General features: G+C 35.7%; 43 protein-coding genes, 8 tRNA genes, 1 other RNA gene and 1 pseudogene. 45 read left to right on the forward strand and 8 right to left on the reverse strand.

All coding sequences use genetic code 11. From position 1 onward, the window contains the following. Together SOP96_RS18345 and SOP96_RS18350 are read right to left on the reverse strand one after the other, a co-directional pair. The coding region (locus SOP96_RS18345) for a hypothetical protein (protein WP_326322343.1) at positions 1-733 on the reverse strand (733 nt) is incomplete at its 3' end. Between the two features lie 11 nt (positions 734-744). Next, entirely contained in the window at positions 745-1,206 is a 462-nt protein-coding gene (locus tag SOP96_RS18350; RefSeq protein ID WP_326322344.1) for a hypothetical protein, read from the reverse strand. A gap of 707 nt (positions 1,207-1,913) precedes the next feature. Here SOP96_RS18350 and SOP96_RS18355 point away from each other — a divergent pair. The 5 genes from SOP96_RS18355 to SOP96_RS18375 all read left to right on the forward strand — a co-directional run bounded on the left by SOP96_RS18355 (position 1,914) and on the right by SOP96_RS18375 (position 8,096). Then, on the forward strand, positions 1,914-2,522 hold the full coding sequence (locus SOP96_RS18355) for a recombinase family protein (RefSeq protein WP_326322345.1): 609 nt from the start codon (positions 1,914-1,916) through the stop codon (positions 2,520-2,522). 394 nt (positions 2,523-2,916) lie between these two features. Then, positions 2,917-4,038 (forward strand): hypothetical protein, encoded by a 1,122-nt coding sequence (locus tag SOP96_RS18360; protein WP_326322346.1) that lies wholly within the window; start codon positions 2,917-2,919, stop codon positions 4,036-4,038. Between the two features lie 134 nt (positions 4,039-4,172). Further along, positions 4,173-5,894: a DNA methyltransferase gene (locus tag SOP96_RS18365; RefSeq protein ID WP_326322347.1), complete on the forward strand. Its 1,722-nt coding sequence runs from the start codon at positions 4,173-4,175 to the stop codon at positions 5,892-5,894. 182 nt (positions 5,895-6,076) lie between these two features. Continuing rightward, positions 6,077-7,792: a hypothetical protein gene (locus SOP96_RS18370; RefSeq protein ID WP_326322348.1), complete on the forward strand. Its 1,716-nt coding sequence runs from the start codon at positions 6,077-6,079 to the stop codon at positions 7,790-7,792. 46 nt (positions 7,793-7,838) lie between these two features. Next, positions 7,839-8,096: a helix-turn-helix domain-containing protein gene (locus SOP96_RS18375; RefSeq protein WP_326322349.1), complete on the forward strand. Its 258-nt coding sequence runs from the start codon at positions 7,839-7,841 to the stop codon at positions 8,094-8,096. A 35-nt stretch (positions 8,097-8,131) separates the two neighbouring features. Here SOP96_RS18375 and SOP96_RS18380 read toward each other — a convergent pair whose 3' ends face one another. Continuing rightward, entirely contained in the window at positions 8,132-9,421 is a 1,290-nt protein-coding gene (locus SOP96_RS18380; RefSeq protein WP_326322350.1) for a phage integrase SAM-like domain-containing protein, read from the reverse strand. Positions 9,422-9,471: 50 nt separating this feature from the next. Then, a complete protein-coding gene (locus SOP96_RS18385) occupies positions 9,472-9,942 on the reverse strand; it encodes a very short patch repair endonuclease (RefSeq protein ID WP_326322351.1) in 471 nt (156 codons plus the stop codon). A 144-nt stretch (positions 9,943-10,086) separates the two neighbouring features. Here SOP96_RS18385 and SOP96_RS18390 point away from each other — a divergent pair, with 144 nt between their 5' ends. Genes SOP96_RS18390 through SOP96_RS18415 form a run of 6 tightly spaced genes read left to right on the forward strand, consistent with a single transcriptional unit; the run spans position 10,087 to position 19,503 of the window. Next, complete coding sequence (locus tag SOP96_RS18390) at positions 10,087-11,316, forward strand: DNA cytosine methyltransferase (protein ID WP_326322352.1); 1,230 nt, start codon at positions 10,087-10,089, stop codon at positions 11,314-11,316. Further along, positions 11,313-11,819 (forward strand): hypothetical protein, encoded by a 507-nt coding sequence (locus SOP96_RS18395; protein WP_326322353.1) that lies wholly within the window; start codon positions 11,313-11,315, stop codon positions 11,817-11,819. Before SOP96_RS18390 ends, SOP96_RS18395 begins: the two co-directional genes overlap by 4 nt. A 41-nt stretch (positions 11,820-11,860) precedes the next feature. After that, on the forward strand, positions 11,861-13,318 hold the full coding sequence (locus SOP96_RS18400; RefSeq protein WP_326322354.1) for an ATP-binding protein: 1,458 nt from the start codon (positions 11,861-11,863) through the stop codon (positions 13,316-13,318). After that, entirely contained in the window at positions 13,315-16,152 is a 2,838-nt protein-coding gene (locus tag SOP96_RS18405) for a Z1 domain-containing protein (RefSeq protein ID WP_326322355.1), read from the forward strand. Before SOP96_RS18400 ends, SOP96_RS18405 begins: the two co-directional genes overlap by 4 nt. Positions 16,153-16,155: 3 nt before the next feature. Then, positions 16,156-17,124, forward strand: coding sequence for a PD-(D/E)XK motif protein (locus SOP96_RS18410; protein WP_326322356.1), 969 nt, complete (start codon positions 16,156-16,158; stop codon positions 17,122-17,124). A gap of 3 nt (positions 17,125-17,127) precedes the next feature. After that, the gene (locus tag SOP96_RS18415; RefSeq protein ID WP_326322357.1) at positions 17,128-19,503 is read left to right on the forward strand and encodes an AIPR family protein; all 2,376 of its coding nucleotides are present in this window, start codon (positions 17,128-17,130) and stop codon (positions 19,501-19,503) included. A gap of 190 nt (positions 19,504-19,693) precedes the next feature. Here the strand turns inward: SOP96_RS18415 and ssrA are convergent. The 3 genes from ssrA to SOP96_RS18430 all read right to left on the reverse strand — a co-directional run bounded on the left by ssrA (position 19,694) and on the right by SOP96_RS18430 (position 23,307). Further along, positions 19,694-20,095: a transfer-messenger RNA gene (ssrA, locus tag SOP96_RS18420) on the reverse strand. A gap of 76 nt (positions 20,096-20,171) precedes the next feature. Beyond that, complete coding sequence (locus SOP96_RS18425; RefSeq protein ID WP_326322358.1) at positions 20,172-21,896, reverse strand: T9SS type B sorting domain-containing protein; 1,725 nt, start codon at positions 21,894-21,896, stop codon at positions 20,172-20,174. A 25-nt stretch (positions 21,897-21,921) separates the two neighbouring features. After that, a complete protein-coding gene (locus tag SOP96_RS18430; RefSeq protein ID WP_326322359.1) occupies positions 21,922-23,307 on the reverse strand; it encodes a hypothetical protein in 1,386 nt (461 codons plus the stop codon). A 316-nt stretch (positions 23,308-23,623) separates the two neighbouring features. On the opposite strand from SOP96_RS18430, the gene rpsU reads away from it, so the two are divergent. From rpsU to SOP96_RS18505, 15 genes are all read left to right on the forward strand, one after another. Beyond that, positions 23,624-23,821 carry a 30S ribosomal protein S21 gene (gene rpsU, locus SOP96_RS18435; protein ID WP_007846872.1) on the forward strand — a complete coding sequence of 66 codons (198 nt, stop codon included), beginning with the start codon at positions 23,624-23,626 and terminating at the stop codon, positions 23,819-23,821. A gap of 82 nt (positions 23,822-23,903) precedes the next feature. Next, the gene (locus tag SOP96_RS18440) at positions 23,904-24,791 is read left to right on the forward strand and encodes a tyrosine-type recombinase/integrase (RefSeq protein WP_326322378.1); all 888 of its coding nucleotides are present in this window, start codon (positions 23,904-23,906) and stop codon (positions 24,789-24,791) included. Then, positions 24,788-25,078, forward strand: a complete 291-nt coding sequence (locus tag SOP96_RS18445) for an HPF/RaiA family ribosome-associated protein (protein ID WP_326322360.1) — start codon at positions 24,788-24,790, stop codon at positions 25,076-25,078. The genes SOP96_RS18440 and SOP96_RS18445 overlap by 4 nt, the downstream gene beginning before the upstream one ends. A gap of 108 nt (positions 25,079-25,186) precedes the next feature. After that, positions 25,187-25,260: transfer RNA gene (locus tag SOP96_RS18450), tRNA-Thr, on the forward strand. 19 nt (positions 25,261-25,279) lie between these two features. Continuing rightward, positions 25,280-25,360: transfer RNA gene (locus SOP96_RS18455), tRNA-Tyr, on the forward strand. 85 nt (positions 25,361-25,445) lie between these two features. Then, positions 25,446-25,518 (forward strand) — tRNA-Gly (locus SOP96_RS18460). A 95-nt stretch (positions 25,519-25,613) separates the two neighbouring features. Then, positions 25,614-25,687: transfer RNA gene (locus tag SOP96_RS18465), tRNA-Thr, on the forward strand. A 19-nt stretch (positions 25,688-25,706) separates the two neighbouring features. Beyond that, a tRNA-Tyr gene (locus SOP96_RS18470) sits at positions 25,707-25,787 on the forward strand. 85 nt (positions 25,788-25,872) lie between these two features. Further along, positions 25,873-25,948, forward strand: a tRNA-Gly gene (locus SOP96_RS18475). Positions 25,949-25,985: 37 nt separating this feature from the next. After that, positions 25,986-26,057: transfer RNA gene (locus SOP96_RS18480), tRNA-Thr, on the forward strand. Positions 26,058-26,358: 301 nt separating this feature from the next. After that, a complete protein-coding gene (locus tag SOP96_RS18485; RefSeq protein ID WP_326322361.1) occupies positions 26,359-27,039 on the forward strand; it encodes a response regulator transcription factor in 681 nt (226 codons plus the stop codon). Position 27,040: 1 nt separating this feature from the next. Beyond that, positions 27,041-28,405 (forward strand): ATP-binding protein, encoded by a 1,365-nt coding sequence (locus SOP96_RS18490; protein WP_326322362.1) that lies wholly within the window; start codon positions 27,041-27,043, stop codon positions 28,403-28,405. Positions 28,406-28,723: 318 nt separating this feature from the next. After that, positions 28,724-29,251, forward strand: a complete 528-nt coding sequence (locus tag SOP96_RS18495; protein ID WP_326322363.1) for a TolC family protein — start codon at positions 28,724-28,726, stop codon at positions 29,249-29,251. A gap of 4 nt (positions 29,252-29,255) precedes the next feature. Continuing rightward, the gene (locus tag SOP96_RS18500; protein WP_326322364.1) at positions 29,256-29,447 is read left to right on the forward strand and encodes a hypothetical protein; all 192 of its coding nucleotides are present in this window, start codon (positions 29,256-29,258) and stop codon (positions 29,445-29,447) included. Further along, a complete protein-coding gene (locus SOP96_RS18505) occupies positions 29,448-30,533 on the forward strand; it encodes an efflux RND transporter periplasmic adaptor subunit (RefSeq protein WP_411911994.1) in 1,086 nt (361 codons plus the stop codon). It abuts the gene before it with no gap. A 317-nt stretch (positions 30,534-30,850) separates the two neighbouring features. Here SOP96_RS18505 and SOP96_RS18510 read toward each other — a convergent pair whose 3' ends face one another. Next, the gene (locus tag SOP96_RS18510) at positions 30,851-32,410 is read right to left on the reverse strand and encodes a DUF4394 domain-containing protein (RefSeq protein ID WP_326322366.1); all 1,560 of its coding nucleotides are present in this window, start codon (positions 32,408-32,410) and stop codon (positions 30,851-30,853) included. Positions 32,411-32,668: 258 nt separating this feature from the next. On the opposite strand from SOP96_RS18510, the gene tuf reads away from it, so the two are divergent. The 19 genes and pseudogenes from tuf to SOP96_RS18605 all read left to right on the forward strand — a co-directional run. Next, positions 32,669-33,874: an elongation factor Tu gene (gene tuf, locus SOP96_RS18515; RefSeq protein ID WP_042721320.1), complete on the forward strand. Its 1,206-nt coding sequence runs from the start codon at positions 32,669-32,671 to the stop codon at positions 33,872-33,874. Positions 33,875-33,934: 60 nt separating this feature from the next. Beyond that, positions 33,935-34,005: transfer RNA gene (locus SOP96_RS18520), tRNA-Trp, on the forward strand. Between the two features lie 12 nt (positions 34,006-34,017). Then, the gene (gene secE / locus SOP96_RS18525; protein ID WP_066437416.1) at positions 34,018-34,224 is read left to right on the forward strand and encodes a preprotein translocase subunit SecE; all 207 of its coding nucleotides are present in this window, start codon (positions 34,018-34,020) and stop codon (positions 34,222-34,224) included. A gap of 21 nt (positions 34,225-34,245) precedes the next feature. Beyond that, a complete protein-coding gene (gene nusG, locus SOP96_RS18530; RefSeq protein ID WP_002976412.1) occupies positions 34,246-34,788 on the forward strand; it encodes a transcription termination/antitermination protein NusG in 543 nt (180 codons plus the stop codon). Positions 34,789-34,910: 122 nt separating this feature from the next. Then, positions 34,911-35,816, forward strand: coding sequence for a hypothetical protein (locus SOP96_RS18535; RefSeq protein ID WP_326322367.1), 906 nt, complete (start codon positions 34,911-34,913; stop codon positions 35,814-35,816). A 143-nt stretch (positions 35,817-35,959) separates the two neighbouring features. Further along, positions 35,960-36,406: a 50S ribosomal protein L11 gene (rplK, locus tag SOP96_RS18540; protein ID WP_034702033.1), complete on the forward strand. Its 447-nt coding sequence runs from the start codon at positions 35,960-35,962 to the stop codon at positions 36,404-36,406. A gap of 11 nt (positions 36,407-36,417) precedes the next feature. After that, on the forward strand, positions 36,418-37,110 hold the full coding sequence (gene rplA, locus SOP96_RS18545; RefSeq protein ID WP_326322368.1) for a 50S ribosomal protein L1: 693 nt from the start codon (positions 36,418-36,420) through the stop codon (positions 37,108-37,110). Between the two features lie 17 nt (positions 37,111-37,127). Then, positions 37,128-37,721 (forward strand): 50S ribosomal protein L10, encoded by a 594-nt coding sequence (gene rplJ / locus SOP96_RS18550; protein WP_326322369.1) that lies wholly within the window; start codon positions 37,128-37,130, stop codon positions 37,719-37,721. 46 nt (positions 37,722-37,767) lie between these two features. Next, on the forward strand, positions 37,768-38,136 hold the full coding sequence (gene rplL, locus SOP96_RS18555; protein WP_248388426.1) for a 50S ribosomal protein L7/L12: 369 nt from the start codon (positions 37,768-37,770) through the stop codon (positions 38,134-38,136). 652 nt (positions 38,137-38,788) lie between these two features. Continuing rightward, entirely contained in the window at positions 38,789-42,610 is a 3,822-nt protein-coding gene (gene rpoB / locus SOP96_RS18560; RefSeq protein WP_326322370.1) for a DNA-directed RNA polymerase subunit beta, read from the forward strand. 165 nt (positions 42,611-42,775) lie between these two features. Then, positions 42,776-47,041, forward strand: a complete 4,266-nt coding sequence (gene rpoC, locus SOP96_RS18565; protein WP_326322371.1) for a DNA-directed RNA polymerase subunit beta' — start codon at positions 42,776-42,778, stop codon at positions 47,039-47,041. Between the two features lie 89 nt (positions 47,042-47,130). Beyond that, positions 47,131-47,436 carry a DUF3467 domain-containing protein gene (locus SOP96_RS18570; protein WP_029295596.1) on the forward strand — a complete coding sequence of 102 codons (306 nt, stop codon included), beginning with the start codon at positions 47,131-47,133 and terminating at the stop codon, positions 47,434-47,436. Positions 47,437-47,701: 265 nt separating this feature from the next. Further along, positions 47,702-48,313, forward strand: a complete 612-nt coding sequence (locus SOP96_RS18575; RefSeq protein ID WP_326322372.1) for a Crp/Fnr family transcriptional regulator — start codon at positions 47,702-47,704, stop codon at positions 48,311-48,313. 122 nt (positions 48,314-48,435) lie between these two features. Beyond that, positions 48,436-49,281, forward strand: a complete 846-nt coding sequence (locus SOP96_RS18580) for a DUF5777 family beta-barrel protein (protein ID WP_326322373.1) — start codon at positions 48,436-48,438, stop codon at positions 49,279-49,281. Between the two features lies 1 nt (position 49,282). Next, entirely contained in the window at positions 49,283-49,621 is a 339-nt protein-coding gene (locus tag SOP96_RS18585; RefSeq protein ID WP_326322374.1) for a c-type cytochrome, read from the forward strand. A 10-nt stretch (positions 49,622-49,631) separates the two neighbouring features. Further along, a complete protein-coding gene (locus SOP96_RS18590; RefSeq protein ID WP_326322375.1) occupies positions 49,632-50,177 on the forward strand; it encodes a YceI family protein in 546 nt (181 codons plus the stop codon). Next, entirely contained in the window at positions 50,174-50,701 is a 528-nt protein-coding gene (locus SOP96_RS18595) for an ankyrin repeat domain-containing protein (protein ID WP_326322376.1), read from the forward strand. Before SOP96_RS18590 ends, SOP96_RS18595 begins: the two co-directional genes overlap by 4 nt. Before the next feature lie 3 nt (positions 50,702-50,704). Further along, entirely contained in the window at positions 50,705-51,454 is a 750-nt protein-coding gene (locus SOP96_RS18600) for a DOMON domain-containing protein (protein WP_326322377.1), read from the forward strand. A 182-nt stretch (positions 51,455-51,636) separates the two neighbouring features. After that, a pseudogene (locus SOP96_RS18605) lies at positions 51,637-51,839 on the forward strand (alpha-ketoglutarate transporter); the annotation flags it as partial.

Below are 51,839 nucleotides of genomic sequence, written 5' to 3' on the forward strand. Positions count from 1 at the left end.
CTTTTATACCTTTTTCATAATCTTTTACATACTTATATATATTTGGAGAGTTCCAACCATCCCCTATAAACATAAATCTAATACCAATTTCGTCAGCCACTGCTTGATATGAGGGTTTCAAATATTTATTTTGAACAAAAGAATTTCCACACCACTTGCAATTGCCTTCTTCATTACCACAAATTTGTGATGATGGAATTTCTTCTAAATTTTCAGGTTTTTTTGCTTCTGAACATAATTGCTTAAATACTGAAAGATAATGTTGATCTTTTTCTAAACTTAAAAGTTCATTTTCAGACGGGATATATTGATATTCTTCGACATCTTCTATGTCCTGTGACATTACAATATCGTTCCGTGAAAATTTTGATGAATCTTTATTATCACCATTGACTTCTTCCAATGTTTCATTATTTTCACTGCTATCAGTTACAGAAGATTTTCGGTTCTGATCATCAGTCACTATTGTATTCGTAAACCGGAAATTCAACTTTTCTTTTCTGTCAAAATAATCGTATACAATCAAAATTGAGAATGAAAATATGAAATAGGCAAACCAATTAGAAAATACCGTAACTTCAGTAATCTCTTTTTCATCATGTTTCGCTACAAACGAATAAAATACTACGGATAATATTTTTATTATTATGATAATAGAGAAAAACGGTAACAAAAATGTTGTGGAAATCAGTGACTCAAAGTCAAAATTTTCAAGATAATCAATTAACTTCATGGTATGTTTTTCTATTTTTTATAATAGTCTAACTTTTTATCTTTCGTTCCGTCACCATTTTGGTCATAATAGTCATAATCTTGAAGAATAAGTTCATTTGAATCACTATGCTTGATATAATATTTCTCGCCATCAATATTTAAGATGTTGGTTGAAGAACTGTAAGAATATGGGTATGTTTCAACACCTCCAATTTGCTGGCATTGGTTTGTCGAAAAATTTAAGACATAGTTGGTTAAAAGGTATTTGTTATTGGTGGTAAACTCATGTATAGCCTCTATTTCACATTTTGCATGATTGTAAGAATTTAAAGGTACATCAGTTTTTCCATTTAAGATAACAGTTTTGTATCGGTGCCATTTGCCGATGAATTGCTGTGATTGATTTTTGTTTTCTTCTGTTGTTTCGGAATCACCATTTGAACATGATGTTAGTGATAGGATAGTTAAGATTGATAGACAAACTTTTTTCATTGTTAAAAGTTTTTATTTCTTTTCAGCCCCAAAAAAGAGTTGTTAATTATAAAGAAAGCGTGAGGACTACTAAACTTATTCTATCAGGTAGGTTCTGGTAAACCGTTAGGGTCAAATAAGTAGCAGACCCCCACGCCATATAGATATGACATGAGAGTTGCTAACATATTCCCCCTAATTAAATGTACCAGATTTACCTGAGGAATGTCGTTAGACAAGCATTCTATGTGTTCGAAATGTCTTTAAAATTGGATTGTTATAATCCTAATTACAGCAAATATAGTTAGTCTTTTTCTAAATTGAAAATTTTATACTTTTCAAACGAGCAATATTTTTAAATAATTTATAGTGTCATAATTTTAAGAAAAAAATGGTAAAATTTTTTTTATGAATTAGATGTTTGAGAGTTGTTCAATATTCAAATGAAATTTTTATAAAAATTTTTTGTTCAATATCATCCCTCTATTATTTTCAAGGTCATTATATACCGGCAGGGATGGGGGATTTCCAGCCCGGGCCGGCCATCTAACTGTAGGATTATAGAAAATTGTTTTGCTTTGTTATTATATTTTATCACAGCAAAATTTGTATTCAAATATACCATAGTAAAAATGTATGCACACTGATAGCTAATATCTGGTGGGGTAATTGGGCAGAACAGGTATTTTGCGGTAATTATGCCCTTATAATTATTTGAATACAAAATTATGATTGTAAGATATCACCGAGTAAGTACTCACCATCAAACAGCGGGAAGAATCGAAATTGATAAAAATGATTACGATAAAGAATTTTTTGACAAAATATCCGGAAAGGTAAATTTCAAGGATAGACCCAAGGCGAAAGAACTTATTAAACTGATTGAACAAAAAAAAGTTTCTGAAGTTCATTTTCTTGATTTAAGCCGTCTTGGAAGAAATACTATAGATATTATTACCACGCTCGAATGGCTAGAAAAACAAGAAATCAACGTAGTTATCAAAAATATCGGACTGGAAACCATGCCACAGGGAGTAAAAAATCCTATTGCAAAACTATTAACAGGAATTCTTGCAAGTATCTATGAATTGGAAAGACAGAATATCATGGAAAGGTCGGCACAAGGGATTACCGCATATCTTGCCCGTGGTGGTGTTCTGGGACGTAAAAAAGGATCCACAATTTCTGATGCGCAGTTCATGGATAAACCTACAAGTAAAAAATGTTTGGAATTATTAAAAAAGGGTAGGACAATAAGAGAGTGTGCGAAAATCTGTGACATCTCAACAAGGACTGTTCAGAAGGTGAAGAAAATTGCTGAGAAACTTGAACAGTAATTTATAGTATTATAATACATTTTAAAGTTTACGACAAAAAATTATATTAATTTCACGATAGTAACGGTAATTTTTTCGGTAAATTATCTTTTTCTTGTTGTTGGTGTAATGTTTATGTAACTGATAAACAGTTGTTTGTTAATATTTTAACGGATAATTGTTATCAGGTTTCAAAATAGAATTTACGACAAAAAAGGTCTTTTAATGTACTAAAAAGTACAGTTTTTTGACCTTTTTTTAGATAAAAATCCGTTTTGTGCAAAATAATTTCTATAACTTCTACAGTAGCCGGTCGGGAATATATCTCCTTACTTCAGTTTAAAAGTAAACTCTATTATCAGGTCAGAAATTTGCCTGAATAAAAAAATCTTTTTTCTTTTGCTAAAATTTTTTAATGAAAGTACTTGTTTCTTCTACGTTTGATTATTCTGAAAGTGAATTTAATGAGGTTTTGTTTTTATTAAATTCTGTTCCAGGTGCAATAAATTTTGTTAACGGTGGATCAATTGACGAGAATATTTTACAAATTATTTCACCGGATTATATGTCTGATTCACCGCTGACCTTCGAAGGTTTTTGGAGTCTCATTAATAATTACAGAATTTTAAATAAAATTGACAGTGCTGATTACGTTACGCTCTTAACCCCAAAAAGAAACAGACCGAATTGGTTCAGTGCATTTCATGGCAAAAATATTTTTGTAGACACAAATGACTGGGATTTTTATACTAAGAAAGAATCAAAATACGGGGTTGCCTTTTCTGTTGTTGAAAATCTCCTCCAAACAATGATGAATTTAAATATAAATTCTCTAAGTACTGAGCCAAATATTCACAGACAAACAACAGGATGTATTAATGATCTCTGCCAAATGAAGGAGGATATAATGTTTAAACTCCGTGACTGCTATATATGTGAGTCCTGTAAAAATCGTATAAAAAAAGAAAAAATAGCTGTACCGGTTATATTGCATTTGATCCATCTCATGGAATACCTGAGAAAACAAATGGTTGACAATTTCAGCTGGCTCACAGAAGTAGAAATAGATCATGTAAAAGTTGACAGTAATGGTGTTCTCAAAATTGGAGATGTTACTGTTGAGATGGGCGAACAGAATAAATCAATTTATTTTCTCTTCCTGATAACTCCTGAAGGAATTCCAACACAAAACTTAGATGTACATAGAGATGTTTTGTCCAGATTGTATTACAGATTAAAACATCCGGAAAATCAGGTCACAGTTTCTGAAAGCGTTTTGGAAAAAGAAAGAAATGTTAATAGATCCATGGTACAGGAGAGTAAAATGAAAGAAATTAATGGTGCAGTCAAACTGTTAGTAGAAAATAAAAGGTTTAGGGAAGAAAAAAGTAAGATAAACAGAAAAATTAAAGAAGCCTTAGGTTTGAAAATGTCGGAATTATATATGATTCACAATTTAAACGAAAATGATCTCAAAGTTTATAAGGTAAATATAGAACGAGACAATATATTCATAGATGAAAAATTTATTTTATGATTTATTTAAGTTGTTGATAATCAAATCGTGCAACGTTGCAAAATAACTATTGCAACGTTTTTTCTTTTCCGGAAAAATCACGGTATCCACAACTTTGCAATGTCAATAATGACAAATAACTAAAAATTTTAAAAATGAAAAATTTAAAAGATTCTGCAAAGGCTGTGTTATCACAAACAAGAAAAATTGAAATCATTCCAACACATTTACTGGAAATTCCCGAGGAGTATCTTCAGCTGTTTGGTGAAATTTCCGAATCAGAATTTATTGATCAATTGAGTGAACAGATTCAAAAAAATGGTTTTTATACACCAATTACCACTTTCAAATGTGATGACAAGTATGTCATTTTGGATGGTGTTTCAAGACTGAGAGCTCTTCAAGGTTTAGGAGTAAACGACATAAACTGTTTCGTGACAGAATTAGATCCTCAATCCTCAGATGAGGTAAAAGATCTGATTATTGAATTTAAAATGAATGCAGATTTCAGTTTGAATCAGATTCAGAATATGATCTTTCATTTTTTACGTATGGGCAGTCAATATAGTGAACTTGACAACAGTACAATGAACCAAAAAGTACAAAAACTCGCGGAGATTCTCGGTCCTGGTTGGGGAAGAAGTAATATCTTTCATTTTCTTAATGTTTATAAGTGGGAAAAATTAAATCCAACGTCTCATCTTAACCTTATTAAAAAAATCTTTGACGGCGAATTAACGGTTGGAAAAGCTAAAGATGCAATTGAATTTTTTAATGATGAGTTTTTACCATACACTTTAGAAAACGAACTCGAAAGTGGTATTGTAGAAGAATTCATTAAAGGAAACATCAGATTTAAAAAAGATGTAAAAAAATTAATTGAGGCATATTTCCATAAAACGACAGAAAGATTTACTCCAATTAACACTCCTGATGAAATCTCTTCCGACAATTATCAGATTATTCACTGTGACAGCCGGAAAGTTGAATTTAAAGATGGTACAAAAATTCAGGGTATATTTACTTCTCCACCATACTATCAACAGATCAGATACTCAAAACCAAATGATCCTGAATACAACAATGAATTAGGTTGGGAAAAAACTCCGGAAGAATACGTTAAGAATGTGATTTCGGTGATCAAAAGAGGAGCAGATGTAATGGATGAAAAAGGTGTGATAATGATCAATATTAATGAAACTTTCCAAAAAGGTGTTTGTGTTGGGATAATACCTTTGTTGATAACTGAAATGAAAAAAGACTTTCATTATATTCAGACATGTATGTGGGTAAAACCTGATGCAAAACCACAGCAGAATAAAGTGAAGAGGCTGATGAATTCATTCGAATACATTCTCATTTTCAGTAAGAGTAAAAAGTATAACTATAATCAGTTTAAGCTGTACAATTCTGATAAAGCTGCTAGTGTTTCCAAGGGATGTTCGGAACAGTCAGGAAATGGGAAAAAAGTTTCAGGACTTCATATTTCAAATACTTTTGACCAATGTAGGGATTTTATGTTTGAAGAGGATTTTACTGATTATCTTGTGCTAAACCATGGTTCAGGACGATCACAGGATGAAAATCTTTCACAGGACTTTTTTGGTTCATTTCCTACTCTTTTACCTATTCCATTCGTCATGTCATTCGTACCCGAGAACGGAACAGTCTATGACCCATTTGGGGGAACTGGCACAACAGGCAGGACATTACTGTCTCTAAACAGGAAAGTAATTATTACAGAACTTTTGGGAAAGAATATCCCCAATATTAAAATGATGCTTGAAAAAGGTGAGTCTGATTTTGATCTCAGTACCTACACTCAGATGAAGGAAGATTATAATTATCAGGAAGGTACAGTAGATTTGGCAGCGTAGCCTATCGGTATTCACAAAGTCACCGTTCCGGTGCAGTAATCAAAAAAGTTTCGATGTAAAAAATTATGTTGCCAAAAAATGGTAACAGAAACTTCTGTTGCTAAAATTTGGAATGGTGATGCTGTGGATAATCTGAAAAAAATAACCCTTTACTATTAACATTATTAATAATACTTTTTATTATGAAAAAAATTAGAATTCCTTCCTCGGTTCCTGTTAATGAAATATTTGAAGATTTTGAAATTAAGTATGAAAGATATTTAGGTGAGGATATTTCAGCAACAGAACTTGCGAATATTAAAGATGCTATACTCCTTCTGTTACATTTCTTACTTCCTTTAAGAATTGAAAAGCATGAAAAGACCGGATATTTTAAAACATTAAACAGTAAGATATTCAATAATCTAACCGGTAAGAAATTCAAAGTGGCAAAAGATATTCTTATGGATGAAAGATTTCCGGTAATTGAATGTGATCAAAAATATTATGAGGGAAAATCGTACGGTTACAAACTGATTGATGAATATTTTATGAAAGGCGGTTCCATCTTGTATGAATCATATGGTAAACTTATTACTAAATATTATAGAAATGTAGATCAAAACCGAAACAAAATCTTTCCAAAATTAGATTTTTTACGACGTAAACTCACTAAAAGGATCACCACTAACGGTAGTGCCTTAGATTTTCTTGATCACTTTTTCAAAAAATTTGATGATAGAATACGCCTCCTCAATAGTGAAGAATTTGATATTTATCAAGTAGAAAAGAAACGGAAGATTATTGAGATTGTATGGAGAAATGATTTGGGGTTGATTTCTGACGGTATTTTTGGTGTAACTGAATCTGAGTCCTGTCAAAGATTTTCGTCGGTTTTTACACGTTTAAAAAGAGAATTAAGACATTTTATTGAGATAGATTGTGAGGAAACAGTTGAAATTGATTTAAAAAGTTCACAACCATACTTTCTTAATCAGATACTTAATTCTGATTTCTATGATTCTAATAACAGTTTTTCTTTAAAATCAATATTTGCTGAACTATATAATGAATTGTTTACTACAAAGAGAATGGTGAAAATAGATAACAATAACTTTAATTATATTTTAGGTCATCCTTATCTATTAACTCCACATAAATTTAATCTTATGAAAATTAAAGATGAATTACTTTATAACAATATTTATAATGATTGTAAGATACAGGAAATCTTTAATTATAAGGTTAATAGTAATTATAATGATAGTATATATCATTCATTTATATCTACAAATAATAATATTAAATATTATATATATTCTGATATAAGATTATTATATAATGGTGGTTCCCCACCCCTTTCATATATGTGTGGAAAAATTGAAGACGTCACTGATATTAGGGAGTTTAAGAGTATGAATTTTCATGTGGATTTTTACCAGCATCTCACGGATTATTTGGGTTTGAGCATGACTCGGGAACGGGTCAAAGAACGTTTCCAGTTATTTCTCAATAATTCAGGTGATCGGAATAAAGACTTTATCTCAAAATGTATGAGAAGATATTTTCCAAATGTCAACAGAATTGTTGAATTTTTTTTACGGGTAAAATTTGAAGATCCGCAACTCCGGCTGAAATACAAGAATCCATTTTCTCTTTTACTTCAAAGAATTGAATCATACCATTTGTTACAGGTTGGTGTTAAGAATTTCTGTGATCACTTTCCCAAAGAACCGGTGGTCACAATACATGATTCAGTGATTGTAAAAAAAAGTCATCAGAAGGATATGATAAAGTATCTTAAAGATGCAACCGAAAAGATTACTGGAATTCCGGTCAGATTTGATGTTAAAAACTCAGATCCTTTTGAAAGTGTTGATGACCTTATTAATCAATACTTAAACGATTGCCGAATTTAGTTTACATCTAAACTGCAACCATTACAATTAATTAAAAAATAAAGAAATGAAAAACATATTAATTTTAGAAATAACGAAACAGGAATTGCTGCAAGAATTGAGGGATACTGTTGTTAAGGAAATAAAACTGTTGTTAGAAGATACAGACCGTAATAAAAAAACACTTCTGACACGAAAAGAAGTATGTGAACTTCTTGATATCAGTGAATCAACTTTAAACAGATGGACTAAAGACGGACGGCTCGTAACTCATAATAAAGGAAACAGAGTTTACTATAAAAGGTCTGATGTTGAAAACTTTTAGAAAAAAGGATGTCGTACTGTCACGACATCCTTTTTTTATACTTCTAAAAATTCGAGTTTTTTCAGTATTAAATCCTTTTGTTTGATTGCCTTCTCAAGTTTAGTATTCTGATCATATAATTCGACCATTGCCTGAGTTTTATGTCCGGTATTTGTCATTATTCCTTCATCACCTAAAATATGCCGGAAATTTGTAACAAAAGATCTTCTGCAAATATGTGACGATATTAATTCCCATTTTTCGTAAGTATCTACTACTTTTCTGTTTCCCACCATTTTGCCTCCCACCAACTTTTCGTCCAAACCGGCTAACTGACAGACAATTTTTATATAATCATTAAATTTCTGATCAGATATTTTTCTTGGAAATTGCCCGTTTCTTTTTGTAAGTATTTCTTTTACTTTCGGAATTAAAAATATAGTAATTTCATCATTTGTTTTCTTCTGAGTGAAAGTTAAAAAATCTTCCTTTACAATTTTTTCATGGTTGAAGTTTAAAAGATCTGAAACTCGCTGCCCGGTAAAACATCCGATTAGCAACCAATCTCTGGCATTTTCCAGATAGTCGTACGGTAATGGAGCTGATTCTATTTTTTTGAGTTCACTAAGTGTCAGTATAGGATGTTTATAAATTTTTGGTTTTACATAAAATGACCAATTGGCAACATCATCACTGACTTTATGTTTGTTTGATTTTGCAAACTTAATAAAAGTCTTTATGATTTTCAGTTCTTTTACTATTGTTACTTCTGCATATTTCTTTACTCCGCACCAGTTGGTAAATTTGTCTCTGAAATTATCGTTAATATCTCCAACTGTTAGACGTGGATTGATCTTGTCTAATTTACCTTTAATTACACGGAATTTACTAATTGAAGCTTCTGTAATAGGTTTGTGTTTTCCGAGAGAAAACACACTTTTCTCTTCAATATATTTTTCAATAAGGTCAGAAATAAGTAATGAAGATGCTGTCTTTTTTACCGATTTTTTTACCGGCGTTCCACCATAATTTTTAGCAATGAAATCTTTAATTTTATTACTGTCAACCTGATAATTATTGTTTAAAATAAAACCGTTCAGAGAAACCTTAAATTCATTTAATTTTAGATTTAGGGAATCTATATTTTTGTTAAGTAACTTATCAATTTCATTTTTGGGATTCCGTTTCCGCAGACTTTCTCGGTAACACTCATTTTCTGAATCCCAATGTTCCGCCAGGATTGAGAATGGAGTTGTAAGGACAATATCATCTTTTCTGCCCCTACGGTATCTGAGACTGATTTTTGTTTCTCCGGTTTTTTTCCTTAAATAAAATTTTATACTCATGAATGCCCGATTTTAGGCTAATATCTGGCAAAAAAATGAATTTGCAATGGTTAGGCTAAAAGATTATTGTGGAGTTCATGTATCAATTGTTCTACTGTTTGATCAACTTTATCTTTTTTTAATTCACATTCCCATACTGTTATAACTTTCCATCCCATTTGAATTAGTAATTCAATATTTTTTTTGTCTCTTTTCTTGTTACCGTTAATCTTATCAGTCCAGAATTCGGTTCTGGTTTTCGGAATAACATAATATCTGCAATTTTCGTGACCGTGCCAAAAACAGCCGTTTACAAAAATTACCGTGTTGTATTTTTTTAATACAATATCAGGTTTCCCCGGTAAATTCTTATTATTTATCCTATATCTGAAACCTTTAGAGAAAAGAAGTTTCCTTAACAGTATTTCAGGTTTGGTGTTTGTTCCTTTTATCTGCTGCATATTAAATCTTCTCTGCTCAGGTGTGTGTCTGTCACTCATAATTATATAATTTACGGGTTCCCGTATCTGCAATGGGTACAATAGAAGTAAATTTACAAAAATGTATTTGAATTAGGATTATAGGTAATTTTACGGTATTTTATTTTACAAAAACATCGTAATTTTGTAGATTGTAAAAAAAATGATTAGTTAAACAATTATAGGTATTGTTTAAAGTTTAATAAAATGTCAGAACTAAAATTTATAGATTTATTCGCAGGTGCAGGTGGTCTCTCAGAAGGTTTTGTGAGAGCGGGATTTATACCTGTTGCACACGTCGAAATGAATAAAGACGCTTGTGATACTTTACGAACTCGAACTGCTTTTCATTGGCTAAGAGAAGAGGGGCGAATAAGTGAATACCATGATTATCTACACGGAACTATAACAAGGAAAGAACTTTGGTCTAAAATTCCGGATCATCTTATAAAATCTGTAATTAATACAGAAATTTCAGAAAAAACCTTACCAACGATATTTGAGCAGATTGATGAAGAGTTGGGCAATGATACAGTTGATTTGGTAATTGGTGGTCCGCCCTGCCAGGCATATTCTGTAGCCGGAAGAGTAAGAAAAGATATGACAGATGATCCAAGAAATCATCTTTACAAACACTATGTTGAATTTTTGAAAAAGTACCAGCCTAAAATGTTTGTCTTCGAAAACGTTCCAGGAATACTTTCTGCTAACAATGGTCACTATCTTCAGTTAATTTTTGATGCAGTAAGAGAAGCAGGTTATGAACTTGATAAAAAAGTATTGAATGCACAGGATTTTGGTGTGTTGCAAGACAGAAAGAGAGTAATCATTATAGGTTGGAAAAATAATTTAGAAATAGAATATCCAAAGTTTTACAAGATTGAACAGAGATTTGAAGTGGCGAAACATCTTTTTTCTGATCTTCCAAAAATTAAAAGCGGTCAGGGTGAGTGGGGAGTTTCTCCATATATTCAAGATACTAACGATTATTTAAAGGCTTCCGGTATAAGAAACGGTATTGAATTTACTACACAGCATATTTCCAGATTCAATAATGAAAATGATCTTGAAATATATAGAATTGCTGTTGATAAATGGGTCAATGAAGGTAAGCGTTTAAATTATGCTGAACTTCCTCCAAGACTAATCAAACATAATAATACTAAAACATTTACCAACCGTTTTCAGGTTGTGAATCATAAAGGTGTTTCTCATACTGTTGTTGCACATATATGTGCAGATGGACATTATTATATACACCCGGATATTACTCAGAACCGTTCAATAACGGTAAGAGAGGCAGCAAGAATTCAATCTTTTCCCGATGACTATTTCTTTGAGTCAAGTAGAACTGCAGCATTTAAGCAAATAGGAAATGCTGTACCGGTGCTAATGGCGCAGGGAATTGCAACCACAATAAAGGAAATGATGAGATGATAAACTGGCAATATTATCCCAAAAGAAAAGAAATACCTGCACATTTAAAAGACATTGTGGATATTTTTAATTTCAATGAGAAATCAATATCTTCAGAAATACATTTTTTACATAGTAATGAGGTTTTGCAAAAGATAACTTCAAGCCTTTTGAAATTGAATTATAAAGTTGAATTATCTAAGAGGGCTAATGATAAAATCAAAGTTCCGGTTTTATTCGGTATGAACGGTAGACTTGAAAAATATTTTGATGCTGATGCTTACAATGAAGAATTTAAGACGGTAGTAGAAGTTGAAGCAGGCAGAGCGGTGACGAATTATCAATTTTTAAAGGATCTATTTCAGGCTTGTATGATGCATGAAGTGGATTATTTGGTAATAGCAGTTAGAAAAAGTTATGCAAAAAATCAAGATTTTCAAACTGTAATGACTTTTTTTGAAACATTATATGCATCAGGAAGATTGACTCTTCCATTACAAGGTATATTAATAATTGGTTATTAATTTACAAACAAAAAACTAATAAGACTGATACTCATAATTAAATGCACGAATTTAGAGCCGAAATAGCCAAACCAAATCCCAAATCAACGATTAATTCTTACCGAAGCTTTGGGTATAATCTATCGACTGCGATTGCGGATATTATAGATAATAGTATTTCTGCAAATGCCAATGAAATCTCTATAAATTATAAATGGGAAGGCCAACACTCTTTTATTTCTATTAGAGATAATGGAGATGGAATGAATAAGGACGAATTGGTTTTAGCAATGACTCCAGGAAGCAAAGATCCCGATGATGAACGGTCTGAAAAAGATTTAGGTCGTTTTGGAATGGGATTGAAAACTGCTTCGTTTTCTCAATGTAAAAGATTGACTTGTGTTTCTAAACGAGTAAATTTTTCAACAATAAAAAGATGTTGGGATATTGATTTTATTAATGATGAAGAAGAGTGGCAATTATTAGATTATATTTCTGATTCAAGTTTCCTTAATGAAATAAATGAACAAAAATGTGGAACGCTGGTTTTATGGGAGAAATTAGACAGAATAGTTGGTAAAGCTGAAAGCAACAACGAGAGTGTAAAAAATGCATTTTATCAGGAAATGGAAAATGTACGTGAGCATCTCGGTTTGGTTTTTCATAAATTTATCGAAAGTAGAAGAATAAGAATGTTTTTTCAAAATGAAGAAATCGAACCATATAATCCTTTTTTACTAAACCTTGACCCAAAACCAGAAATGGGATTGCCGGAAAAATTTGGAGATGTAGAGGTTACCTATTTTGTTTTGCCTCATATGTCTGAAATTGGCAAAGAAGATTACGACAAAACGGGAGGTTCTCTTGGTTGGCTTCAACAACAGGGCTTTTATGTTTACCGTGGAGATAGATTGCTAGTTTCAGGAGATTGGTTAGGATTGGAAAAGAAAAGGGACTACGCCAAATTAGCCAGAATATCAGTTAATTTTTCAAATTCAAATGATTTTAATTGGAATCTTGATATTAAAAAATCTACAGCAGCACCACCAATAGAAATCCGTCGGGAGCTTTCGAGGATTGCGAAAATAGCAATTATGAAATCTGCTAAGATCTATAATTGGCGGGGGCAAAAATCTATCTCTCAAATTTCAAATTCAAATTTTGAACCTTTGTGGAAAGATGAAATTACTCGTGAAGGAATCAAAAAATATAAGATCAACAGAAAACACCCGATAATTAATTCTTTGTTAGCTGACAAAAATAAATTGATGTCAAAGGCATTGCAGCTTCTCGAAGAAAATGTTCCTGTGGAGCTTATTCTAAACAACCAAAACGAAGATCCAAGCTTTCACGAATTAGAAAAACATTCTGAAACTCCAAGTGATGATTTGCTGAATTTAGCTGTTGAATTATATAAAATTTACATTCAGCAAGGTATTCCGGAATCTTTGGCAAAACAACAAATTATGTCTTCAACACCTTTTAATTTATTTCCATTAATTAATAACTATTTGAAATGAACGATGTAAACCAAACAGCAAAACTTATTTGTCACGCCTATCTAAATTTAGTTCCCCGTGATACAATTGATGATAATACAATTTTAAAAATTATAAACGATAAAATTTCGTCTGCAATAGAGTTTCAAAATGTCGACAAGGAATTATTGTTTGAATTACTACGTGCCGATTTTAGCATAGGAAGTGGGGCAATCACGGAACTTTATGATGAGAATGTTACACCTTGGCTTAACGATGAAAAGGTAAATATCGACTTTGAATTATGGAATAGATACAAATTGGATATGCAGAAGAATGACCCTTCTTTTCCAGTTAACGATTTGGACGATTTTACAGATAAAATCCTTGATAAATGTGTAAATCCAAAAGAAACAAAATCATTTGACAGAAGAGGAATGGTTGTTGGTCACGTTCAATCAGGTAAGACTTCTAACTATGTCGGTTTGATTAATAAAGCTACTGACGCTGGCTACAAAGTAATTATTGTAATTGCAGGAACAATTAGTTCATTAAGAAGACAAACCCAGGAAAGAATTGATTCTGGTTATATTGGTAGAAATAGTTCTGCGTTCATCAGAGAAAATGAAAATAAAATAATAGGCGTTGGAAAATATAAAGTAAATACAGATATTTATTCTTTAACTTCATCCTATTACAAAAATGGGGATGAAGGTGATTTTAGTCAGTCGGTTGCGAACAGATTAAATATTCCAATAGGAAAAAATCCGGTTGTTTTTGTTATTAAAAAAAATAAAAGCATTCTCGAAAACCTTATCGATTGGTTTTCGAAAGATGTTAATGCAAAGATTGTTGACGGTACTCCAAAGCTGTTTGATGTTCCTGTTTTGGTAATTGATGACGAAGCTGATGCCGCTTCTGTTAATGCAAGCAAAAGTATTGAAGACATCAAAACCATCAATAGATTAATAAGAACTTTACTTAATTTATTCAATCAGAATACATTCTTAGGATATACTGCTACACCTTATGCAAACTTGTTTATTTCGCAAGAGCATAATGGACAACTGACGACAATTGTAAAAAATAAAGAATACAAAATCGGGGAAGATTTGTTTCCACGAGATTTTATTATCAACATTAAAGCACCTACAAATTATATCGGTGCTGCGAAAATATTTGGTTTTGAAAATCCTAATGGAGAAGAAAAAGATCCTTTGGACATTTTCAGAGCAATTGATGACTATGATCCACCATTTTTCAAGACTATTAATAAAAATAATAAGGAGGAATTACCAGAATATCTTCCTGAAAGTTTAGAAAAAGCAATAAAGTCTTTCATTCTTACTTGTGCAATACGAAGATTACGAGGACAGGAAAATAAACATAATTCAATGCTTGTTCACGTTGCGTTGTTGGTAAAATGGATTGACAGGGTGGCTTACTTAGTAAACGAAAAGACGAAAGAATACGCCAATGCTATTAGAAGTGATGATACCAAGATTTTACAGGAACTAAAGGGATTATATGAATCAGATTTTGTTCCAACTACTGAAAATGTGTTAGAAAATTTGGATTACAAAGATATCAGAATTAGACAGCATTCTTGGGAAGAAGTAAAAGGGGAATTAAAAAAAGCAGTTTCTAAAATTGATGTTCGTTCTGTTCACGGAACTCGTTCTACAGCAAATTTAGAATATCACAACATTGAAGAAATTGATTATAATAGATACGAAAACGGTTTGTCTGTAATCGCTGTTGGAGGAAGCAGACTGTCACGAGGAATTACATTGGAAGGTCTTTCCGTAAGTTATTATTTACGAACAACAAAAATGTATGATTCCCTGATGCAGATGGGACGCTGGTTTGGCTATCGACCGGGTTATGTAGATTTGTGCAGATTATACACTACGGAACAGATTTTTGAATGGTTTAACCACATCACAATGGCGACTGAAGAAATGCGGAACGATTTTGATGAAATGACTGCTTCTCATCAACGTCCGAAAGATTTCAGATTAAAAGTTAGAAATCATCACGGTTTAATGACAATTACAAGTTTGGCAAAACTACATTTCTCGAAAAAAATTGAAATTTCTTTTTCCGGAACGAATCCGCAGACCTACCAATTATTGAAGACTAAGTCTGCAATTGAAAATAACTTTAAAGCACTTAATAATTTAATTTCAGTAATTGGGTTTCCTGAAGCTCAAAACAGGAAGGAGACACGAGGAAAAATTAGATATTTATATTATCCTAAAATTGATATTGAACCAATTTGTGATTTTATTGATTATTTCAAAATTGAACAGCCGAGCATTAAAAATGCAACCTTAAGCGATTATATTAAAGCTCAATATAAAGATAATACCATTAAAGAGTGGAATATCTGTATAGTTTCTAATACTGATGAAAAAGTGTTTATCGATTACATTGGTAATACACCATTAAATGAAAGACAGGAAAAAGAAGATGTAATGACTTATGATTTACATTTCAATAATGAATCACTGACATTAGGGTGTAGTGTTCGTAACCAACCAAAAATCACTCGAGGAAGCGACTTTTATTTGATTGCAAAAAATCAGATTGATGATTTGAAAGATAGACAAGTTGATTTGACAGTAAATGAGTTTACAACGAATAAAGAAATAAAAGAGCAAAGAGCTTCTGAGAAAAAAGGCTTGCTTTTAATCTATGCTTTAGATGAAAGAGGAACACCGAATGTAAATAACGGAATTCCAATAATTGGTTATAGTCTTCACTTTCCAAAAATTGAAAATGAAGTAAAAACGTCATATACGACTACGATTTTTGATGGTTTTGATGAAGAACCACAAGAAGATGATGATTCTCCAAACGACGATATCGAATAAGTCATGGTTAATATTAAATCAATCTGGGAAACACAGAAACCAACCGGTGATATCATTATAAAAACAAGAATTGGAGAGATTCCACATCTAAATTGTTACGCTGCAACTAATAACATCACAGGACTGCATTTATACATAATGTCGGTTTCCAAGAATGTAGAAATCCCGGAACTTAAAAATTACCGTTTCAAGGGCGTGGAGATTTTCAGTGTGGAAACTGATGATTTTTGTGAGTTGAATATTTATTTGTTAGACAATGACTTAAAAGATATTTTTTCTTTGTTCATCCAAAATATTCTGGAGGATATTGCTAAATGTGTTACAGAAAATGAAGCAATTACGAAAACACTTAACGTTATTTCTAAATGGAAAAAACTTTTTGATAAAATAAATTTCAATGGTTTAAGTATTGAACAACAAAAAGGTTTGATTGGCGAATTGCTTTTTATCAACCATCTTTTAGACTGTCAAAAATCTCCCTCAACTGTACTAAATGCTTGGACAGGACCAGATTTTGAGGATAAAGATTTTGTTTTTGGAGGAATAGGAATTGAAATTAAATTGACATCTTCAAAATATCCAAAAATAAAAATTACCAATGAAGGACAATTGGACTCGCAAAATTTAACCGAATTATTTTTGATTCTCTTTATCTCTGAAGATGTGAAAGATAATGGTTTTACACTCAATTCTTTAATCAGTCAAACTCGAAAAAAACTGTCTGTAAATATCGATGAACTTAAGTTTTTCAACGAAAGACTAATGCTTTTAGGTTATTTTGACGAAGATAAAGAACACTATAATAAAATGTTTTCTTTAAAAAGAACTCATTCCTATTCTGTTTCAGAAGAGTTTCCGAAAATCATCAAGAGTAATCTTCCTATTGGCATTTACAATACTTCTTATTTTATCGAACTGTCCGCTGTAGATAATTTTTCAGTCGAAATAGATGAGATTACCCAAAATATTTAATGAATGGAAAAAGCATTAAAAAATTACATAGAAGAACTGAAATCAGATGTGGCTTCTTTGGTTTACTCAGATGGAGAAGGTGCAAGTTTTGAAGATAAATTTACAGAATACTGCATCGAAGTTTTTGAATCAATCGGAAAGTCTGAAGGAGCAAGAGTTTTGTCTTATATTCATCCCAATAATCAAGGCGGAATCGATTGGAAAATTAACGGCTATTGTCTGAAAGACCAATTTAGAGATGAAAATAACAAAACATATTTTGAAACTTTAGATTTATTCATTACGAGTTTTAGAAACGACAGTTTTGAGTATAATATTCCGAAAGATGAATACACAAAGTCTTTGAATCAAATCAAAAGATTCATCAATTCATCACTGAAAAGACATATTGATTACATCGACCATTCGCATACAGAACTCAACGAACTGATAAAAATTATTGGTAAACAAGGAAAAGATTTTGACAGAATTAATGTATATTTTCTTATTAATGGTTTTTCAAATCATGAAAAAGAAAAATTAGAAATTAACGATGTTGATGTTTCCGTTCATACTTGGGACGTTACAAGATTATTTAAAATAAACGAAACAAACAGCGTTCACGAGCCGATTGAAATTGAGTTTGAAAAATTTACCCAAGAAGGAAAAGGATTGCAATGTCTTCAGGTTCCAAGCATCGACGAAATGTATGATTGTTATTTGGCGATTGTCCCTGGTGAAGTTTTAGCCAATTTATACAAAGAATTTTCTAACGAATTACTGGAAAGCAATGTTCGTGCATTTCTTGGTCAGGCCGGAAAATTCAACAAAGGAATTCGGGATACCATTCGTACAAAACCACAAATGTTTTTGCCTTACAATAACGGAATTACTGCAACCGCCGAAAGCGTAGAAACAAAATCTGTTGACGGACAAATGGTCATCACTCGACTCAATGATTTTCAAATCGTAAACGGGGGGCAAACGACAGCTTCACTTTATCATACCCAGAAGAAATTCAAAGATGCAGATTTGAGCAAGATTTTTGTCCAAATGAAACTAACGGTTATAAAAGATAAAGAACAGAAAAATAGTGAAGTACCTAATATTTCAAGATTTGCTAACAGCCAAAACAAAGTCTCTGAACTTGATTTGTCATCGAACAATCCTTATTTTGTTCAGATCGAAAATCTTTCGAGGAAAAAATACGTAGTGAATTCAGAAAACAAAAACCAATCACTACTTTGGTTTTTTGAACGTGCAAACGGACAGTATCGTGAAACGCTGAATAAGCAAACCCCAAGTCAGCAAAAAAAATTCAAGGAGCAGAATCCTTCTCATTTGAAGTTTGTGAAGTCTGATGTTGCGAAGTTCATTAACCTATGGGAATTGGAACCTCATTTTGTTTCACAGGGTTCACAGAAAAACTTCATTCATTTCACCAAAAAAATCAATATTTTAGTTAGTAAAAATAAATTACCGGGGGAAAATTTCTACAAAAAAATGGTAGCTAATGCGATTATATTTAAATCAACAGATAAATTATTCGGGCGAAAAGGGGTTGATGCTATTGGTGATACCAACTTAAAATCTTTCACTGTAGCTTATACGGTTTCTTATTTCCATTATTTGACAGATAACCGACTGGATTTATGGAAAATTTATGAAGACCAAAAAATAGATGATTTTTTAATGCTTGAACTCAGAAAACTTTTGGTTTTTGTATATGATCATTTAGTAAAAGAAGCTCATAACAGTTTGATATCTGAATATGCCAAAAGAGAATCTTCGTGGAATAGATTGAAAGAAACACATTACGTCGAAGATTTACAGGTTATCCTTAGAGATTATTTAATTTCTACAAAAGAAAAAGAAGATCGAGAAAGTGAAAAGGATATTGATACAAATGATGAGGAAGATAGGCTTTTTATTATCAGTGAAATCCACAAATTTGGATTGAAATTTTGGGATGGTTTTGTTCGTTTTCTCGAAAATAACTCCTTGGAAGGATTTAACAAAAATTCGGTTGAAGAGGTTTTAAAAGCTATTCAGAAAAATAAAAACTTTTTACCAAGAGATATAACCATCGGCAGGAAAATGATTAAGTATTTAACAGAAGACCCTTCTTTTCTTTTAGATATGAAAGTTCAATCTAAATTAGAGGACAAAGAATCAGTTGAAATAAAGTATATGTTTGATCGTCTAAAGCTCCTGGCAAAAGATGATTGGAAAAAAATAATTGACTTGGCAAACCATACTAATATTTTTACAATACCTGAATTGGGTAATGTAAAATCTATACAATTATCATTGTCAAAAAATGAACGGATTAAAGAGCAGTCATTAATGAAAGCCTATGAATCAATAAAAAAATTAAAAAGGTTTGGAATTAATGTTTAGTCATCTAAATTTAGTACTAAACTCTTTTTTTAGAATTATTTCTGTTGATATAAATTGCTTGCCACCACCAGTGCTACCATTTGATTGAAATCTATTGAGATTTAATGAAGTCATATTTTTAACAAAAGACCCTCTATATCATTGATATAAAGGGTTTTTACTTGTCAAAAGGTTTCATGACCTTTCATTTCGGTGGAGTTGGAGGGATTCGAACCCTCGTCCAAACAAGCAATACATAAGATTTCTACATGCTTATTCTGCTATTTGTTTTCGACTGAATGCAGAGAGCAGACACCCAACATTCAGCTTATCTTCTGAGGTTTTCGAGCTTTAGCCGAAGCGTCTAAAGCCTTATTTCCGCATTCCTATATCCCAGGATCAAACGCCGCAGAACAGAGCATTTGTGGAATATCTTGCTTCCCTACTAAAGTCTTCGGGAAAACGCTTGATCTACTATACTTCGATATTAAGCTGCAAGAGCGAACTCTTCGTTGCCAGTTAAAATTGTGTAGCAAGGGATTATAGAGATCGCGCTACGGTTCTCTGCATGCTTACTTACCCATTGGTCTTGCTGTCGAAACCAGTCAACCCCATGAATAAAGTATGCAAAAATAAGGCTTTTTATTCAAATATAATTAACATACGCTAATCTTTTTAAAGTAGAGGTGCTACTCTCTGTTCTTTAATAAGATCCAGCCGGATAATTGTACAGGCTGTTTCGTGATCTGGTCGGTCCAGGATAAGCTGTACCAGTACGTGTCAGTTGGCAATGGCATTCCAACGTATTTTCCATTCCATACCGGATTTTTAGAACTTACCTCGAAAACAACTTTACCATATTTATCAAAAATGCTTCCTTTGAAATTTCCGAACTTGCTGATGATGCTGAAGTCGATATTATCATTGATTCCGTCACTGTTTGGTGTGATCGTATTGTTCATTAAGAACGTATAATATTCCATATGCGTATCACATAAAATCCCTTTCTTTCTTACTCGGATGGAATATTGTGTATTGCTCAAAACATTTTTGAAAATATTGTACGATTGCCACGTTACGCCGCCATCAATAGAATATTCCAGTGGATCACCTGCCGGATTTTTAACGTTGATGGTTAAAAAGCCATTCTCATAAGTAATTCCTGTAATTTCAGGAGTTTTAATATAAGAAACTACGGCAGTAAGGACTTTGGAACAAGACCCATTGTTGATGGTTACTGTATATGTTCCGGGAATTGCCGTGCTTATGGTTTGGGTAGTGGCTCCGGTATTCCAGCTGTAAGAATAATTCGCTCCGGCTCCGGCATCCAAAACCGCATTGTCTCCCTGACATACCTCCACATTCGGCAATGATGCTGAAATCGCAGGAACAACATTAATCGTAATAGAAGTGGTTGCCTGTGCAGGACAGCCGTTGCTTCCGATTCCCGTAACCGTATACATCGTAGTAGAAGTAGGGGAAACGGTTTGTGTATTTCCACTTCCCGGAAGTCCTGTCCATGTATACGTTGCAGCACCTGAAGCGGTAAGCACAACCGAATCTCCTTTACAGATATTGGTGGATGAAGCATTCAATGTGATCGTTGGAGGCGTAATATTTTTTACCACCGTTACGGAAGACTGCTTGGTACAACCGAACGGACTGGTAATCTTCAGGGTATAAGTTCCGGCATTATTCACAACCGGTGTTAACGTATTCGCTCCCGAAACAATCGTTCCGCCGCCGGAAGCGGTCCACAAGAAGATTGAACCGGTTGGAAACGTTGAGCCTGATGCATTAAGCGTAATTTGCGTATTGGTACAGTTGATTTCTAAAGGAGCGGCAATATTTACCGTAATCGCAGGGTCCATCGTTACCGTTGCAGAGCTTTGGTACTGACATCCTAAAGGAGTGGTTACTGTAACGGTATAGGTTCCGGATGCTGTAACGGTATTGGTTGTTCCTGTTACGCCATTAGACCAGGAAAAAGTATTTCCGGTTCCGGCTGCAGAAGCTGTTAATACTGTTGAAGATCCTTCGCAGAAAGTTAAATTTCCGGTAATCTGCACATTCGGGTTAGGGCTGTTATTGATAGTCACGGAAGTTGGATCACTTGTGCACAACCCGTTATTGTTAGTTAATGTATACACACCTGGAGCATTTATTGTAATGCTTTGGGCGGTTTGTCCTGTTGACCATGTATTTCCGGTAGCGTAGTTAGAAGTTAGCGTAATATTTCCATTATTACAGATTACTGTTGCAGAAGCGGTAATGACAGGAACCGGTTTTTGATTGACCATCAATTGCAGGTTGGCCACTTTAGAACATGTGCTGGATTTTACCCGGACATAAATAGTTGCATTTCCGGAAACATGCGATGTAGGATTAGCAATCGTATTTGTATTTCCTGCCACCGCATCGGCCTGATTAAGGTAATAATCAAAGGTTACCTGCCGTGGTGCTGATGTTGTTTTGGGCTGATGTTAAATTAAAAGTGGCGGTCGGAGTATCGGAACAAATGCTCAAATTCGCATTCTGAACAGCCGGAACAACTCCCTGGGTAACTGTAACCGATTTTTGATAAGTACAATTCGCAGGGGTTGTCACATTCACTGTGTAGGTTCCCGGAGCTGCAACTGAAATGGTGTTTCCGGTGGCTCCGTTAGACCAGGTATATAGATTTCCCGTTCCGGTGGAGGTAGCGATGAGCTGGGTAGAAGTATCGCACAGTACAAGGCTTCCGGTAATCTGTACGTTTGGATCCGAAGCGGCCGTAATGGTTACAGAGGCAGGCGGACTTGTACAATTTCCATTGGTGGTCACAAGCGTATAGGTTCCCGGTGCAGTAATTACGATGGAAGGATTCGTAGAGCCTGTAGACCATGTATTTCCTGTGGTACTGGCTGATGTTAAAGTAACATTTCCACCAGGACATAAAGTCATTGATGAAGCGGTAATGGATGCCGTCAGATTGCTGGCTTCAAAAATAAAAGAGCCGGTTTGTTTGCAGGCATTAAGGCTGCTACCCGGATTACTCGGGCTATTGTAATTAATGTTATAATAATAAACGGAACCTGGTATTATGGAAATAGGTGATGTAATCGGGTTGCTTCCTGTTGCAGCATCATTGGCATCATTAAAATAGCTTATCGTAAAATTGGCATTTCCATTAATAATTCCCGGAGATAAAGTGGTAAAATTAAAAGGGACACTGCTGTCGCACATCGATATAACTCTTGGCGAATTCGGATTAGGCCCTGCAACGCCCGGTGCTATAAAAGGATTGGTAGCAATCCCAGAACCAGAAAAAGGAGATACAAAAGTAGCCGTTCCACCCCAGGTTAGGTTGAAAGTATACACGGTAGTAGACCAGTTGTCTATATATAAATAGTAGGTTTCCCCGGCAACGACATCCATGTATTTACAATACGGTGTTGTGTTACCACCTGCAGAACTTGTGTTCGTATTGGTCATATTCATTCCCGTACTAGCAAGAGTCCCGGAGGCATTACAGCGGATGGGAAATCCCAGATTTCCGCAGGATGTATTCGGTCCATAAATCGCCCAGTCATAATCAACAGGTCCTGTAGGTGTAAGGTTGAAAGTAAGCGTTCCGCTGGTAGCGATGGTGAATTTATACCAGACTGAGTGATGTTCCCCCGAAGATAAACAGCCTCCAAGCGTTTCATATTCATTACCAACACCTGAAGGCGTGTAATTAATATTAGAGTTTCCGCAAACCGTAATTGCAGAAACGCAGTCCTCCTGAGCAGAAAGAGAGATATAAAATATGGATAGAAAAGAAAAGAGTAATCTTTTGATCATGCCAGGTTACAAGTTTTAAAAGGTGGATAGGTGAAAATTATAGAATTATAAATGAATGGGCAATGTTAGGTATTGCAGAAAATAAGTTGTAATGAAAAGTTCATTTTATATATGTTAGTTTTTAGGCAAATTTAACTAAAATTTTATTATAAAATTCAATTAAATAATTGTGATATGATTTAAATGTCTGGTTGTTTTTAAAGATTCATCATCGCTGCATAGATGTTTTTTGAGGGTGATTATTAAACAATTAAGATAAAAATTTGCAGATTTATAAAAAATTAGTATTTTTGCAATCCAAAATGAGATGTAATATATGTTAATAATTCCAGTAAAAGATGGTGAATCCATCGACAGAGCATTAAAAAAATATAAAAGAAAATTTGATAAAACAGGAACAGTTCGTCAGCTTAGAGCAAGACAACAGTTTATCAAGCCTTCTGTAACGCTAAGACAAGCGAGATTGAAAGCTGCTCACAAACAAAGAGCGCTTAGCAAAGAAGAGCAGGCTTAAGAAATTTTCTTAATTCGCATACGAATTCACTCTTTAAATAGTTATATTTGAAGAGTGAATTTTTGTTTTTATATTTTTAATGATGCTGGACAAATTCTTAGAATATTTAGAACTCGAAAAGAGGTATTCGCCTCACACCATTACAAGCTACAGAAAAGACCTTGAAGATTTTTATCGTTTTTATCTTAAAACGGAATCTTCAGAAGATATTTCTAAAGCCGACAAAAAAATCATCCGGAATTTTATTGTCGAGCTAAGCGAAAATAATATTGCAAAGAGAAGCATCAACAGAAAACTCTCTTCCCTCCGAAGCTTTTATCTCTTTCTTTTAAAAATCGGCGATATTGAAGTTTCTCCCGTCGAAAATATTTCATCCCTGAAATTTTATCCCGAAAAACAAATTCCCATGTCTGAACAGGAAATGCAAAAGCTCAGTGATCAGGCTTTTACCAATGTTCAGGATATTCTTGAAAAATGTATTATGGAAGTGCTTTACCAAACCGGTATGCGTAAGGCGGAGCTTTGTGGTATGACTTTTGAAAATGTAAACCTGAGTGCCGGAGAAATAAAAATAATCGGGAAAGGAAACAAGCAAAGGATTATTCCGGTCTCCGAAAATCTGGCAGCCGTTTTAAAAAGTTACGTACAAATACGCAACCCGGCAACAGAATTTAAATCATACTTCTTTGTCAACAGGAAAGGCAAAAAACTCACCGAAAAATTTGTTTATGTGGTGGTTAATAAGTACCTTAGTCTTGTAACAACAAAGGAAAAAAGAAGTCCTCATATCCTTCGGCACAGCTTTGCTACACATGTTTTGGATAATGGGGCAGAGATCTCTAAAGTAAAAAAAATATTAGGACATTCCAGCCTTGCAAGTACTCAAGTCTATACGAATGCCAATATCGAACAATTGAAAAAAGTTTTTAATCAGGCTCATCCAAGAGCTTCAAAAAATGACGAATTATGAAGATCACAGTACAATCAATTGGTTTAACTCCACACGAACCACTAGAATCACACATCGAGAAAAAAGTAAGCAAACTGGATACCTTTTATGATAAAATCCAGGACTGCAAAGTATTTTTAAAAGTGGAAAATAACTCGGATAAGGTCAATAAAACGGCCGAGATTATTTTGGCGGTTCCGGGAGACGATATCGTGGTAAAAAAGACAACAACAACTTTTGAAGAAAGCTTAGACTTATGCGTTGATGCTGCTAAAAAGCTACTAATCAAGAAAAAGGAAATGGCATAGCAAAAAAAGTTAAAAAAAATTATTAAAAAATTTGAGAATTCAAAAAATCCGCTCTATATTTGCACTCGCAAAAAGGAACAGTGATCTTTTGAATTCTTTTTTATAAATGCCTCCATAGCTCAGTTGGCCAGAGCACGTGATTTGTAATCTCGGGGTCGTGGGTTCGAATCCCTCTGGAGGCTCGTTTACTATAAAATATCTGGGGAGATTCCAGAGTGGCTAAATGGGACTGACTGTAACTCAGTTGCTTCGGCTTCGTAGGTTCGAATCCTGCTCTCCCCACATTTTATAGTAAAAAAAAAGTTGCACGAATAAAGGATTTTCCTTAAGTTTGCACAGCGTTGCCAATAATTTTGGAAACAAAATTGCGGAAGTAGCTCAGTTGGTAGAGCGTCAGCCTTCCAAGCTGAATGTCGCGGGTTCGACCCCCGTCTTCCGCTCAGAATAATCACACTTATTGCAGGGTGATTTTTTTTTAACTACTGAAATGATGTAGAGTAGCGTTTCTCACAGATTTCAGTCCATTTGTTAAAATGCCTCCATAGCTCAGTTGGCCAGAGCACGTGATTTGTAATCTCGGGGTCGTGGGTTCGAATCCCTCTGGAGGCTCATTTACAATAAAATATCTGGGGAGATTCCAGAGTGGCTAAATGGGACTGACTGTAACTCAGTTGCTTCGGCTTCGTAGGTTCGAATCCTGCTCTCCCCACATTTTATAGTAGAAAAAAAGTTGCACGAATAAAGGATTTTCCTTAAGTTTGCACAGCGTTGCCAATAATTTTGGAAACAAAATTGCGGAAGTAGCTCAGTTGGTAGAGCGTCAGCCTTCCAAGCTGAATGTCGCGGGTTCGACCCCCGTCTTCCGCTCCAGCAAAATCACGCTTTTAGTGTGATTTTTTTGATTGTTGCCGACTTAGCTCAGCGGTAGAGTGCTTCCTTGGTAAGGAAGAGGTCACGGGTTCAAGTCCCGTAGTTGGCTCTCGTTTTAATCCCGATTTCTTCGGGATTTTTTATTTTTAATATTCTTTAACGCTACCGGCGCTAGGAAAGCTTACCTTTAACTCTTCTAATTCCTTTCACAAAGGCATTCCATTCAGCAAATGAAAGATATATGATATTTGCCTTTGCAAACGCAAATATTAAGTAGAATTCAAATATCTATTGCATCCATAGCGTTTAAAATATTTTAACCTTAAAATTCAATTAAAATACTTTCCGCAAATTTGAATTCTTTTACCGTCATAAAAATTTTCTTTACATTCGTATAAAATAAATTTTCGATGAATATTCTTTTATTGGAAGATGATCTTATTCTTTCGGCAGAGCTTTGTAAGTTTTTGGAATCGAATAATTTTACCTGTGATAAAATTTACGATGGAGAAACATTTCTACGGCAGATCAAAAACAATTCATATGATTTGTATCTTCTGGATATCAACGTTCCTAAAATCAATGGGCTTGATGTCTGCCAGACCATCCGTTCTTTTGATAAAAATACCCCCATCATTATTATTTCCGCATACGGAGATCTTTCCGACAAAAAAAATGCCTTTACAAGACTCGCAGACGATTATTTGGTAAAACCCTTTCAGTTTGAAGAACTGCTGCTCCGAATGAATTCTCTCCTGAGAAGAAAATCTCCCTCCGAAAAAAGCGACCAGGAAATTATCAGGGTAGATGATCTTATTATCAATAAAACCGAACAGAAAGTTTTTCGCGCAGGAAACGAGATTGCTCTTACTTTAAAAGAATTCCAGCTTTTGGTTTATCTTGCGGAAGCGCAGGGAAGAACGGTCTCAAAACAGCAGATCACAGAACATGTATGGGAACATAATTTTAATACCAATACCAATACGGTGGAAGTGTACATCAATTTTTTAAGAAAAAAGATAGATAAAGATTTTAAAGTAAAACTTATCCATACACGTTCCGGATTCGGATATTATCTAAGCCCGCTGTAAAATGTCTTTAAAAAGAAAAATCGCCCTCAATCTCAGTATTGCTTTTTCATTGCTTTTCGGCATTGTAATGGCGGTGATTTATATCTCTTTTAATGATTTCAGGAAAGACGAATTTCAGGAAAGATTCAGGCAGAGACTCGAGTTTACTTCCCATTTCATTGCAAAATCCAAAGATTTCGAAGAAGAAGCGCCTGTATTTTTTAGCGAAAATTCAGATAATATTCTTTTGAACGAAACCATTTTAATTTTCGACGGCAATAAAGAATTAATTTACAGTACCATCAAAGACCGGAATGTCATCTGGGATAATGCATTGCTGAAAGAACTCGATGAAAAGAAGATCATTTACTCGGAAAAAACAGTTCCTGAAATTTATGCCGCCCTTAAAAACATTAATGGACAAAATTATTACATTCTTACCAGCGCTTATGATACCACGGGAACCTCAAAATTAGAATACCTGAAGTATCTTCTGATAACGGCTTATGTAATGAGTACTTTGTTTATCGGGTTTTTCAGCTATTACTTTATGGGGCAGTTTTTAAAACCTCTGGAAGATCTTAACAAAGAAATTTCGGAAGTAACCGCTCATAAACTGACCACGGAAATCCCGGTGCGCAATTCTAATGATGAGATTGATGTTCTGGCAAAATCATTTAACACCATGATCAAAAGGCTGGATGACGTATTTCAGTCGCAGAAAGATTTTACGGCCAGTGCTTCTCATGAAATCCGTACGCCCCTTACCAGGATGGCTTTTCAGCTTGAAAATTTAATTAAGTTCGGGCAGCATCCTCCGGAAACTTTGACTTCACTTCAGCAGATTAAAAAAGATGTTTACCAATTGTCGGATCTTACCAATTCATTGCTGCTGTTAACGAAATTCGACAAGGAAAATATCCAGAACATTTACGAGGAAGTAAGAATCGATGAGGTTATTTTTGAGTCTTTTGAAGCCGTGGAGAAAAGTTATCCGAAACTGAAAATGGATTTCCAGATCTCCGAAAATACTTCTGAAATTGCATTGCTTACAATTAACGGAATCCAGTCTTTACTGGAAATTGTTTTCATAAACTTATTTAAAAATGCGGCCATCTATTCGGATGATACGGAAGTGGACGTTTTGATCACAGAGACGGAAAGCAGGCTTATTGTTGACGTTATTTCCCACGGAAATGCCATTCCTAAAGAAGAACAGCCAAAACTCTTTGAAGCATTCATGCGTGGCAACAATTCTCAGAATACTTCCGGATCAGGTCTTGGGCTGCGTATTGTTAAAAGAATTCTGGAATACCACGGCGCAAAAATTACCTATGCAGCTCCCGGAGATTTGTTGAATAAATTCAGTGTTATTTTTCATAAATAATCTTGTATTCTTCTCCTGAACACGAACCAGTCGAGGATCTTTCACTATTAACAACAATAGTTTTACCCATTGTTAAAATTCACAGAAAGATTTTGATAATCTTAAAATATTTCAAAGCACATTAGAAAAAATCTAAGATTTTAAAAACTTTTGTGTTCTAAATATGCGTGAAGCTTTATGCTTAAGGTGATGTGACTTATGTGGTTAAAATGCTTTTGTGGTTAAACATAAACCTCAAAACTATTTTAATTTTTTTTTAAGTATTCTTTAAGAGCATTTTAATACCATAAAAGCAATTTTGCATCATAAAATTAAAGAATGAACAGAATTGCACGACTGCTGATAGTTGCTTGCTCATTGACAATGGCACAACAGCAAATGTCGCTTTCGGATTGCGAAGAAGCTTTTCAGAAGAACAATCTACAACTGCTCGCCGAACAGTATAATATCAACATGGCCGAAACAGATATCTTGCAGGCTAAAATCTGGGAGCTCCCGCAATTGGGTGGGCAAATCAATGCTTATAATCCCGAAAACCGAAAAGTTTTTGATGTGGGTCGGGCAAAAGGAGCCGAAATTAGCCAGTTTATTTACATGGGCGGGAAAAAGAAGAACGAAATTGCTTTTGCAAAATCAAATAAAGAGCTCGCTCAACTGCAGTTTTCCCAGCTGCTGGCAGATCTTCGGGCACAGCTTCATATGACTTATTATAATCTTTATTACGAAAGACTTACAGCAAAACCAGAAAAACGCAGAATTTCAAAAACTGAATTTAGAAACAAAAGTTCAGGCAGCCTACAAAACCTGGAAAATGCAGTAAAATCAGCTTTCCAGGATCAAATCTGAGTACTTGGATCATATGGAAATGGTTTACAAAGGGCTGCTGAATAACTTCAGAAAAGGAAATGTAAACCTTATTGAATTTACAAACTTTATGGACAGCTACAGAGAAACGGCACTTCAGATCTATGATATGAAAAACGCAATCATGCAGCCTGCAGAACAACTCAATCAACTTGTACAAACAAAAATCTTCTATTAAATGAAAGCGTATATTCTTCCCCTAATCATCACAGTCTTACTTTTTTCTTGTTCAAAAAATCGAGAACTAATGCAGCCGCAGGTAAAAAAAGGTTTTGAGCTGAGCAATACCATGCTCGGGTCGATTGCTCTTGTAAAGGTTCAAAAAAAATATATTGAAGACGACTTTAATTTTTATGGGAAAATTTCGGCAGATAACAACAGTTACATCGATGTCTATCCCTTGGTTAGTGGGAATGTTTTAAATGTAAATGTAGAACTGGGAGATTATGTAAAAAAAGGACAGGTTTTGGCAACCATCAGAAGTACCGAAATGGCAGACGTTCAGAAAGATGTAAGCGATGCTGAAACGGATCTTGTGGTAGCACAAAATAATCTTCACGTAGCTAAAGAAATGTATGCAGGAAAACTAAACACCGAAAGGGATGTTCTCGAAGCGAAAAGTCAGCTTCAGAAAGCCCAGGACCAGATCCAGAGAGCAAACGCAATAAGTATGGTATATAATATAAAAAAAGGAAATATTTACAACGTGGTAGCTCCTATCAGCGGATATATCGTAAAGAAAAACATCAATAAAGATATGCAGCTCAGAAGCGACCGAAGCGATAATATCTTCGATGTAGCTAATACAACGAAAGTCTGGGTCATCATAAACGTAAATGAATCTGATATTGATAAAATAAGTCTGGGAATGAAGGCCCGGGTTTCCACCCTTTCTTATCCTGATAAAGTTTTTGACGGAAAAATCGATAAAATATTTAAAATTATTCATCCCGAAACCAACGCCATGCAGGCAAGGGTTGTGCTGGATAACCAAAACGGATTGCTGATCCCGGAAAGTAAGGCAACCATTAAGGTAACCAGCTCAGAAAATACAATGGCAGCAACCGTTCCTTCCAAAGCTGTAATTTTTGATGACAACAGAAGTTTTGTGATTGTCTATAAATCCAGAACCGATGTAAAAGTTCGTGAAATAAAAGTCCTGAAACAGGTCGGCGACATCACTTACGTTTCAGAAGGCTTGTCTGAAGGAGAACAGGTGGTTACCAACAATCAGTTGCTGATTTACCGCTCTTTGAATAGTTGATTCTTATAACCCTTTACTCCTTAATTATCTTAATAGTTTAAAAATACATCTTAAAATAGATATATGGTTTACTGAGTGAAATCGAGGATTCAACGCAGTCAAAAAGCTTTTGATTCAGCTCCCTCTCCTTTGGAGAAGATTGGGGTGAGAAAAAATCTTTGTTCTCTTTACGTTAAAACAATTCAACGACTTTTTTAGGTCAAAAAAACCATCATGAACTAAAAAATCCCGGCAGATCTAAATTTTTTATTTGTATTAAAAAGTCAGGCGGAAAACAAAGTTTTCCGCCTGACTGCTATTGAAATAATTATTATGAGTTAAAATCCTAATCCTACGGCAAATCCTCTCACTACATTTGGGAAATCTGCAATAGATGTTGCGGCTCCTGTTGAAGTATTAATGCTGTAGATTTTTGTTGATGCACCCACTGCTGCAACTAAGTATGCTTTCTGGCTCATGCTTCCGATATCGAAACCGTTCGCGCTGGTAATATTTATTCCTAAAGAACCTGTCTCTACCAATGTCCCGTTGTTGGGCGGATTTTGTTGGTATAACTTATCGGTATTATGATCGATAACAAATAAAGTTGTTGAAGTAGCTCCTGCAAAATTATTGGTATAAGCAGCCGCTCCGATCATCGGAGTTCCAGGATTCAGCATTCCGTCTACTGCTGTAATTCCCCCTGTTACAGGATCAAGACGAAGATTTTGTCCCGTGTTGCTCACCACTCTGATTTTATCAACGGTTGGATTAAAATCAAATCCGAAATCTGTTCCGGCAAGTACCGTTGTAAAAGGAGAAGTTCCTATTGCAGTCGCAGCACCTGTTCCCAAATTAATGGTATACAGTCTGCTGGAACTTCCTAAAGCATACAGCTGTCCGTTTAACGGTCTGAAATCGATACCAAGAATATTTTCGCCGCTCTGAAGTCCTGTAATTGCCTTTGAAACCGGCATCGGGCTGTTCGGGTTGAAAATCTGAAGATTGTTTGAATTATCTACCGCATAAGCAACCGGTTCTGTAGGAATGGCAAGATCAATAATTTGCTGCTGAAGCATTCCTATATTGGTTGCCTTACCATTATTAAGGTCAATTATATGGAGATTATTATTTAAAGTTAATAAAGCTGCGGAGTTATCATATTTAATATCAAATGCAGCCTGCCCTGTAAAAGTTGTTCCTAAATTTCCTATTTCTACTAATACTCCATTATTGGGAGGATCCTGCTTGAATAACTTTCCTGAAGCCATATCAATATCATACAAAATAGTGCTTGAAGCTCCGGATTTACTATTGGTATAGGCAATTCCTGTAATTGATGGAGTTCCGCCTCCGTTGATATTCATATCGGTTGCCGCTACCGCTCCTGTTTCAGGATGAAGCCTTAAATTTTGTCCTGTATTGCTCACCAAACGAATTCTGTCCACCGTAGGATTAAAATCGATTGAAGCAATGCTGCCTGAAACTGCAGGTGAAAAAGCTGTTGTACTTACCACCCTTGCAGACAAACTCGATATATTAATGATATACAGCTTGCTTGCATTCGACAGTGCATAAAGTTCCCCTGTAGCAGGACGGAAATCTATGCTCATCAGTTTTTCACCGGAAACAACGCCTGTAATCATTGCTTTGGAAATAAAATTTTTAGGATTATTGGCATTAAAAGACACAAGTTCATTGTTTGATGTAATTCCATATACAACAAGATCCGGTCCTTGAGCCATCATATCCGCAGGCATAAGATCTTCAGTTTCATCACAGGAAAATAAAATGGCAATGCTGAATAACACTGTAAGTAAATGTAATAGTTTTCTCATAATATAATATTTAAGGTTCGTATTTCCATCTACGACAAAATGTGAATTATGGTTTTCCATCTTGAGTTTTTTTTCACCGGGATTTATATGATTAAGAATTAAAGAGATAGTTTATAATTTAGTGAAAAGCTTCAGTAGGATTTTTTCAATTAAGAAATTTGTGTAAATTTGCAATCTCAATACATTGAAATATAAGGTTTGTGCTTCATTGGATTTGAATATTGAAACTTTTTTTGAAGAAAAAGATTTTAGTATTTAAAAATTCATTATATTTGCACACCGAAAATTTGAAAAACAATAAATAAATAATTTTAAATCATGGCAAAGGAAACGTTTAATCGTAACAAACCACACTTGAACATTGGTACTATTGGTCACGTTGACCATGGTAAAACTACTCTTACAGCTGCTATTTCTGCTGTATTAGCTAGCAAAGGTCTTGCTGAGAAAAAAGACTTCTCTGCAATTGACTCTGCTCCAGAAGAAAAAGAAAGAGGTATTACTATCAATACAGCTCACATCGAATACGAAACTGAGAAAAGACACTATGCTCACGTTGACTGTCCAGGTCACGCGGATTACGTGAAGAACATGGTAACTGGTGCTGCTCAGATGGATGGAGCAATCGTGGTATGTGCTGCGACTGACGGACCAATGCCTCAAACAAGAGAGCACATTCTACTTTGCCGTCAGGTAAACGTACCAAGAATTGTTGTTTTCATGAATAAAGTTGACATGGTAGATGATGCTGAGTTATTAGAGCTTGTTGAAATGGAGCTTAGAGACTTATTATCTACTTATGAATTTGATGGTGATAACTCTCCTGTAATCCAAGGTTCTGCTCTTGGTGCACTTACTGCTGCTACTGAAGGTAACTCTGATGATAAGTGGTTTAAGTCTGTTGAGCAATTAATGGATGCTGTTGATGAGTGGATCGAAGAGCCAATCAGAGATACAGATAAGCCATTCTTGATGCCAATCGAAGATGTATTCTCTATTACAGGTAGAGGTACTGTAGCAACTGGTAGAATCGAAGCTGGTATCATCAACACTGGTGATCCTGTAGATATCGTAGGTATGGGTGATGAAAAATTAACTTCTACAATTACAGGGGTTGAGATGTTCAGAAAAATCCTAGACAGAGGTGAAGCTGGTGATAACGTAGGTCTATTGTTGAGAGGTATTGAAAAAACCGATATCAAGAGAGGTATGGTAATCGCTAAGAAAGACTCTGTGAAGCCTCACAAAAAATTCAAAGCATCAGTTTATATCCTTTCTAAAGAAGAAGGTGGACGTCACACTCCATTCCATAACAAATACCGTCCTCAGTTCTACGTAAGAACTACTGACGTTACAGGTGAGATCTTCTTACCAGAAGGTGTAGAAATGGTAATGCCTGGTGATAACTTAGAGATCACTGTAGAATTATTACAGCCAATTGCTCTTAACGAGGGTCTTAGATTCGCGATCAGAGAAGGAGGTAGAACAGTTGGTTCAGGTCAGGTTACTGAAATCTTAGACTAATCATCTATTACAATATAAAGGCTTCCGTAAGGAATTTCTTCACGGAAGCTTTTTTTAACTACGGGCATCGTCCAATGGTAGGATACCGGTCTCCAAAACCGTTGATCAGGGTTCGAGTCCTTGTGCCCGTGCAAATAACAATTATGAGTTCATTTATCGATTTTTTAAAAGGTTCTTATAACGAATTCAGGCATAAAGTTGAATGGCCAAAGTGGTCTGATTTGCAGTCTTCTACAATTGTAGTTACGGTTGCAACAGTTATTCTGGCGTTATTTACCTTTGGTGTTGATGAATTGTTTTCTAAAGCAATCAGCAACATAATAGGAATGCTTATCAACTTGTTCAATTAATAATAAAACTATTTTCCCATAATGAGCGAATTGAAGTGGTATGTGCTGAAAGCAATCAGCGGACAGGAAAATAAAGTGAAAAACTATATTGAGACCGAAATCAAACGTTTAGGGTTTGAGCAGTACGTTACTCAAGTGGTTATTCCTATGGAAAAGGTTATTCAGATCAGAAACGGTAAAAAAGTTCCTAAAGAAAGGCCTTACTATCCTGGATACCTGATGATTGAAGCTGATCTGATGGGAGAAATTCCTCACGTTATTAAGAACATTCCCGGAGTTATTTCATTCTTAAGCTTAACAAAAGGCGGAGATCCTGTTCCGATGAGAAAATCTGAAGTGAACAGAATGCTCGGAAGAATGGACGAACTTTCAGAATTTGCAAGCGATGTGGAAATTCCTTATGTAGTGGGTGAAAACGTTAAGGTAATTGACGGGCCGTTCAATGGATTCAACGGAACCGTTGAAAAAATCCTTGAAGATAAAAAGAAAATTGAAGTTTCAGTTTTGATCTTCGGAAGAAAAACGCCAATGGAGCTAAGCTACATGCAGGTAGAAAAAGTATAAATATTTTCTTAAAATATATAAGACCAATCTTGTTAATAAGATTGGTTTTTTTATGTCTATTTATTTATAAAGTAATCGCTTACTGGAGGAATCTTTTTTATTTTTGTATAAATTACAAAAATGTGAAAAAAAAATTATTGCTCTTATTCTTGGTATTATTTAAGATAAATTATGCCCAATCGCTTATTTATCATACAACCAATTACTTTGGTCCCAATGCCAATCCTGTTCCTGAATTTTCTGATGCAAGCATTCCGAAATATACTGAATTTTCTACGGCGGCAGATTATTACTATGGGTACGGAGATCAAACTATCTCAAACATATCCAAGCTGGAAATTCCTCTTATTGCTGAAAAGGTTTCTGTGAAAGCTTGGGCGGTAGTTCTGGAACATTTTTCTGTGTCAGATCAGGTTCTGTCGAGAAGGCAAATGCAGAAAAACGAAGGTTTTGCAACCGGAGATCTTTACATTCAATTGAGAATTAAGTTGTTGTCAGAAGATAAACTTAGGCCTGCGATTATTCTAAACTCAACATTAAAGACAGCTTCGGGAAGCGAGTTCAAAAACCGTAGATTTTTCAATACAGCAGGGTATTATTTTGATATAGAAATCGGTAAGTCAATTAAAATAAGTAATTTTTTTATTGATGAAATGCGTGTGGTTTCAAATTTAGGTTTTTTCTCTTGGGATATTCAGACACCCAATCTTAATGTGCAAGATGATGCAATACTATATGGAGAAAAATTAATTTTAAAACATAAGAATATTAGTCTTGAAAATACATTTTCAGGTTATAATGGTTGGGTAAATAGGGTTGAAGACTATGGCAATCGCCCTATAGTATTTGCTTCGAAACTCAATCTACATCGCAGAAAAGCAGTTTGGTTTGCGCAATATCAGCATGGGATAAGACACTTCCCTTACAAGCAGATACGTGTGGGAATACAATTTTCTCTTCAAAAGCTAACTCCAGATTTTTTAGAAAATAATTTAGATAAAAATAATAGTCTATTATTTTATTTCTGAATTTTAGCAAATTAACATTTGCTAATAAAAATATTTTTTATAATTTTGCAGTCCGAAAGTAGGTTTATCTAATGTGAGAGTGATAACCTGCTGAATAATAATGCTTCCAAACTCATTAATTATTCAAATTTAAAAAACAAACAATGGCTAAAAAAGTCTTTAAAATGGTAAAGCTTCAGGTGAAAGGTGGCGCAGCTAACCCTTCTCCACCGGTAGGTCCAGCATTGGGTTCTGCAGGTGTGAACATCATGGAGTTTTGTAAGCAATTTAACGGAAGAACTCAAGATAAGCCGGGACAAGTTTTACCTGTAGTAATTACAGTATACGAAGACAAATCTTTTGAATTCGTAATTAAAACTCCTCCTGCAGCTATCCAGTTAATGGATGCAGCTAAAATCAAAGGGGGTTCCGGAGAACCAAACAGGAACAAAGTAGGTTCTGTATCTTGGGATCAGGTGAAGAAAATCGCTGAAGATAAAATGACTGACCTTAACTGCTTTACAATGGATTCTGCAGTTTCTATGGTTGCAGGTACTGCTAGATCTATGGGATTAAGAGTAACAGGAACTAAACCAACTTTTAACGCTTAATACTTAGAGAAATGGCAAAATTGACTAAAAAGCAAAAGGAAGCTTTAAGCAAAATAGAAAAAGGAAGAATCTATAACCTTGAAGAAGGTTCAGCTCTTGTAAAAGAAGTGAACACTGCAAAGTTTGATGCTTCTGTAGATATCGCTGTAAGATTGGGTGTAGATCCAAGAAAAGCAAACCAAATGGTAAGAGGTGTGGTATCTCTTCCTCACGGAACCGGAAAGGATGTTAAAGTTTTGGCTTTAGTAACTCCTGATAAAGAAGCGGAAGCTAAAGAAGCTGGTGCTGATTACGTAGGTCTTGATGAATATTTACAAAAAATCAAAGAAGGTTGGACAGATGTTGACGTTATCGTTACAATGCCGGCTGTAATGGGTAAATTAGGACCATTAGGTAGAGTACTAGGACCAAGAGGTTTAATGCCGAACCCAAAATCAGGAACTGTAACGATGGAAATTGGTAAAGCAGTAACTGAAGTAAAAGCTGGTAAAATTGACTTTAAAGTAGACAAATACGGTATTATCCACGCTGGTATTGGTAAAGTATCTTTTGATGCTGCTAAAATCAAGGAAAATGCCCAGGAATTGATCTCTACTTTGATCAAAATGAAACCAACTGCCGCTAAGGGTACTTATGTGAAGTCTATTTATTTATCTTCTACAATGAGTCCTGGTATTGCAATCGATACTAAAGCTATTAACTAATACTAAATCCTAAGACAATGACAAAAGACCAAAAAGTTGTAGCGATACAAGAGATCAAAGATTTGCTTCAGGATGCTAAAGTAGTATATGTAGCTGATCTGGACGGTTTGAATGCTGCCAAATCTTCTGAATTCAGAAGACAGGCTTTCAAGCAAAATATCAAAGTGAAAGTGGTGAAAAATACACTTTTGCAAAAAGCAATGGAGCAGATTGACGGAGTGAATTTCTCTGAAATGTTCGAAACTTTCAAAGGGAACTCTGCATTAATGATTGCTGAAACAGCTAACGCTCCTGCAAAATTAATCAAAGACTTCAGAAAGAAAGAAGAAAAGCCTGCATTGAAATCAGCTTTCGTACAGGAAACCTTCTACCTGGGCGACAATAACCTTGATGCTTTAGTTAGCATCAAGTCCAGAGAAGAAATGATCGGTGAAATCATCGGATTACTTCAGTCTCCAATCCAGAGAGTTGTTTCTGCTCTTCAAAACAAACCTGAGACCGTAGAAGCTAAAGCTGAAGAAGCAGCTCCTGCAGTTGAAGAAACACCTGCTGCTGAAGCTCCGGAAGCTCCTGCTGCAGAAAGCACTGACGAAACGCCAGCTGCTGAATAATTACACTCAAAAAATTAAATAAATAATCAACAAAAACATTACAACAATGTCAGATTTAAAAAATTTAGCTGAAACGCTAGTAAACTTAACAGTAAAAGACGTAAACGAATTAGCTGCTATCCTTAAGGATGAGTACGGAATTGAGCCAGCTGCTGCTGCAGTTGTAGTTGCAGGTGGAGGTGCTGCTGAAGCTGCTGAAGAAAAAACTGAATTCGACGTAATTCTTAAGTCTGCAGGTGCTTCTAAATTAGCGATCGTTAAATTAGTAAAAGATTTAACGGGTGCTGGTCTTAAAGAAGCTAAAGATATCGTAGATGGTGCTCCTGCTCCAATCAAAACAGGTATCTCTAAAGACGAAGCTGAAGCGCTTAAGAAGCAATTAGAAGAAGCTGGTGCTGAAGTAGAAGTGAAATAATTTCATTAATCTATATTTATAAAGCCTGGACGTTTGTCCGGGCTTTTCTATTTTATTCAGAAGCTTGATCCCGCTATCCGCACTCGCTATTTCCTATTTTTTTGGCTGCGGCGGCGAAGCCGCCGCAGCCAAAAAAATAGGAAATGAGCTCAAACAGATGCTCCTATCGGGGCTATGGCTGTAAGGCTGACTTCAAACGATAGCACAAATAAGCAATTTCTCTAAAATGATCTCCTTGATAAATTCCCCTCCTCCAAAGGGGTGTCAAAAATTAATGAATACACAGCTATTCAAACTAAACTATACAAAAAATTGTAAATGTGGATAAATTTTCGTAAATTCGCATTCTCTTTTGGCGCGAAAAATTGTTTATAATTCTATAAAATACTATAAATCAACTCTTTCATTAAAATGAAAGGGCTTTGTTGTATATAGATATTATGACATTTCTGCCCCAAAAGTAATAAAAATATTTTGCATTACGCTGTGAAAAGATATACCAGTGTTGCAGTTAGAAAGAGCCAAGTGCAAAGTTAAAGATGAAGGTCCTTCGTGAGCGCCAAAACACTTTTACCTTATGTTTTTCTTGTCTTGTTTTTTCTGATATTTTTTAATGAATCAAAATATTTTTTAACCCTTTCTTAAAAGTTTTATGAGTAAAACAACAGCAACAACTAAGGGAACGCCGAGAATTAATTTCTCATCAGCAAAAGGAAAAATTATTACTCCTGACTTCCTGGACATCCAGATCGAGTCCTTTAAAGAGTTTTTCCAGCTGGATACGCTTCCTGAAGACAGAACGAATGAAGGTCTTTACAAGACTTTTCAGGAAAACTTCCCGATTACGGATTCCAGAAACCAGTTTGTACTGGAATTCTTGGATTATCTGGTAGATTCTCCGCGTTATTCAATCGATGAGTGTGTGGAAAGAGGATTGACCTATTCAGTTCCTCTTAAAGCAAGGCTTAAACTGTATTGTACAGACCCTGAACACGAAGATTTCCAAACCGTAGTTCAGGATGTATACTTAGGTCCGGTTCCTTATATGACTCCTAGTGGATCTTTCATCATCAATGGTGCCGAAAGAGTTATCGTTACCCAACTACACCGTTCACCTGGTGTATTCTTCGGGCAGACATACCACGCAAACGGAACCAAATTATACTATTCAAGAATTATCCCCTTCAAAGGATCTTGGATGGAATTTACAACCGATATCAACAGCGTTATGTACGCATATATCGACCGTAAGAAAAAATTACCATTAACAACTTTATTAAGAGCAATCGGTTATGAATCTGATAAGGACATCCTTCAGATCTTCGACCTTGCTGAAGAAGTGAAAGTTTCTAAAGCAGCCCTTAAAAAAGTAGAAGGAAGAACATTAGCTGCGAGAGTTTTGAACACCTGGTTCGAAGACTTCGTAGATGAAGATACAGGTGAAGTAGTTTCTATTGAAAGAAACGAAATCATCTTAGACAGAGAAACAATCCTTGAAAAAGAACATTTAGATCTTATTCTTGATGCTGGTGTGAAATCAATCTTAATTCACAAAGAAAACAGCAATGAATTCTCTATCATCCAGAATACATTACAGAAAGACCCTACCAACTCTGAAAAAGAAGCGGTAGAATATATCTACCGTCAGTTAAGAAACGCAGATCCGCCAGATGAGGAAACAGCAAGAGGAATCATCGAAAAATTATTCTTCTCTGAGCAAAGATATTCACTAGGGGAAGTTGGACGTTACAGGCTGAATAAAAAATTAGGTCTTAATATTCCTACGACCACTGAGGTTCTTACCAAAGAAGATATCATAGCGATCGTAAGGCACTTGATCGAATTGGTAAATTCTAAAGCTGAAGTTGATGACATCGACCACTTGTCCAACAGAAGAATTAAAACGGTTGGAGAGCAATTAGCAGGACAGTTTGGCGTAGGTCTTTCAAGAATCGCAAGAACAATCAAAGAAAGAATGAACGTTAGAGATAACGAAATCTTTACTCCGCTTGATCTTGTTAATGCTAAAACCTTAACATCAGTCATCAACTCATTCTTTGGTACCAATCAGCTTTCTCAGTTCATGGACCAAACCAACCCGCTTTCAGAAATTACGCACAAGCGTAGACTTTCTGCACTAGGGCCTGGAGGTTTATCAAGAGAAAGAGCAGGTTTCGAGGTACGAGACGTTCACCATACCCACTACGGAAGAATTTGTCCGATCGAAACTCCGGAAGGGCCAAACATCGGTTTGATTTCATCTTTAGGTATTTATGCTAAAATCAACAGGCTTGGTTTCATCGAAACACCCTACAGAAAAGTAGAAAATAGTAAAGTTGAACTTAACGCAGATCCTATCTACTTAAATGCAGAAGACGAAGAATCTAAAGTAATTGCTCAGGCAAACGTTGAATTAAGCGACAACGGAGACTTTGAAACAGACAGAATTATTGCAAGACTGGATGGTGATTATCCCGTAGTTGAACCAAATCAGGTTGACCTTATCGACGTTGCGCCAAACCAGATTTCCGGTATTTCCGCTTCATTAATTCCATTCCTGGAACATGATGATGCGAACCGTGCATTGATGGGATCAAACATGATGCGTCAGGCAGTTCCTCTATTGAAGCCACAGGCTCCGATTGTGGGTACAGGGCTTGAGCAGCAGGTCGCAAGAGATTCAAGAATTTTAATTAACGCCGAAGGTACAGGAACTGTAGAATATGTAGATGCTGATAAAATCGTTATCAAATACGAAAGAAGCGAAGATGAGGATTTAGTACAGTTTGAGTCTGCTACGAAAACATATAACTTAACTAAGTTCAGAAAAACCAACCAGAGTACAACCATTACCCTAAGACCAAACGTAAGAGTAGGTGATGTAGTGGAAAAAGGACAGGTGCTTTGCGATGGTTATGCTACAGAAAAAGGAGAATTGGCCCTTGGTAGAAACTTAGTGGTTGCGTTCATGCCTTGGAAAGGATACAACTTCGAGGATGCAATCGTAATCAACGAAAAAGTAGTTCGTGAAGACTGGTTTACTTCAATTCACGTAGATGAATATTCTCTGGAAGTTCGTGATACCAAATTAGGTATGGAAGAGCTTACAGCAGATATTCCGAACGTTTCTGAAGAAGCTACCAAAGATCTTGACGAAAACGGTATGATCAGAATCGGTGCCGAAGTGAAGCCTGGAGATATCATGATTGGTAAAATCACTCCAAAAGGTGAATCTGACCCGACTCCTGAAGAAAAACTCTTAAGGGCGATTTTCGGTGACAAAGCCGGTGATGTGAAAGATGCTTCATTAAAAGCAGATTCATCATTAAGAGGTGTTGTGATCGACAAGAAATTGTTCTCAAGAAACATTAAAGATAAAAAGAAAAGAACTGAGGAAAAACTTAAGCTTGAAGAAATTGAAAACACTTACAAAGCTAAGTTTGATGATTTGAGAAATACTTTAATTGAAAAATTAAATACGCTGGTAAGCGGTAAAACTTCTCAGGGAGTGAAAAATGACCTTGACGAGGAAATCATCGGTAAAGGCGTGAAGTTCACTCACAAATTATTGACTTCAGTTGAAGATTACGTAAACGTTAGCGGTTCAGACTGGACGGTTGACAACGATAAAAATGAATTAATCAAACAATTAATTCACAACTACAAAATCAAGTACAACGATATTCAAGGAGTTAAAAACCGTGAGAAATTTGCAATTTCAATCGGGGATGAACTTCCTGCAGGGATCATGAAGTTGGCTAAAGTGTATATCGCTAAAAAACGTAAACTGAATGTAGGGGATAAAATGGCGGGACGTCACGGTAACAAAGGTATCGTTTCGAGAATCGTTCGTGAAGAAGATATGCCATTCCTTGAAGACGGAACACCGGTAGATATCGTATTGAATCCGCTTGGGGTACCTTCGCGTATGAACATCGGTCAGATCTATGAAACAGTTCTTGGTTGGGCTGGTCAGAAATTAGGATTGAAGTTCGCTACACCCATCTTCGACGGAGCAAGTCTTGATCAGATCACTGAATATACTGAGAAAGCAGGTCTTCCTAAATTTGGTCACACCTATCTTTACGATGGTGGTACCGGAGAAAGATTTACACAGGCAGCGACAGTGGGTGTGATCTACATGCTGAAATTAGGACACATGGTTGATGACAAGATGCACGCACGTTCTATCGGTCCATATTCATTGATTACTCAGCAGCCGTTAGGAGGTAAAGCTCAGTTCGGTGGACAGAGATTCGGGGAAATGGAGGTTTGGGCTCTTGAAGCATTCGGAGCATCCAATATCCTTAGAGAGATCCTTACTGTGAAGTCGGATGACGTGATTGGTAGAGCGAAAACTTACGAAGCCATTGCAAAAGGTGAATCCATGCCAGAACCAGGTATTCCGGAATCATTTAATGTATTGCTTCACGAGTTACAAGGTCTTGGATTAGACGTAAGATTGGAGGAGTAATTATTAATTTTTGTTAATTAATAATGTTTCAATAGCGGCGGGCTTTAGCCCGTCCATATAAATAAAATTGACAATTTGGCTTTAGCCTAAATTTAATTTAAATGGTTTTGATTTAAAGGGACATCACCTGAAACTTTAAATATCAAACCTTAAACCGAAAAAATTATGTCAAATAAAAATAAATCAAGTAGATTTAATAAAATAACCATCGGTTTAGCTTCACCGGAATCGATTCTTCAGGAGTCAAGAGGGGAAGTTCTTAAGCCGGAAACTATTAACTACAGAACGCATAAGCCTGAAAGAGACGGTTTGTTCTGTGAAAAAATCTTCGGTCCTGTAAAAGATTATGAATGTGCTTGTGGTAAATACAAGAGAATTCGTTACAAAGGGATCGTTTGTGACCGTTGCGGAGTAGAAGTTACAGAGAAAAAAGTACGTAGAGAAAGAATTGGGCATATCAACCTTGTTGTGCCTATCGCTCACATCTGGTATTTCCGTTCTTTACCGAACAAAATCGGTTACCTTTTAGGAATTCCTTCCAAGAAATTGGATATGATCATCTACTATGAAAGATATGTAGTGATTCAGCAGGGTATTGCTAAAAAATTAGACGGTTCAGATTTCGATAACATGGAGTTCTTAACAGAAGAAGAGTATCTTGATATTATGGAAACTCTTCCGATTGAGAACCAATATCTTGATGATTCCGATCCGAACAAATTCATCGCTAAAATGGGTGCTGAAGCGGTTGAGGAATTATTAAAAAGAATCGATCTTGATGCATTGTCTTTCGATTTAAGACACAAAGCGCACAATGAAGGTTCAAAACAAAGAAGAACTGAGGCTTTAAAAAGATTGAACGTTGTAGAAGCATTAAGAGGTGCCAATACAAGAATGATCAATAAGCCTGAGTGGATGATTATGCGTGTGCTTCCTGTGATCCCACCGGAATTAAGACCATTGGTTCCGTTGGATGGGGGACGTTTCGCTACATCCGATTTAAATGACCTTTACAGAAGAGTAATCATCAGAAACAACCGTTTGAAAAGATTATTGGAGATCAAAGCTCCGGAAGTAATCTTGAGAAACGAAAAGCGTATGCTTCAGGAATCTGTAGATTCACTATTCGATAACACAAGAAAATCTTCAGCCGTAAAATCTGAATCAAACAGACCTTTAAAATCACTTTCAGATTCATTGAAAGGGAAGCAGGGTCGTTTCCGTCAGAACTTATTAGGAAAAAGGGTAGATTACTCTGCGCGTTCCGTAATTGTTGTAGGTCCGAACTTACAGCTTCACGAGTGTGGTATTCCTAAAGATATGGCTGCGGAACTTTACAAACCGTTCATCATCAGAAAACTGATTGAAAGAGGAATTGTAAAAACAGTAAAATCTGCAAAGAGAATCATCGATAGAAAAGAACCTGTAGTTTATGATATCCTTGAAAACGTGATGAAAGGTCACCCTGTTCTACTGAACAGAGCACCTACGCTTCACAGACTTGGTATTCAGGCTTTCCAGCCTAAAATGATTGAAGGAAAAGCGATTCAGCTTCACCCGTTGGTAACTACGGCATTCAACGCCGATTTCGACGGTGACCAGATGGCGGTACATTTACCGTTAGGTCCTGAAGCAATCCTTGAAGCTCAGTTATTAATGTTAGGTTCTCAGAACATCTTGAACCCGGCAAACGGTTCTCCGATTACGGTACCTTCTCAGGACATGGTTCTTGGTCTTTATTTCATGACTAAAGAATTAAGCTCTACAGAAGATATGAAAGTGAAAGGTGAAGGCCTTGCATTCTATTCTCCTGAAGAAGCGGAAATCGCTTATGCTGAAGGCAGAGTATCTTTAAATGCTAAAGTAAGATGCAGACTTCCGATCAAAGAAAACGGTGAAATCGTTACGAGACTTATCGAAACTTCTGTGGGTAGAATCTTATTCAACCAGATTGTACCTAAAAAAGTAGGATATATCAATGAGCTTCTTACTAAGAAATCACTGAGAAACGTTATCGGTAAAATCCTTGCTGAAACCGACTTCCCTACAACAGTGAAGTTCCTGGATGCAATGAAAGATTTAGGATATTCAAACGCATTTAAAGGAGGGCTTTCTTTCTCATTAGGAGACATCGTGGTTCCTGTTGAGAAAAAGCAGATGATTGCACAATCTATCGAAGCTGTAGACGAAATTAGAGCCAACTACAACATGGGTCTTATTACTGATACAGAACGTTATAACCAGGTAATCGACGTTTGGACAAACACCAACGCCGGATTAACGGAAATGATCATGAGCAGAATGAAAGTGGATCAGGGTGGTTTCAACTCTGTGTACATGATGCTTGACTCCGGAGCAAGGGGTTCTAAGGAGCAGATCCGTCAGTTATCAGGGATGAGAGGTTTGATGGCAAAACCGCAGAAAGCCGGTTCTACCGGAGCGGAGATCATCGAAAACCCGATCCTTGCCAACTTTAAAGAAGGCCTTTCCATCTTGGAATACTTTATCTCTACCCACGGTGCCCGTAAAGGTCTTGCAGATACCGCTCTTAAGACGGCTGATGCAGGTTACTTAACGAGAAGATTGGTAGACGTTGCACAAGACGTTATCGTTACAGAAGACGACTGTGGAACTTTAAGAGGTACAGAAGTTACTGCGCTTAAGAAAAATGACGAGATTGTTGAAAGAATCTCTGAAAGAATCTTAGGTAGAGTTTCTTTACATAATATTTACGATCCTGAAAGTGATGAATTAATCGCTGAAGCAGACCAGGTAATCTCTGAAGCATTAGCTAAGAGAATCGAGGAAGCCGGATTAGAAGCTGTTGAAGTTCGTTCACCATTAACTTGTGAAGCTAAGAAAGGCATCTGTGCAAAATGTTACGGTAGAAACTTAGCAACAGGTAAAATGATTCACATGGGTGAAGCGGTAGGAGTAATTGCAGCACAATCCATCGGGGAACCGGGAACTCAGCTTACGTTGAGAACCTTCCACCAGGGGGGTACTGCAGGAAACGTATCCGAAAATCCATCCATCGTTGCAAGAAGAGACGGTATCGTTGAAATGGATGAAGTAAGAACCATTACTTCTGAAGATGAAAACGGTAATACAGCGGAAGTAGTAGTTTCCCGTTCAACAGAATTCAGATTGGTTGCCGATAATGAGTCAAGAACTCCATTAATGGTGGCCAACGTACCTTACGGTTCCATATTAGCAGTAAAACCTGGTGATAAAGTGAAGAAAGGAGACGTGATCTGTAGATGGGATCCGTATAATGCGGTTATCATTGCTGAAACTGCCGGTAAGGTAGAATATGAAGATATCATCCAGGGGGTTTCATTCCAATTGGAGATTGACGAACAGACAGGATTTGAAGAGAAAGTAATCTCTGAATCCAGAAACAAGAAAGCCGTACCTACTTTGAAGGTGGTAGATTCTAAAGGAGTTGAGCAGAAAGCATACAACTTACCGGTAGGAGCCCACTTAATGGTAAACGATGGTGAGAAAATTAAGGCGGGTAAAGTCTTAATCAAAATCCCAAGAAAATCTGCAAAAGCAGGGGATATCACCGGAGGTCTTCCGAGAGTTACCGAATTATTCGAAGCCAGAAACCCTTCAAACCCGGCAGTGGTTACAGAAATCGACGGGGTAGTTTCTTACGGAAAAATCAAGAGAGGTAACCGAGAATTGATCGTGGAAGCTAAAACTGGTGAGAGAAAAATTTATTTGGTTAAATTATCCAACCAGATTTTGGTACAGGAGAATGACTTCGTAAGAGCTGGTTCGCCCCTTTCTGACGGGTCCATCACTCCGGACGATATCTTGAGAATCAAAGGCCCAACGGCTGTTCAGGAATATTTAGTAAACGAAATTCAGGAAGTTTACCGTCTTCAGGGGGTAAAAATTGACGACAAGCACTTTGAAATCATCGTAAGACAGATGATGACAAAAGTATCCATCGTTGACGGAGGTGATACTCAATTCCTTGAAGGAGCGCTTGAACACAAATATGACTTCCTGGAAGAAAACAACAGAGTATTCGGATTGAAAGTAGTTGTAGAGGCTGGAGATTCTAAAATATTCAAACCGGGACAGATGATTACGGCAAGAGAATTAAGAGATGAAAACTCTAAGTTGAAGCGTGAAGATCAGGCTTTGGTAGAAGTGAGAGATGCTTTGCCAGCAACAGCAACACCTGTATTGCAAGGGATTACAAGAGCTGCGCTTCAGACGAAATCATTCATGTCTGCAGCATCATTCCAGGAAACAACAAAGGTTCTTAACGAAGCTGCGGTTGCCGGAAAAGTAGACTATCTGGGAGGTCTTAAAGAAAATGTAATTGTAGGACACAGAATTCCTGCAGGTACAGGTCTTAAAGAATATCAGAATGTAATCGTTGGTTCTAAGAAAGAATTCGAAGATCTTAACTAAAATTCATAATTTGAAATTTGAGGTTTGAAATTATTTTTATACTTTCACAATCTCAAATTTCGAATTTTTTAAAATATAATTTATAACAAATGGACAACAATCAAAACCCACAAGACGGAAACATCAACATCGAATTAAACGAAATGGTAGCAGCTGGGATCTATGCAAATTTAGCTTTGGTAAACCACTCTCCATCTGAGTTTGTAGTAGATTTCATCCAGTTAATGCCGGGTGTACAGCAGGCAAAAGTAAGATCAAGAGTAATTCTTGCCCCGCTTCACGCAAAAAGAGTACTTTCTGCTCTTCAACAAAATATTGCTAACTATGAGCAGCAATTCGGAGAAATCAAAGAAGTTGAACCTTTCGTATTAGGAGGAAACAACGTAAACGCTTAAGATTTACTCATAATCATACAGAAGTGCTCCATTTTTATGGGGCATTTTTTTTATGATGAAATATTGCTATTAAATGGTAAAAATGCTTTGTGAAGTGAATTAGTATCAGCTGAAATACAATATTACTGGTAATTTTCTATTTATTTATAAATCTTGTTAATAGATCAAAAAATAAAAAACGGAATATACAATTTTATATCTTTGTTTCAAGATATGGTATTAAGATATGATAAATAATCAGTTTGTTCGCAGTAAATTTGGTTTTTTGGGCGAACAATTTTTAAGCGAGCTTAATAAAACTGCAGTCGTCACGGAAGTGAAGGCAAAGACTGAAATTATTCGTGAAGGTCAGAAGAACAAATTCGTACCCTTTCTCATTAAAGGGTCTGTAAGAGTTTTTACATTGAATGACGGCCGTGAACTTATCTATTATTATATCAGAACTAATGACAGCTGTCTGATGACATTTTCTTCCATCTTTACAGATTGTATCAGCAGGGTGTATGCTGTTGCAGAAGAAGATTCTCAAATAATGCTGATTCCAATATCAATAATCCACGAATGGCTGGTTGCATATCCTCAAATCAACCGTGTTTTTTATCATGAATACGACAAAAGATTTTCAGACGTAATGAGCATGGTAAATGATGCTGTTTTCCACAGGCTTGATAAGAGAGTTTTAAATTATATTAAGCAGCAGATTTCCATTACAGGGTGCAATCCCATCAAACTTACCCATCGGGAAATTGCAAACAACCTTGGTACTTCAAGAGAAGTGGTAAGCCGCGTCCTGAAAAAAATTGAAAACGAAGGCGAAATTTCACAAACAAAAGAAGGTATAAAATTGCCTGTAAATGAAAATGTTACACAAGGCTGATACATTGTATTTAATTAATTTAACAATTTAATTGATAAAAACAATCCGCTCGGTGACTTTTATCACGTACTTTTGATACCATAAGTATCTAAGTTTGTCATATAAACTATAATAGAAATTGTATGACAAAAACTTTATTATTTTTGTCAGTATTAATATCAGGCTTCACCTTTGCACAGGATGACCTTTTGAAAGATATTGACACCATTCAAACAAAAAACACAGACACTTCCCAGCCTGCTTTTAAGGCACTGCAGATTGTTACAGGGCAATCTACGAAGCTTCCCGCAAAAAAAGAATGGTACATCATTGTTGCACACCGTTTCGGTGACGTAAGCAAAGGATTCAAAGATTTTTTCGGGCTTGATGATGCTTCTACCAAGCTTGGAGTTATCTACGGAGCTACAGAATGGCTTTCCTTAAATTTATCAAGAGAAACCAATCAGAAAACTTTTGAAGGAGGCGTAAAATACAGATTAGCAAGGCAGAATGATAATTTCCCGGTTGACCTTGTAGGATATAATGTATTGGCCGTGAATACAGAACTGAGTAAAGACAATTATCCTCACATCAGGTTTGCAGACAGGCTTTCCTATCTATCCCAGGCTTTAATTTCCAGAAGATTTAATGATAATTTTTCATTGCAGTTGACACCGTCCTATATTCATAAGAATCTCTATGAACCTGCCATTGAAGATAAAGATCAGTTTCTGGCAGGTCTCGGAGGAAGATACAAGATTTCAAAAAGGGTATCCATCAACGCAGAATATTTCGTGAATTTTGATAGCCACAGCTTCTATAAAAATCCTCTTTCAGTTGGGATGGATATTGAAACCGGCGGGCATGTTTTCCAGCTGTTGTTTACCAATTCACAAATCAATTCAGATATCGGCTATCTTACCAATGCAACAGGAAAGTGGAAAAAGGGACAGATTTTCTTCGGGTTTAATCTTTATAGAGTTTTTTAATATGAAAAAATGTATTTATATCATTTCATCAGCAATATTATTAATTGCATGTGAAAGCAGAACCTATGAAGAGATTTCTGATAATACTCCTGTTGCAGAAAATGTTACCTACAACAAGGATGTTAAAGCTATTATTGATGCCAACTGCGTAAGCTGCCATTCTCCCGGTGTATTGGCTTTAACCAATTATACCGAGGTTAAAAATAATATCGATAATATTATAGACCGCATCAGCAGGCCCAACGGAGATCCGCTGAAAATGCCTCAGGGCGGAAGTTTATCACCCTCACAAATCAACATCATCACTAAATGGAAAACCGATGGTCTTTCTGAAAATTAAAAAAAATATTATGAAAAAGCTGGCCATACTCATTATATTAATAATATCCGGTAATTTATTTTTTGCCCAGAAGTATATGTCTAAAACAGGAAAGGTAACCTTCGAAGCATCGGTTCCGCTTTTTGAAGACGTTTTTGCACAAGACGACAATAATGTTGTAGTGCTCAATGCAGACAATGGCGATATTGCATCGGTTTCGGTTGTTAAAAACTTTCATTTCAAAACCAAACTGATGGAAGAGCATTTCAATGAAAGCTACGCAGAAACGGCTAAATTTCCGAAGACTACCTTCTCCGGTAAAATTGTAAATTTTGATAAGTCAAAACTTTCTGCTTCCCCTCAAAAATATACCGTACAGGGAACCCTTAATTTTCATGGAGTGGCAAAGGCATACACATCAACCGCAACAATGTATGCCAAAGATGGGAAAATTTATTTAAGTGGAAAATTCTCAGTTAAGGCTGCTGATCATAAGGTCACAATCCCTAAAATGGTTACAAAAAAGGTTGCCGAAACGGTGAATGTTGAATATAATTATGTTTTGGTAAAACAATGAAAAAGCTGATATTACTATTAACTGTGTTTCTGGGATTCACGTTTACAATGGCCCAGGACAAAGCAAAATCAATTTTTGATATTGCCCGTACAGGAACTATTGAAGAAGTGAAAGAACTGATGAAAGAGAATTCTGATGTCATCAATCAAACCAATGAAAGCGGCTTTACACCACTCATTCTTGCCTGTTACAGAGGAAATGTTGAAGTTGCCAAATTTCTGACAGATCATGTAAAAGATGTAAACTACAAAAGCGGAGACGGAACCGCACTTTCGGGACTTGCCGTGAAATACAATAAGGATCTTGTAGAATATCTTCTGAAAAATAATGCCGATCCTAATGTCCCGGATGCTAATGGTGTAACGCCGTTGTTCTGGGCCGTAAAATTTGGAAATAAAGAGCTGACGGAACTGCTCCTCAAATACAAAGCTGATAAAACCGTAAAAGATTCACAGGGAATGACTCCTTTTGAATATGCCCTGCAGACCAATAATAAAGAAATAATTAATCTCTTAAAAAATTAATATATGAAAAAAATTCTACTCACATTATCAATGGCTCTGGCATCTTCGCTCGGAGCACAGTTTTTCTCAACAGGTACGGTGAATTTACCCACCGCCTCCATGACGGTAAAAATCGTTACCAATCCTACAACCGTTACTTTGACTTTAACGGGTGACAGCAATTCAATGTTGGCAATAGGTTTCGGAAACAATGGAATGGCATCTGGTACAGACGGCTTTATTTATAATTCTTCTGCCAACAGAGATTATGGATTTAATGGTATAGGAGTAACTCCTTCAGCCGACGGTTCACAAGACTGGACGGTTACTTCCAACACCGTATCCGGAAGCACTCGAACTATTATTGCAACAAGAAGTTTAACAGGTGGTTCGGGAGATTTTGTAATCTCCAATGATAATACCAGTATTGATATTTTCTACGCAAGAAGAGCCGGAAATTTAGCCATAGGAAATCACGGTGCGTTGAGAGATTATGCAACGTTAACCAGAACTTCCGTATTGGCAACGGATGAAGTAACTGCGGAAAACAAAAACATTATTTTATATCCAAATCCGGCAAAAGAAACGGTAAGCATTAAAAATGGAGAAAAAATAAGATCAGTAAACATTTTTGAAGCTACGGGAAGAAAAATAAAAACCATGAAATTGGATGGTAAGGAAATCAATATTTCCGATCTGAAATCCGGTAATTATTATTTTGAAATGACTTTAAAAGACGGATCCACTGTTTTTGAACAACTCATTAAAGAATAAACGAAACTCCTTTTAAAATATAATTTCGGGGCGGCGGCGAAGCCGCCGCCCCGAAATTTACCATAATCAGCATACTTACTAAAGTTTTCGTACTGATAATTCAGATTACCTTCATTATATTTTAAAGAAAATTTTTACCAAAGCATCTTTTCCATATATCGAAAAAGAAATATCTTTCCGGTATGAAAACTTCTCAAATTACAACTTCCGGTAGAATCAAAGCTATTGTAGGCGGATCCATCGGAAATCTTGTTGAATGGTACGATTGGTATGCTTACGCAGCATTTGCCATTTACTTTTCAAATTCATTCTTTCCCGATTCTGATATGACCGCACAGCTGCTAAATACTGCGGGGATTTTTGCCGTCGGGTTTCTTATGCGTCC

This window comes from Chryseobacterium salviniae (genome assembly GCF_035819015.1).
GTDB lineage: Bacteria > Bacteroidota > Bacteroidia > Flavobacteriales > Weeksellaceae > Chryseobacterium > Chryseobacterium salviniae.

Bases quoted from the DNA above. Each gene is read 5' to 3' on its own strand.
- SOP96_RS18585 (WP_326322374.1), top strand. From the start codon at position 49,283: ATGAAAAAATGTATTTATATCATTTCATCAGCAATATTATTAATTGCA.
- SOP96_RS18350 (WP_326322344.1), bottom strand. From the start codon at position 1,206: ATGAAAAAAGTTTGTCTATCAATCTTAACTATCCTATCACTAACATCA.
- SOP96_RS18355 (WP_326322345.1), top strand. From the start codon at position 1,914: ATGATTGTAAGATATCACCGAGTAAGTACTCACCATCAAACAGCGGGA.
- rplJ (WP_326322369.1), top strand. From the start codon at position 37,128: ATGACAAAAGACCAAAAAGTTGTAGCGATACAAGAGATCAAAGATTTG.
- SOP96_RS18430 (WP_326322359.1), bottom strand. From the start codon at position 23,307: ATGATCAAAAGATTACTCTTTTCTTTTCTATCCATATTTTATATCTCT.
- SOP96_RS18370 (WP_326322348.1), top strand. From the start codon at position 6,077: ATGAAAAAAATTAGAATTCCTTCCTCGGTTCCTGTTAATGAAATATTT.
- SOP96_RS18445 (WP_326322360.1), top strand. From the start codon at position 24,788: ATGAAGATCACAGTACAATCAATTGGTTTAACTCCACACGAACCACTA.
- SOP96_RS18590 (WP_326322375.1), top strand. From the start codon at position 49,632: ATGAAAAAGCTGGCCATACTCATTATATTAATAATATCCGGTAATTTA.
- SOP96_RS18485 (WP_326322361.1), top strand. From the start codon at position 26,359: ATGAATATTCTTTTATTGGAAGATGATCTTATTCTTTCGGCAGAGCTT.
- secE (WP_066437416.1), top strand. From the start codon at position 34,018: ATGAGTTCATTTATCGATTTTTTAAAAGGTTCTTATAACGAATTCAGG.
- SOP96_RS18505 (WP_411911994.1), top strand. From the start codon at position 29,448: ATGAAAGCGTATATTCTTCCCCTAATCATCACAGTCTTACTTTTTTCT.
- SOP96_RS18570 (WP_029295596.1), top strand. From the start codon at position 47,131: ATGGACAACAATCAAAACCCACAAGACGGAAACATCAACATCGAATTA.
- SOP96_RS18495 (WP_326322363.1), top strand. From the start codon at position 28,724: ATGAACAGAATTGCACGACTGCTGATAGTTGCTTGCTCATTGACAATG.
- SOP96_RS18390 (WP_326322352.1), top strand. From the start codon at position 10,087: ATGTCAGAACTAAAATTTATAGATTTATTCGCAGGTGCAGGTGGTCTC.
- SOP96_RS18580 (WP_326322373.1), top strand. From the start codon at position 48,436: ATGACAAAAACTTTATTATTTTTGTCAGTATTAATATCAGGCTTCACC.
- SOP96_RS18405 (WP_326322355.1), top strand. From the start codon at position 13,315: ATGAACGATGTAAACCAAACAGCAAAACTTATTTGTCACGCCTATCTA.
- SOP96_RS18400 (WP_326322354.1), top strand. From the start codon at position 11,861: ATGCACGAATTTAGAGCCGAAATAGCCAAACCAAATCCCAAATCAACG.
- SOP96_RS18415 (WP_326322357.1), top strand. From the start codon at position 17,128: ATGGAAAAAGCATTAAAAAATTACATAGAAGAACTGAAATCAGATGTG.
- rplA (WP_326322368.1), top strand. From the start codon at position 36,418: ATGGCAAAATTGACTAAAAAGCAAAAGGAAGCTTTAAGCAAAATAGAA.
- SOP96_RS18440 (WP_326322378.1), top strand. From the start codon at position 23,904: ATGCTGGACAAATTCTTAGAATATTTAGAACTCGAAAAGAGGTATTCG.
- SOP96_RS18360 (WP_326322346.1), top strand. From the start codon at position 2,917: ATGAAAGTACTTGTTTCTTCTACGTTTGATTATTCTGAAAGTGAATTT.
- SOP96_RS18510 (WP_326322366.1), bottom strand. From the start codon at position 32,410: ATGGAAAACCATAATTCACATTTTGTCGTAGATGGAAATACGAACCTT.
- rplK (WP_034702033.1), top strand. From the start codon at position 35,960: ATGGCTAAAAAAGTCTTTAAAATGGTAAAGCTTCAGGTGAAAGGTGGC.
- SOP96_RS18595 (WP_326322376.1), top strand. From the start codon at position 50,174: ATGAAAAAGCTGATATTACTATTAACTGTGTTTCTGGGATTCACGTTT.
- rpoB (WP_326322370.1), top strand. From the start codon at position 38,789: ATGAGTAAAACAACAGCAACAACTAAGGGAACGCCGAGAATTAATTTC.
- SOP96_RS18600 (WP_326322377.1), top strand. From the start codon at position 50,705: ATGAAAAAAATTCTACTCACATTATCAATGGCTCTGGCATCTTCGCTC.
- SOP96_RS18365 (WP_326322347.1), top strand. From the start codon at position 4,173: ATGAAAAATTTAAAAGATTCTGCAAAGGCTGTGTTATCACAAACAAGA.
- SOP96_RS18490 (WP_326322362.1), top strand. From the start codon at position 27,041: ATGTCTTTAAAAAGAAAAATCGCCCTCAATCTCAGTATTGCTTTTTCA.
- rpoC (WP_326322371.1), top strand. From the start codon at position 42,776: ATGTCAAATAAAAATAAATCAAGTAGATTTAATAAAATAACCATCGGT.
- SOP96_RS18395 (WP_326322353.1), top strand. From the start codon at position 11,313: ATGATAAACTGGCAATATTATCCCAAAAGAAAAGAAATACCTGCACAT.
- rpsU (WP_007846872.1), top strand. From the start codon at position 23,624: ATGTTAATAATTCCAGTAAAAGATGGTGAATCCATCGACAGAGCATTA.
- SOP96_RS18375 (WP_326322349.1), top strand. From the start codon at position 7,839: ATGAAAAACATATTAATTTTAGAAATAACGAAACAGGAATTGCTGCAA.
- tuf (WP_042721320.1), top strand. From the start codon at position 32,669: ATGGCAAAGGAAACGTTTAATCGTAACAAACCACACTTGAACATTGGT.
- nusG (WP_002976412.1), top strand. From the start codon at position 34,246: ATGAGCGAATTGAAGTGGTATGTGCTGAAAGCAATCAGCGGACAGGAA.
- SOP96_RS18380 (WP_326322350.1), bottom strand. From the start codon at position 9,421: ATGAGTATAAAATTTTATTTAAGGAAAAAAACCGGAGAAACAAAAATC.
- rplL (WP_248388426.1), top strand. From the start codon at position 37,768: ATGTCAGATTTAAAAAATTTAGCTGAAACGCTAGTAAACTTAACAGTA.
- SOP96_RS18410 (WP_326322356.1), top strand. From the start codon at position 16,156: ATGGTTAATATTAAATCAATCTGGGAAACACAGAAACCAACCGGTGAT.